At 69.9% G+C, this 41,944-nt stretch carries 39 protein-coding genes; 25 read left to right on the top strand and 14 right to left on the bottom strand.

All coding sequences use genetic code 11. The annotated features are described in order from the left end of the window. From ABZU75_RS25775 to ABZU75_RS25765, 3 genes are all read right to left on the bottom strand, one after another. A partial coding sequence (locus ABZU75_RS25775) for a hypothetical protein (protein ID WP_355559091.1) occupies positions 1 to 205 on the bottom strand: 205 nt, incomplete at its 3' end. 437 nt (positions 206 to 642) lie between these two features. Next, positions 643 to 1,101, bottom strand: coding sequence for an ATP-binding protein (locus ABZU75_RS25770; RefSeq protein WP_355559088.1), 459 nt, complete (start codon positions 1,099 to 1,101; stop codon positions 643 to 645). Next, positions 1,098 to 1,358 carry a hypothetical protein gene (locus ABZU75_RS25765; protein ID WP_355559085.1) on the bottom strand — a complete coding sequence of 87 codons (261 nt, stop codon included), beginning with the start codon at positions 1,356 to 1,358 and terminating at the stop codon, positions 1,098 to 1,100. The genes ABZU75_RS25770 and ABZU75_RS25765 overlap by 4 nt, the downstream gene beginning before the upstream one ends. Before the next feature lie 381 nt (positions 1,359 to 1,739). Here ABZU75_RS25765 and ABZU75_RS25760 point away from each other — a divergent pair, with 381 nt between their 5' ends. Further along, a complete protein-coding gene (locus tag ABZU75_RS25760; protein ID WP_355559082.1) occupies positions 1,740 to 3,059 on the top strand; it encodes a hypothetical protein in 1,320 nt (439 codons plus the stop codon). Beyond that, positions 3,056 to 3,958 carry a phosphotransferase gene (locus tag ABZU75_RS25755; protein WP_355559079.1) on the top strand — a complete coding sequence of 301 codons (903 nt, stop codon included), beginning with the start codon at positions 3,056 to 3,058 and terminating at the stop codon, positions 3,956 to 3,958. Before ABZU75_RS25760 ends, ABZU75_RS25755 begins: the two co-directional genes overlap by 4 nt. 350 nt (positions 3,959 to 4,308) lie before the next feature. Here the strand turns inward: ABZU75_RS25755 and ABZU75_RS25750 are convergent, their stop codons facing one another. The 4 genes from ABZU75_RS25750 to ABZU75_RS25735 all read right to left on the bottom strand — a co-directional run bounded on the left by ABZU75_RS25750 (position 4,309) and on the right by ABZU75_RS25735 (position 6,981). Continuing rightward, positions 4,309 to 4,464, bottom strand: coding sequence for a hypothetical protein (locus ABZU75_RS25750; RefSeq protein ID WP_355559076.1), 156 nt, complete (start codon positions 4,462 to 4,464; stop codon positions 4,309 to 4,311). A gap of 139 nt (positions 4,465 to 4,603) precedes the next feature. After that, on the bottom strand, positions 4,604 to 5,176 hold the full coding sequence (locus tag ABZU75_RS25745) for an NADAR family protein (RefSeq protein WP_355559073.1): 573 nt from the start codon (positions 5,174 to 5,176) through the stop codon (positions 4,604 to 4,606). A gap of 288 nt (positions 5,177 to 5,464) precedes the next feature. Next, entirely contained in the window at positions 5,465 to 6,436 is a 972-nt protein-coding gene (locus tag ABZU75_RS25740; RefSeq protein ID WP_355559070.1) for a hypothetical protein, read from the bottom strand. Next, positions 6,433 to 6,981, bottom strand: a complete 549-nt coding sequence (locus ABZU75_RS25735; protein ID WP_355559067.1) for an RNA polymerase sigma factor — start codon at positions 6,979 to 6,981, stop codon at positions 6,433 to 6,435. The genes ABZU75_RS25740 and ABZU75_RS25735 overlap by 4 nt, the downstream gene beginning before the upstream one ends. 150 nt (positions 6,982 to 7,131) lie before the next feature. Here ABZU75_RS25735 and ABZU75_RS25730 point away from each other — a divergent pair, with 150 nt between their 5' ends. Next, complete coding sequence (locus tag ABZU75_RS25730) at positions 7,132 to 7,881, top strand: DUF4184 family protein (RefSeq protein WP_355559064.1); 750 nt, start codon at positions 7,132 to 7,134, stop codon at positions 7,879 to 7,881. Here ABZU75_RS25730 and ABZU75_RS25725 read toward each other — a convergent pair. Further along, positions 7,872 to 8,225: a glutaredoxin domain-containing protein gene (locus ABZU75_RS25725; protein WP_355559062.1), complete on the bottom strand. Its 354-nt coding sequence runs from the start codon at positions 8,223 to 8,225 to the stop codon at positions 7,872 to 7,874. The genes ABZU75_RS25730 and ABZU75_RS25725 overlap by 10 nt on opposite strands. 60 nt (positions 8,226 to 8,285) lie before the next feature. Beyond that, positions 8,286 to 9,209 carry a TIGR03620 family F420-dependent LLM class oxidoreductase gene (locus ABZU75_RS25720; RefSeq protein WP_355559059.1) on the bottom strand — a complete coding sequence of 308 codons (924 nt, stop codon included), beginning with the start codon at positions 9,207 to 9,209 and terminating at the stop codon, positions 8,286 to 8,288. Positions 9,210 to 9,675: 466 nt separating this feature from the next. Between ABZU75_RS25720 and ABZU75_RS25715 the strand changes: the two genes are divergently transcribed. The 7 genes from ABZU75_RS25715 (at position 9,676) to ABZU75_RS25685 (ending at position 14,954) form a co-directional block, all read left to right on the top strand. Beyond that, positions 9,676 to 10,602, top strand: a complete 927-nt coding sequence (locus ABZU75_RS25715) for an ABC transporter ATP-binding protein (RefSeq protein ID WP_355559056.1) — start codon at positions 9,676 to 9,678, stop codon at positions 10,600 to 10,602. A 1-nt stretch (position 10,603) separates the two neighbouring features. Next, a complete protein-coding gene (locus ABZU75_RS25710; protein WP_355559053.1) occupies positions 10,604 to 11,344 on the top strand; it encodes an ABC transporter permease in 741 nt (246 codons plus the stop codon). 23 nt (positions 11,345 to 11,367) lie between these two features. Next, the gene (locus ABZU75_RS25705) at positions 11,368 to 12,615 is read left to right on the top strand and encodes a sensor histidine kinase (protein WP_355559050.1); all 1,248 of its coding nucleotides are present in this window, start codon (positions 11,368 to 11,370) and stop codon (positions 12,613 to 12,615) included. Beyond that, a complete protein-coding gene (locus tag ABZU75_RS25700) occupies positions 12,608 to 13,240 on the top strand; it encodes a response regulator transcription factor (RefSeq protein WP_355559048.1) in 633 nt (210 codons plus the stop codon). The genes ABZU75_RS25705 and ABZU75_RS25700 overlap by 8 nt, the downstream gene beginning before the upstream one ends. 203 nt (positions 13,241 to 13,443) lie before the next feature. Next, the gene (locus ABZU75_RS25695; RefSeq protein WP_355559094.1) at positions 13,444 to 13,632 is read left to right on the top strand and encodes a hypothetical protein; all 189 of its coding nucleotides are present in this window, start codon (positions 13,444 to 13,446) and stop codon (positions 13,630 to 13,632) included. 232 nt (positions 13,633 to 13,864) lie between these two features. Then, entirely contained in the window at positions 13,865 to 14,236 is a 372-nt protein-coding gene (locus ABZU75_RS25690) for a hypothetical protein (protein ID WP_350915481.1), read from the top strand. Positions 14,237 to 14,411: 175 nt separating this feature from the next. Further along, positions 14,412 to 14,954, top strand: coding sequence for a hypothetical protein (locus ABZU75_RS25685; protein WP_355559045.1), 543 nt, complete (start codon positions 14,412 to 14,414; stop codon positions 14,952 to 14,954). Between the two features lie 85 nt (positions 14,955 to 15,039). Here the strand turns inward: ABZU75_RS25685 and ABZU75_RS25680 are convergent, their stop codons facing one another. Continuing rightward, the gene (locus ABZU75_RS25680) at positions 15,040 to 16,260 is read right to left on the bottom strand and encodes a cytochrome P450 (RefSeq protein ID WP_350915477.1); all 1,221 of its coding nucleotides are present in this window, start codon (positions 16,258 to 16,260) and stop codon (positions 15,040 to 15,042) included. 472 nt (positions 16,261 to 16,732) lie between these two features. Between ABZU75_RS25680 and ABZU75_RS25675 the strand changes: the two genes are divergently transcribed. Genes ABZU75_RS25675 through ABZU75_RS25645 form a run of 7 tightly spaced genes read left to right on the top strand, consistent with a single transcriptional unit; the run spans position 16,733 to position 27,797 of the window. Further along, a complete protein-coding gene (locus tag ABZU75_RS25675) occupies positions 16,733 to 17,551 on the top strand; it encodes a methyltransferase domain-containing protein (RefSeq protein ID WP_355559041.1) in 819 nt (272 codons plus the stop codon). 1 nt (position 17,552) lies between these two features. Beyond that, positions 17,553 to 18,437 carry an NAD(P)-binding domain-containing protein gene (locus ABZU75_RS25670; RefSeq protein WP_355559039.1) on the top strand — a complete coding sequence of 295 codons (885 nt, stop codon included), beginning with the start codon at positions 17,553 to 17,555 and terminating at the stop codon, positions 18,435 to 18,437. An 8-nt stretch (positions 18,438 to 18,445) separates the two neighbouring features. Continuing rightward, positions 18,446 to 20,356, top strand: coding sequence for a non-ribosomal peptide synthetase (locus tag ABZU75_RS25665; protein WP_355559036.1), 1,911 nt, complete (start codon positions 18,446 to 18,448; stop codon positions 20,354 to 20,356). After that, a complete protein-coding gene (locus tag ABZU75_RS25660; RefSeq protein WP_355559033.1) occupies positions 20,353 to 24,903 on the top strand; it encodes an SDR family NAD(P)-dependent oxidoreductase in 4,551 nt (1,516 codons plus the stop codon). The genes ABZU75_RS25665 and ABZU75_RS25660 overlap by 4 nt, the downstream gene beginning before the upstream one ends. Then, positions 24,900 to 25,697 (top strand): alpha/beta fold hydrolase, encoded by a 798-nt coding sequence (locus ABZU75_RS25655; RefSeq protein ID WP_355559030.1) that lies wholly within the window; start codon positions 24,900 to 24,902, stop codon positions 25,695 to 25,697. Before ABZU75_RS25660 ends, ABZU75_RS25655 begins: the two co-directional genes overlap by 4 nt. Continuing rightward, complete coding sequence (locus tag ABZU75_RS25650) at positions 25,694 to 26,917, top strand: cytochrome P450 (RefSeq protein WP_355559028.1); 1,224 nt, start codon at positions 25,694 to 25,696, stop codon at positions 26,915 to 26,917. Before ABZU75_RS25655 ends, ABZU75_RS25650 begins: the two co-directional genes overlap by 4 nt. 31 nt (positions 26,918 to 26,948) lie before the next feature. Beyond that, positions 26,949 to 27,797: a methyltransferase domain-containing protein gene (locus ABZU75_RS25645; RefSeq protein ID WP_355559025.1), complete on the top strand. Its 849-nt coding sequence runs from the start codon at positions 26,949 to 26,951 to the stop codon at positions 27,795 to 27,797. Here the strand turns inward: ABZU75_RS25645 and ABZU75_RS25640 are convergent. Then, complete coding sequence (locus ABZU75_RS25640) at positions 27,771 to 29,021, bottom strand: FAD-dependent oxidoreductase (RefSeq protein ID WP_355559023.1); 1,251 nt, start codon at positions 29,019 to 29,021, stop codon at positions 27,771 to 27,773. The genes ABZU75_RS25645 and ABZU75_RS25640 overlap by 27 nt on opposite strands. A gap of 176 nt (positions 29,022 to 29,197) precedes the next feature. Continuing rightward, entirely contained in the window at positions 29,198 to 30,727 is a 1,530-nt protein-coding gene (locus ABZU75_RS25635) for a helix-turn-helix domain-containing protein (RefSeq protein ID WP_355559020.1), read from the bottom strand. A 377-nt stretch (positions 30,728 to 31,104) separates the two neighbouring features. Here ABZU75_RS25635 and ABZU75_RS25630 point away from each other — a divergent pair, with 377 nt between their 5' ends. Beyond that, positions 31,105 to 33,597 (top strand): glycoside hydrolase family 3 N-terminal domain-containing protein, encoded by a 2,493-nt coding sequence (locus ABZU75_RS25630; protein ID WP_355559017.1) that lies wholly within the window; start codon positions 31,105 to 31,107, stop codon positions 33,595 to 33,597. A 65-nt stretch (positions 33,598 to 33,662) separates the two neighbouring features. On the opposite strand, the gene ABZU75_RS25625 is transcribed toward ABZU75_RS25630, so the two are convergent. Further along, positions 33,663 to 34,187 carry a hypothetical protein gene (locus ABZU75_RS25625; RefSeq protein WP_355559015.1) on the bottom strand — a complete coding sequence of 175 codons (525 nt, stop codon included), beginning with the start codon at positions 34,185 to 34,187 and terminating at the stop codon, positions 33,663 to 33,665. Between the two features lie 228 nt (positions 34,188 to 34,415). Here ABZU75_RS25625 and ABZU75_RS25620 point away from each other — a divergent pair, with 228 nt between their 5' ends. Both ABZU75_RS25620 and ABZU75_RS25615 read left to right on the top strand, forming a co-directional pair. Continuing rightward, entirely contained in the window at positions 34,416 to 34,544 is a 129-nt protein-coding gene (locus tag ABZU75_RS25620) for a hypothetical protein (protein WP_355559012.1), read from the top strand. Between the two features lie 2 nt (positions 34,545 to 34,546). Further along, on the top strand, positions 34,547 to 35,500 hold the full coding sequence (locus ABZU75_RS25615) for a tetratricopeptide repeat protein (protein ID WP_355559009.1): 954 nt from the start codon (positions 34,547 to 34,549) through the stop codon (positions 35,498 to 35,500). Positions 35,501 to 35,527: 27 nt separating this feature from the next. Here ABZU75_RS25615 and ABZU75_RS25610 read toward each other — a convergent pair whose 3' ends face one another. Next, positions 35,528 to 36,028 carry an ATP-binding protein gene (locus tag ABZU75_RS25610; protein WP_355559007.1) on the bottom strand — a complete coding sequence of 167 codons (501 nt, stop codon included), beginning with the start codon at positions 36,026 to 36,028 and terminating at the stop codon, positions 35,528 to 35,530. A gap of 238 nt (positions 36,029 to 36,266) precedes the next feature. Here ABZU75_RS25610 and ABZU75_RS25605 point away from each other — a divergent pair, with 238 nt between their 5' ends. The 5 genes from ABZU75_RS25605 (at position 36,267) to ABZU75_RS25585 (ending at position 41,879) form a co-directional block, all read left to right on the top strand. After that, a complete protein-coding gene (locus tag ABZU75_RS25605) occupies positions 36,267 to 37,637 on the top strand; it encodes a helix-turn-helix transcriptional regulator (RefSeq protein ID WP_355559005.1) in 1,371 nt (456 codons plus the stop codon). Beyond that, positions 37,634 to 38,566 (top strand): aminoglycoside phosphotransferase family protein, encoded by a 933-nt coding sequence (locus ABZU75_RS25600; RefSeq protein WP_355559004.1) that lies wholly within the window; start codon positions 37,634 to 37,636, stop codon positions 38,564 to 38,566. Before ABZU75_RS25605 ends, ABZU75_RS25600 begins: the two co-directional genes overlap by 4 nt. Positions 38,567 to 38,678: 112 nt before the next feature. Beyond that, entirely contained in the window at positions 38,679 to 40,103 is a 1,425-nt protein-coding gene (locus ABZU75_RS25595) for a glutamate decarboxylase (protein ID WP_355559001.1), read from the top strand. 64 nt (positions 40,104 to 40,167) lie between these two features. Continuing rightward, entirely contained in the window at positions 40,168 to 41,037 is an 870-nt protein-coding gene (locus tag ABZU75_RS25590) for a class II glutamine amidotransferase (protein WP_355558998.1), read from the top strand. Positions 41,038 to 41,225: 188 nt separating this feature from the next. Beyond that, positions 41,226 to 41,879 (top strand): HD domain-containing protein, encoded by a 654-nt coding sequence (locus tag ABZU75_RS25585; RefSeq protein ID WP_355558995.1) that lies wholly within the window; start codon positions 41,226 to 41,228, stop codon positions 41,877 to 41,879. Positions 41,880 to 41,944 lie beyond the last annotated feature (65 nt).

Below are 41,944 nucleotides of genomic sequence, written 5' to 3'. Positions count from 1 at the left end.
GTGCCCGCCCCCGCCGCGCGGACATCGAGGCCGGGCATGCGGCCTGGAGGCCGGTCCCGCCCCGCGCCCGCCCACCGGGGACGGGCAGACCCCGCCGCCCGCCGCACCAGCCCACCCGCCGCAGCCAACCGCACCCGCCGACCGTCAACGCGCAGCCACCCAGGCCCCAGACGACGAAATGACGTACACCCGCGTAGTACGTCATCCAGAAGACGTACCGATCCCGTGATGGCTAACACCCTGCGCTAGGCCGCTCCGACTGGCAGGCCCCAACCGCTACGCGGCCCCTTCGGGGTGCTTTGCATTGGCGCCGGCCCGCTCCGCTCCGTGATCTTGAAAAGGCGCCGCGGACTCATGGAAATGATCTTTATCGCCTGCCGACACAAAAATAGGAGGGGCGATCGCTGTTCGATCGCCCCTCCCCGTACTCCATCCGGCACCCCGTCCCTGGGGCAGCGCCATTCGTGATGGGAGATACGGGCGAACACGGATTCCCCCGCACCTCACACCACCCATGGGGCTCACCTCTGGCGGACAGCGGGGAGGTCTCCACGAGCGCCCTCAAAACTCAGGAGACCTCCCCGGCCCGGTGCGACGGCGTATTCACGTGGGGATGACGCACCGCCACACCAGCTCAAAGAGTCAGAAGGCGAGCCGGAACCAGACCGCGCGACCTATCTCCGGGTCATGATCAGAGCCCCAACCGCTGGACAGGCGATGGACCCAGTCCAGACCCCGCCCGCTGAGACTGTCCTCACCCGCTGGCCGCATCGCCGGAACATTGACCGACGATCCCTCATCGATCACCTCGATGTGGATCACGTCCCTACCCAGTCCCACAGCGACCGTGACCAGCCCCTCAGGGTCAATGCCCGAATCACTGTGCAGGATGCTGTTCGTCACGACCTCGCTGACCAACAGCCTCGCCGTCTCCAGGACCTCACCCGAGAAGCAATGCGGACTCAGCAGATCCACCACCCACTTACGAGCCTGCCCCGCCGACTGCACCTCACCACGGAAATTGCGAGTGCCCAGGACACACAGCCCATCCCAGCGCTGGAACATCGCCTCTACCGCGCTGTAGATCTGTTCCCGGCTCACCTCGCCGCCGCCTTGAGAATGCACCGCGCCGCGTCCTCGTTGAACGCATCGACCCGCTGAGTACGACCCCGCCCCCAGGTGAAGACCCACACTCCGTGCTGGAACAGGGTGGTCACCCGCACCGACCCCGCCTCACCCACCACCACACACGGCTCCGAGGTCACGGGGAGTTCCACCCTCGTCGCCACACCCAGATAACGGAGATCCCAGGCCAGCCGGACAAGATGGATGAACCGGTCCTCCAGCGGATCTTTCACGACTGGTCGCTGTACGACAGCGGACGCTTTGTCCCGCTCCCCTGTCGTCGCTTCACTAGAGCGCTCGGCTCTAGGATGATCCATGGATCGCACCTCCAGCGTGCGGTCAAGGGACCCGTACGGCGTGTCAGCGCCTACGGGTCCCGCCTTTTGCGGCCCTCTCTCGTCATCGCCCGCCAAACTGCACAGATGGGGATGAACGAGGGGGACAGGTAGGATTTCTCTTTGTGTGAACGGCCAAACCCACTCTGCATGTAGCAAGGGTGAGTTGGAAGGCCAGAAAGCGAGCCTGTCAAGAGGCAGATTGGGGGCAGATTCGGGATTTGCCCAACGCGCTTTCCCTGGTCATGCTTGAGGAGTGCGCCGGAGAGGAGGCTGGTCATGACCGAGCCGAACGCCCAGCTACGCCAAGCACGAGAGCGTATAGAGTCCCCGAATGTCGCCGGGGAAGTCCTGTCGCGGCAAGAGCTTGCCGATATGGTCAACGCCTGGATTTACGAGCACCTGAAGCGCAAGGCATGCCTTAGCGCGAACTACGTCGGCAAGATGGAGCGTGGCGTCCTACGTTGGCCCAACGACGATTATCGTAAAGGACTGCGTGCCGTACTGGGCGTGAAGACAGACGGTGATCTTGGCTTTCGTCGGCCGCATCGCGTGCCAGTGGTTACTACGGTGACGGACGTGGATCGTAAAGAGTTTCTCCGTACGGCTTTCGGGGCCGCCGCCGCAGTGGCCAGCCATTCATTTGTCGAACTGGCAACGCCAAGCGAACCGACCCGAATACCAGCCGTTATCAGTGCTGCCGACATCAAGGCCGTGCGGAACATTGCACAGGTATTTTCCACTTGGGACCATACCTATGGTGGTGGACTAGCCCGTGAGGCCGTGAACAGCCAACTCCGCTACTCGGTTGAACTCTTGGGAGTCCGTTGCCCGGCGCGCCTGCAATCCGACCTCTACTCAGCGGTTGGATTTCTAGGGCATGCGTCAGCATTTATGGCATTCGACGCCTACGCTCACGAGGATGCCAAGCGGATGTTTCGTCTGGCTTTGGTATGCGCGGAGAAGTCCGGGGATTGGCATCTACGGGCAAAAGTGCTATCGAGCATGGCCCGGCAAGCGATTTGGTGTGGCGACCCAGACACTGGCCTAACCCTGGTTGAGCTTGCATTGGTCCGCGCCGACCGACTCACCCCCGCAGAACGGGCGATGTTGCTAGCCGCCCGTGCCCGAGCATTGGCCAAGCTAAGGCGCACGCAAGAAACGCTCAGCACAATTGGCATGGCGGACCAAGAGTTCAGCCGACTAAGGGCCGACGAAGAAGCGCCATGGATGCGTTACTACGATACTGCCCAGCACGCCGGAGACACCGGGCATGCGCTGTTTGACCTCGCCATACACGGTCAGTTCGTCAGCGAGGCATCTAATCGGCTCTCCGCCGCCATAGCCGGTCACAGTGACACCTATGTGCGGTCTCGGGCAATCAGCGGAACCAAGCTCGCATCACTGACCATGGCAGTAGGCGACACCGAACAAGCCACCGTAATCGGCATGCGGGCGCTACGAGACGCGGGCACCGTACGCTCCCGCAGAGCAGCCGATGATTTGCGTGAACTCCACAAGTTCGCCGCCCCCCACGAGCGCATAACCGAAGTGTCAGAACTACGGCACTACATCACTGACCTGGTTTCCGGCTCATGACCCAGGTGAGCACTCCAGGGGATGAGGCACTCAAGGCTCTACACATCGCCTGCCAAAAGGTCGGAATCGACGCATCCAGTGCGGAGCCCATCCGTCTCAGCGAAAACGCCATCTACCGGTTACCACATAGAATCGTCGCGCGGGTCAGCCGGGTCGGCCAAATTCAAGCCGCCGCAAAAGAGGTTCATATAGCCCGTTGGCTGGAAGCTTCCGGGATGCCTGCCGTACAGGTCATCCCTAGTCTGGATCAGCCCGTTGAGGCGGACGGCAGGGCCGTGACGTTCTGGCGGGAGTTACCAGCACATGAGTACGGCACCTCTTTGAATGTCGCCACCGCACTACGAGTGTTGCACCGTCTGACTCCTCCGGTACATTTCGAGCTTCCCCCGCTGGCTCCGTTTGTGCGGCTCGCGGAACGAATCGATCATGCTCACATGTTCACGCCCGAAGACCGTAAGTGGCTGCGCAAGCACTTGTCAGACCTTAAGAGCAGGTATGCCGAGTTGCCGCCAGGGTTACATAGCTGCGTGGTGCATGGAGACGCCTGGGTCGGCAACGTGTTACTCGCCAGCAACGGTCGCGTGATCCTAGCTGACTTTGAGCGCACTGCCTTCGGACCGCCGGAATGGGATCTGGTATCCACTGCAATCAAGTACGGCACCCTTGGCGGGATCTCCAAAGACGAGTACACCGCGTTTGTCGAAACCTATGGCCATGATGTTATGAGCTGGGCAGGTTTTCCGATTCTGCGTGATATCCGCGAACTTCGCATGGTCACTATGGCGGCCCAGATCGGCATGGAAGACGCAACGATACGCAGTGAGGCAATTGCTCGACTAGCCGCGATTCGCGGTGAAAGTGGCCCTCGCCCTTGGAAACACTGGCGACCTCTGAGCTGACTGGAAAAGCGCCTCCGGCGGGGGCACTCAGCTCCGGGATGATCGCCAGCGTGGGAGCTGTGGGAGGTGGAGTGGCTGAGGTAGGGGCCTGATCATCCCGTCCGCCACGCCCCAGGCAGAGCCCAGCAGCCCGCCTCCTACGGATCAAGCCCGTCTATGACCATTGGCATCCGATGATCGAGGAACGGCGACCGGCAAAGGGACACGCGAAGACGGGCTTGATCCTCCGTCCCCGGACCGCTGCCCTTCGGGTGGGTCGAGGCAGACGGGATGATCAGGCTAGGGGGAGTATGTGGAGGTAGTGGTGTGGCTGAGCTTCAAGCCCCTTGACCTGCGGATATCTATAACGATCAGGCTGCAAAGATGTGCCCCAGCTTGATAGTCGGCATGGCGACGACGATCCGGAAGGGCGGCATGGTGACGGATGGGCCGTTCATCGAGAGCAAGGAGGTGTTCGCCGGGATCTTCCCGGCCGAGGCGAGGGACCTGGACCAGGCGATCGCCATCGGCGAACCGCCCCCAGCATGGAGGGCGGTGTCGAGATCCGGCCGCTGTACGAGGAGTGAGTGTCTCGAACCCGCCCGTCGGCCTTGCGATCCGGCGGTGCCATCCCCGCTCCCGGCCCTCGCGTCCGCGAGTCCTGTCTCACGACTCGGTGTCCAGGGCGTCGCGGGTGTCCATGAGGGCGAAGCCGAGCAGGTTCAGGCCTCGCCAGGTGGTGGCGGAGGTGGCGCGTTCGTCGTCGGCGGCCAGGCCGATGCCCCAGATCCGGTCGACGGGGCTGGCCTCGACCAGCACGCGGGCCCGGGTGCCGAGCAGGAAGTCCTTCAGCTCGGGGTGCTCGCCGAATTTGGCGATGTTGCCACGTACCACGATCCCGTAGCGGTGCTCGTTCCAGATCGCCTCGTCGAAGCCGCGGACCTCGCGGCCGAGTTTCTTCGCCTCACCGGGGTACTCGGCGGCGAGGACTCGCGTGGCGGTCTCGTCGTCGCCGAACAGCCACGCCTTGTGCGCCATCATGTAGTGCTCGGCGGACCGGAAGAGGTGCCCTTCCGAGGTGAAGCCGATCTCCCACCACTGGCTGAGGCATCCGGCGCCGACCCCGCCGCCGCGCGCCGGCCGGTGGCCCCAGAAGAACAGGTAACGCAATCGCTCACCGTCCCGTTCGGCGGCGATGGCCTCGGCGACCGAGCGGGGAAGTCTGCTGAGATCGGACACCGGTACACCGTGTCATGGTCTGTCGCCGTCCGGCCAGTGGGTAATCGTTCTGGCCGTGACGGCGAGATGGCTCTGATGACTTCTCATAAGTCCGGGAAACACGGCCGAAGCGGGACTGCTGATGATCTTCGCGTGATGTCGCGCGGTGGCCGGTCGTCTGCTCCGGTCAGGTCGCCGGTCGGCAACGACATCACGCGGTGGGGTTTTGAAGCCCGTCGCCTCGGGTGGCATCATGATCAGCGGACACCCTTGCCCCCGGAGGAACAGTCATGATCTCCGCCTGCGTGATCAGGAGGCGGGCGGTGGTGCGCTTCCGTTGTGGAACGGGTTCTCGGGCAGGCGTTCGGGGGTGACGAGCAACCGGATCACGCCGGCCTTCACCTGCCACGCGTGCCAGACGATCCAGCCGCGTCCGACCCGGTCCGCGGGTAGCGGCTCGAAGGACAGGCCGCCCGTCTCCTCATCCGTCCGAATGAGGCTGAACACCGCGGTCAGCTCGCGCTTGCGCGCCTCGGCCAGCATGTCGTGCACGGAGCGGCCGTCTCTCAGCCGGACCCCGGCGAACATCTCACCCGGGGTCAGGGCCGCGTCGAAATTCGCATACTCCTCTCCCGGCTTCGCCTGGCGCCCCAGCCTGACATTCACCCCGCCGGCGAAACCTGCGGGGATCCGCATCACCATGACGCAGTGGCTGCTCCGTCCCGGATGGCATCCCCCGGGCGCCGTCTCCACCGAGAGGGCGACACCCCCGAATCGGGGGCCGGAAGGGTCTGGTGTGCCCTGCGGGTCGGGGGCGAGAGAGTCCTTGCCGGTGATGACCATCCCCAGGGTCTTTCCCACCGCGCCCGGCGAGACGGGCACCGGGCGCAGATCGACGTTCAGGCCGACCGCGTGGAACGCCTCGGTGTACCTGTCGTAGTCGGCGAACGGATCCTTGATGCGGGCGACGTACTGGTCACCTTCCCGGTGGATCTCCACCGCGGAGTTGGCGTAGGAGGTAGCCGCGCCACCCCCGTCCTCCAGCAGGCTCGGCCCCACGACGATGCCTGTCGCGAGCACGACCGCGGCGGCCAGGATCGGCGCGAGACGGCGGGGGCCGCGCGGGAGGAGACCGGGGCGACGGGCACGTCCCGGCTCCAGGATCGTGATCGAGGTCAGCAGCGCCCGTGCCCCCGCACCGGACGCGTGGCCGTCCGGCTGCCCGGGTTCGATCCGGGACAGCGGCCTCAGCAGCTCACTGATCTCATCGGCGTTCCTCACAGCGACCTCCCCGCCGGAACCATCCGGCTTTCCGTGGTGGACCGGACACCGGCTTCGTCGAGCGCGCGGGAGAAACGCCTGCGGGCACGGTGCAGCCTGATGCGTACGGCGTTGCGTGACAGACCCAGCATCGTGGCGATCTCCTCGCGTCCCAGCCCCTCCCAGGCGACCAGCGAGAGGAGCTCACGGTCGTCATCGGACAGGCTCCCGAACACCTGGGCGATCACGCTCAGCTCGACGCCGCTGTCGGGTGAACTCCCGTAGAGGTCGGCCATCTCGGTGTCGAGCTCGACGCTGCGCTGCCGGTGCCGGGCCGCGCTCCTGCGGTGGCCGGCCAGCACCTTGCGCGCCACGCCGTACAGCCAGAGCCTGGCCTCCGGTCCCGGTGGCAGCTCGCTCACCCGGCGCCAGGCGATGGTGAAGGTCTCCGCCACGACGTCGGCCGCGTCCTGCGGCGAGTCACAGCGGCGTACGGCGTAGGCCGTGATCTGGTGGTATGTCTCTCGGTAGACGGCCTCGAACCTGGCCAGCCAGTCGTCATCCACGGGCGCTTCCCAAGGCAGGTCTCCTTCGCGGGTACGAAAAGTGGACACTCCCTACATGGCGCGGGCGGCCCCATCATTTCGCGCGGATTCCGGAAATCTTCGGCGTGTCTTCCTGCCGTGGCTCACCGTCGCCGACGTCGACAATGGGGCATGCCTTTCACACTGAGCCATACCGTTGCGATCCTGCCGCTGCGGCGCCGGCTGCCCCCCTCGGCATTGGCGGTAGGTGCGATGGTGCCCGATCTGCCGTACTACCTGCCGTTGCCCTTCTCCTCGAACACCACCCACGGCTGGCCGGGCGGGTTGCTGGTGGCCCTGCCGGTGGGAGTCGCGGTGCTCGTCGTGTTCCACCTGCTGCTCCGCGCGCCGTTGACGGCGCTGGCCCCGCAAGGGTTACGTGATCGGCTACCTGATCGGGCGCCCTCCGGGATCGGGATCGCGGTGCCGGCCGCGCTGCTGACCGGTATCGCCACGCACCTGGTGTGGGACGGGTTCACCCAGGTGGGCGGCTTCGCCGTGGTGCACTGGCCGGCGATGCGCGTCTCGGTCGTCGGAGCGCACCGGGTGTTCAACGTGGTGATGTACGTCAGCTCGCTGGGCGGGCTCCTGGTCCTGGCCGGTTGGTTCGCGCTGTGGTACCGGCGCGCCGCCGTACGGCCGGGACGATGGCCCGGCGTGACGGGACGGGTGCGCGGGTGGGTCCTGGCCGTCGGCGTGGGCGCCGCCGTCCTCGGCGCGGCCGTGCTGGGGAGCGGCGACCGTGCCGCGGTGAGCCTGTACGACCTGGTGCGCTGTGTGATTCTGGGCGGGATCGGTGGGTTCGGCGCGGTGATGGCCGGTTACACGGCCGCGTGGCACGTGTGGTCGGTAGTGCGCTCCAAACAGTGGGGTCAGGTCTGAGGGTCCAGGTGCGTCCTGACCGCTTCGAGCACCTGGCTCTTCGACGGGTTCACCATCGCCTTTCCGGCCACGGTCACGGTTGGTACCGTCTCGTTCCCGTCCGCGACCGAGCGGACGAACGCCGCCGCCTCGGGATCTCCCCAGATGTTGACCTCGCTGTAGCGCAGCCGCGTGAAACGCAGGCGCGTACGCAGCCTCATGCAGTACGTGCAACCGGGCCGCCAGTAGACGACCACGCCCCGGTGGTCGGCGTCCTGGTACGACGTGGCCCGGCCTCGGCGAGGCAGGTTCGTGATGACCAGCACCACGAACGCGATGATGAGGATGAAGGTTGTGGGGGACATGGGACAAGTATCGCAAGTCCGCCCACCCGGGCACCCTCACCTCCCGCGGACGGGTAGTGCTCAGCCGATGAGCAGGGGAGCCAGTAGTCGCAGCTGTTCCAGTTGCTGATCGAGTGTCCGGGCAAGGGGTTGCACGGCGACGTGGTCGGCGCCGGCCGTGTGGTGGGCGCGGACACGTTCGGCGACGGTCTCCGCGTCCCCCGTGGGCACGATCGCGTCGACGAGCGCGTCGCTGCCGCCTTCCTCGAAGTCCGCGTCGGAGAAGCCCAGGTCACGCAGGTTGTTCAGATAGTTGGGCAGGGCCAGGTACAGGGCCATGTAGTGGCGCGCGGTGGCACGGGCGCGCTCGGGGTCGGTGTCGACCACCACCGCCTGCTCGGGTGCGAGGACGGGGTCGGGGCCGAGGATCCTTCTGGCCTGGGCGGTGTGTTCGGGGGTGACGAAGTAGGGATGCGCTCCCTGGGCACGGGTCGCGGCCAGCTCCAGCATCTTCGGGCGCAGCGCGGCCAGCAACCTCGGTGCCTCCTCCGTCAGGGGCGCGCTGAAGACGGTGGCGTCCATGGCGTCCAGGTAGGCGCGCATGGCGGACACCGGTCTGCTGTAGTCGTGCCCGCGACTCGTGACCAGCGGGGCGTGGCTCACGCCCAGGCCCAGGACGAAGCGCTCCGGCCACGCGTCGGCCAGGGTTCTGGCCCCGTTGGCGGCGGCGGTCGCGTCTCGTCCGTAGATGTTGGCGATGCCGGTGGCCAGGATCAGGCGCTCGGTGGTGCACAGCAGGACCGCGGCGTTGGCCAGGGCTTCCTTGCTGTTCGGGGTCTCACCGAACCACAGCGTGGAGTAGCCGAGCCGCTCGATCGTGGTGGCCGCGCGCCGCGCCTCGGCCGCGGGCACCGCTGAGATCGACCCCAGCCACACACCTGTGCTGCCGAGGCGCCGCTTGAGCGCGGGCAGATCCACCGGAGGCGGCACCGTACGTTCGGCCATCTTCGCGTACCTTCTTTCCGATCCCCTGCCAAGATCGGCGGAGGATCCCCACGTTCGCCGGGTGCCGCGGAGCGGAGAGCTCCAGGCCGCCTGGCTCGGCGGCCCGGCCTCCGTCACCGGGGCGCAGCAGGTTCTGTACCCGGTCGCGGGTCGGGGAATCGGCTGCCGACCTGCCATGAGCAGGGAAAACCGTCCTCTCGGCGATCTCCATGCCGGAGTGGTGCGCGGTCTCGCACGATTTCCCCGCTCACGTCGCGAGGGCCAGGCGACGCCGGCGGAACCCCCGCACGTCGCTCATGTCGGTGAGAACGCGGTCGAGTCGTGCGGCGCGGGCACGGAGTGGACACCTCTGGCCATCGACCTTCGGCGGATGAGAGGTCGTACCCGAGTGTCAACCGATCGGTTGAGGTGATTTCGAGCGTGATGGGCGATGTGTCGGACCGTCGCCCACCGGGATTCTCAAGGTATGACGATCATCGAAGTCAGCGGGCTGCGCAAGGCGTACGGGGGCAGACCCGCCGTGGACGGGGTGTCCTTCGCTGTGCAGGAGGGGGAGATCTTCGGGATCCTCGGCCCGAACGGCGCGGGCAAGACGACGACCGTGGAATGCGTCGAGGGACTGCGGGTGCCCGACGCCGGCACGGTCCGGGTCGCCGGTCTCGACCCGGTCTCCGAGCACGCACAGGTGACCCGGTTTCTCGGCGCGCAGTTGCAGGAGAGTGAGCTGCAGGCGAAACTCACCGTGCGAGAGGCGCTGGAGCTCTACAGCGCCTTCTACCCGAGACCGGCCGACTGGCGCTCGCTCGCCGACCGGCTCGGTCTCACCGACCGGCTGGCCACCCGCTTCGGCAAGCTCTCGGGCGGTCAGAAGCAGCGGCTGTTCATCGCCCTGGCCCTCATCGGCAACCCCAGGGTCGTCGTGCTCGACGAGCTCACCACGGGCCTGGACCCGCGCGCTCGCCGCGACACCTGGAAGCTCATCCAGGAGGTCCGGGACGGAGGGGTGACCGTCCTGCTGGTCACCCACTTCATGGAGGAGGCCCAGCAGTTGTGCGACCGCGTCGCCGTGATCAATGCGGGCAGGGTCGCCGCCCTGGACACCCCGGCGGGACTCATCGGCCGCACCGCGAACTCGACGGTCATCTCGTTCACGCCCTCGCGGCCGCTGGACGACGGTGAACTGGCCATGCTGCCCGCGGCCACCTCGGTGGAGCGGAAGGGCGACCGGCTGGTCATCAACGGGACCGACGAGACGGTCAACGCGGTGATCTCACTGCTCGCCCGGCATCAGATCACCGCCCGGCAACTGCGCGTCGCCGACGCCACGCTGGACGACGCGTTCCTCGACCTCACGACAGACCTCACGACAGACCTCACGGAACAGGAGGACTGACATGTCCGCATCCACCGCCGTGCTGAAGTCCGAGACCAGGCTCTTCGGCCGCGAGCTCGGCAGCCTGTTCTGGATAGTCGTCTTCCCGACCCTGCTGCTGACGATCCTCGGCCTGATCCCGTCCTTCCGGGAGGCCGACCCGGAGCTCGGCGGCCTGCGGGTCATCGATCTGTACGTCCCCGTGGTCGTGCTCCTCGCCATGATCATGGCCGGGCTGCAGGCCATGCCGCCCGTCCTCACCGGCTACCGGGAGCGTGGCATCCTGCGTCGCATGTCGACCACCCCGGTGCGGCCCGTCTCGCTGCTGGGGGTGCAGATCGTGCTGCACGGCGCGGCCGCCCTGTGCGCGGCGGTCGTCGCGATGGCCGTGGGCCGCCTCGCCTTCGACGTGGCGCTCCCCGGGCAGCTCTTCGGTTACGCGCTGGCACTGGTCCTCACCACGCTCGGCGCGCTCGCGATGGGAGCGACGATCGCCGCGTTCTCCCGCACCACGAAGATCTCCGCCGCCCTCGGCTCGGCGGTCTTCTTCCCGGCCATGTTCACCGCGGGCGTCTGGTTTCCGGTCCAGGCGATGCCGGATATCCTGCGGCGCATCGTCGAGTTCACCCCGTTCGGGGCGGCCTCGCAGGCGCTGAACCAGGCGGCGGCGGGTGACTGGCCCGGTTGGTCGCACCTCGGTGTCACGGCACTGTGGACTGTGATCCTGCTCGGTGCCGCGTCACGCTGGTTCCGTTGGGAGTAGCGCAGATAAGGAGGGCCGCGCGGATGGCGGGCGACACGACTGCCGAGAAGTGGGGGAACCAGTTCTTCCGCTGGGGGCCGTACGCTCTGCTCGGTCTCGCCAGCCTGGTCTCGATCGCCTCGGGCGACATGCTGATGACCCGTGACGAGAGGCACGCGGCCTTGGCACTCGCCGTGGCCGCGCTGGCCCTGCAGCTGTGGTGGAGCGGCACCGGTCCCGGCCTGTCCGAGTACGACATGGTGGGCCGGGTCTACTACGTCGCACGCCTCGCGCTCGGCTCCGTGCTCACCTGGCTGAACCCGTTCTTCGCCATCTACGTGGTGATCGGCTACTTCGACGCCGAGCGGCTGCTGCCACGCCGCCAGATGTACGCCGGACTGCTCGCCACCGCCGTGACCATGGCCGGTTCGCAGTCCGGCGGTATGCCGCCCGCCGACGGAACGCAGTGGGTCGCCTTCGGCGCGCTCTTCGCGCTCAACGCCTCGCTCACCCTCGTCTTCGGCAGCATCGGGGTCAAGGAGGCCGGGCACGCCAGGGCGAGGGCCGCCACCATCGCGGAGCTGGAGGGTGCCAACACCCGTCTTGAGCAGGCAATGAGGGAGAACGCGGGGCTGCAGGCCCAACTCCTCGTCCAAGCCCGCGAGGCAGGTGTCAACGACGAACGCAGGCGCCTGGCCGCCGAGATCCACGACACCATCGCACAGGGCCTGGCCGGTATCGTCACCCAGCTCCAGGCGGCCGCCGACAGCGCCGACCCCGCGGTCGCCGGCGACCACGTCGAGCGCGCCGCGGCCCTCGCCCGCCACAGCCTGGGAGAGGCCCGCCGCTCGGTCCAGGACCTCGGCCCCGGAGCGCTGGAGCACGACACGCTGCCCGAGGCGCTGAAGAACATCGTCGAGACGTGGTCCGTCTCGACGGGCGTGCGGGCCGAGTTCACCGTCACCGGTACCGTCGAGGCGCTGCACGGTGAGATCGAGGCCACCGTGCTCCGCATCGCCCAGGAGACACTCGCCAACGCCGGTCGGCACGCCCGTGCCACGCGGGTCGGCGTCACCCTTTCGTACATGGAGGACGAGGTGAGCCTGGATGTCCGCGACAACGGCTGCGGCTTCGACCCGCACGCGCTGCCCCGGCGCGAAACCGCACGCGGCTTCGGCCTCGGCGGCATGCGCGCCCGCGCCGAACGCATCGCGGGAACGGTCGAGATCGAGTCCGAGCCGGGACACGGCACAGCCGTCTCGGCTCGCGTACCGTTGCTGAGCCATGGCTGAGCGGATCATCACCCTGCTGATCGTCGACGACCATCCCGTGGTACGCGACGGGCTGCACGGCATGTTCGCCGCGTCCGCTGACTTCGAGGTTCTCGGCGAGGCCTCCGACGGAGCCGAAGCGGTCGCGCTCACCGCCCGCCTCGACCCCGACGTGGTCCTGATGGACCTGCGGATGCCCGGCGGCGGCGGAGTCGAGGCGATCGCCGAGCTGACCCGCCGCGGGCTGCGTAGCAGGGTGCTCGTCCTCACCACCTATGACACCGACTCCGACACCCTGCCGGCGATCGAGGCCGGTGCCACCGGCTACCTGCTCAAGGACGCGCCGCGCGACGAGCTCTTCACCGCCGTACGAGCGGCGGCCGAGGGCCGGACGGTGCTGTCACCCGCGGTGGCCTCGCGCCTGGTCTCGCGGATGAGGGCGCCGGGCAACGAAACGCTCAGCGCCAGGGAGCGTGAGGTGCTCGTACTCGTCGCCAAGGGCACGTCGAATCGCGAGATCGCCGCCGTGCTGTTCATCAGCGAGGCGACCGTCAAGACCCATCTCACCCATATCTACGGCAAGCTGGGGGTCAAGGACCGGGCCGCGGCCGTCGCGGTCGCGTACGAACGCGGCATCCTCGGCTGACCGATCGCTCCTTTCCGGGCCGTCGTGCACGCGCACATGGTGTTCTCCGGGGCGTGGCCGGGTGATCCGAGTACCGCCCTCCCCGGAGTCACAGTGGCATGACAGGCTGAACGCATGGATGAGTCGACGCTCCGGCTGAGCGCTCTCGCTGTGGGCTGGGCCAAGGACGGGTACGGGATCTCGTGGGCAGCGCTGTGTCGCGGATGAGCGAGCCGATGATCTGCTCGGCGAAGGGTTGCCAGGAGGCGGCGGTGTACGCCGTGATCTGGAACAACCCGAAGATTCACCCGCCCGAGCGAGAGAAGATCTGGACGGCCTGTGAGGAGCACCGCCGGTCGCTCGCCGACTTCCTGGACGTGCGCGGATTCCTGCGCAGGGTGGACAGGCTGTAGGCATCGGCTCCGGACGGAGGGTGGAGAAGCTCGAAACAGCCGTTGCGGAGCCGCTGAGGGGCCACCCGCGGCATCCCTCGAACCGCCGGGCCCGCGCCCTTGCCGGACAAGTCGTTCGACGTCGGACCGGCGATCCTCACGGTTCATCACTGGACCGATCTGCGTGCCGGGCCATCCGGCCGGGTCCCGCGCGGGTGCTCACGGATGGCCGGGTCCGGTTACGGTGGGAGGGGTGGATGAGAATCGGGCCAGGCGGGTGGTCGACGCGTTGCGTGACCGTGGCATCAACGCTCAGCTGGCGAGAGGCGGCTACCAGTTCGGGGTCCGGGTCCTGCTGCCCGGTGGGCGTGAGGCGGACTGGGACACCGACGGTACGGCGGGGCTCGAAGCACTGGTGATGCGGAACGGGATGCTGGTCGGTTTCGTGCCGGTGATCGAGGGGTCCGAGGACTTCGACGAGGCCCAGATCGTCGACGCCATCGCGCGGACCGACTACGATCAGCCCATCGCCAGGCAGCGCGCGGTGGCACCGCCGCCGGCCGAGCCCCTGCCCCGGGTGGGCGGTGTCTTCCGCCGGTTCCTCGACGGCTTCCGCTACCGGTGACGCCGGTTCCTCCCCAACGGCTCTCGTTCGAGTGTGAATATCTCTGATTTTTCGTGAATAGTCCGGCTGGGCTTTTCCTGAAAGCTGTCAGAATTTCTCGTTCTTTGGTTTTTTTGTTGCTCCGCTACGGGTATTTCGGCCACAGAAGTAGGCCGTCATACGAATGGAGCAAATAATGGCTATAGGCGCTATTGCCCGCAAATCGGACCACTGGTTCAAGCTGGTCGACGTCAACGGCGACGGCAGGATCCAGCACAGCGACCTGCAGGCTCTGGCGGACAGGACCCTCAAGCACTTCGGCTACGAGAAGGGATCCGCCAAGGGACGCCGCCTCACGGAGGCGTACGACCGGGCCTGGGTGGCCATGGCCGAGGCCATGGACGCCGACAGGAACGAGGAGATCTCCAAGGAGGAGTTCCGCTCCTACATGGAGAACAACGCCAAGAAGGAGAACGCCGAGAAGCTCCTTCGCCCGGTGACCGATGCCGAGTTCGCGGCGGCCGACATCGACGACGACGGACTCCTGTCCCCATCCGAGTACGCGAAGCTGCTGCAGGCCTGGGGGCTGTCCAGCAGCGAGGCGGAGAAGGCGTCGGGCAATATCGACACCAACCGCGACGGCCAGATCAGCAGCGAGGAATACTTCAGGGCCTGCCGCGACTTCTTCGTCGGCGAGCTCACCTCACGTACCGGCCAGGTCTTCGGTCAGGTGAAATAGCCAGGATGAAGGGGGTGGCGGTCGTGCGGTCGGCGACCGCCACCTTTTTCACGCGGTCCTTCTCCGGCGAGTGCCGGGCGCGGCGTCACCGGGTGACGGGCAGTGTCTCCACGCGGCGGATCAGCAGATCCGAGCGCCATGGCAGCTCGTCGTCCGAGACGGCGAGGCGCATCGGCGGGCACTCCGACAGCGAGGAGATCGCGACCCCTATCAGCATGCGCACCAGGGGCGCCCCCATGCAGTGGTGCGTTCCGTACCCGAAGGACAGGTGCGGGTTGGAACCGCGGTGGAAGTCGAGCTCGCCGGGGTTGGCGAACACCGACGGATCGTGGTTGCCCGAGGGGAGGGCGGGTAGCACCTGCTCTCCCGCGCGCACCAGCGTTCCACCCACCTCCACGTCCTCGGTGGCGTAACGGGCGAAGGTGACGTGCGAGGGGAACGGTGCGTAGCGTATGAGTTCGTCGACGGCCGCCGGGATGAGCCCGGGATCCGCGCGCAGCTCCGCCAGCTTCCCGGGTGAGGTGAGCAGGAGATAGAAGGCGTTCGTCAGCTGTGTCGAGACGTTGTCGATCGCCAGCAGGATGTCGTTGACCAGTTCCTTGATCTCCGCCTCGGCGAGCCCCCCGTCCTCGGCGGGAGCGCCGTCGGGACCCTCCTCGTCCAGGGCGTGGGCGAGGACGCTGACGAGGTCGTCCCTTGGCTCCGCGCGCCGGGCGGCGATGAGCCGGTCGGTGTAGCGGGAGATCTCCTCGACCCTGGCCTCCACGACGTCGGCGGCCAGTGTGGTGCTGGCGAACCCCTCGAACCAGTTAAGGAAGATCGCGAGGTCCTGCTTGGGGATCCCGATCAGCGGACACAGCACCTCCACGACCAGTGGCTTGATGTAGTCGCCGACCAGATCGTACGGGGGAGGCGTGTCGGCGAACCCGGCCATGAGCGTAAGGGAACGCTGCTCGGCGATCGATCGGAGCAGGTGGATCCGCTCGGTGTTGAATCTGAGCCCGCTCGCCAGCACCCGGCGCAGCCGGGTCTGCTGCGGCGGGTCGGTGTTGAGGATGCTGTCCTGGAGCGGCAGGACGGTGAGGCGCGCCTCGTCGCCGCCGGTGGGGGGCGTCCGGACGAAACGGCGGTCGCGCAGCACCGAACGCATGTCGTGGTAGCGGGTCACCAGCCAGGCGTCGTCACCGTAGGGCGGGCGGACCCTGGTCAGCCCCGGCCGCTCGCGGCACCGCGTGTATTCGGAGTCGACGTCGAGACGGATGGGCTTACCGAAAGGGTAGTCGACGGGCTCGGGAATGATGTCCACGGTCTCTCCGGTGAATGACTCGGTTCGCTGGCTTGGGTTCAAGTCCGGAATCGGCCACCGCGCCGGACCTCGGCATCGCCGTTGACGCCCATCAGCCTGAGTCGGTTATCCGTTTTGTGGGCAATGGTGCCGACAGTCGTTTGGTTCACCATCCGCGGAGGCGGTCCGGCTTCCGTAGCGGGATTACCCGTGAAGCGGGAAAGGCAAAACCAAGAAAGACAGATCCGATTTTCGGTGCCCTTTGTCGACAAATGGTTTTATGGCGAAAGGGTGGTGTACCGGTACCGACGTTCGTGGAAGTGTTGACCCGAATGGGTGGGAAACCGATATTCGAGGTCGTCGACTGTGTCGGCCCCCGCTGCTACTGTTTCGCTCGGCCGGGGAATTAATTCGATCGGCAATTTGAGGTTATTGGTGCCGGTTCGGGAGGTTTCTCATTTCTGGTCTGGATGGTGAGGACTCCGAACTCCGGGTGGACGCGGGAAACGTCAGAACGGCTCCCTCGGAGATCGAGTCAACCTACAACGAGCTCGCCGCACTGGTGGGCGAGACGGCGGGACCCGACCGGCACTACGGCTTCTGGGCGGGGCCCGACGACGACACCACAATCTCCGAGGCCACGGAGCGGATGACCGACTTCGTGCTGGCCCGGCTGGACGTGGGCCCCGGCTCGCAGGTGCTGGACGTGGGCTGCGGCAATGGCCGACCGGCGGTGCGCCTGGCCCGGACATTCGGGGCACGGGTCGTCGCGATCGACATCGACCGGCAGGCACTGCGCAACGGGGCGGAGCACGCCGCGGCGCACGGGATGGCGGAGATGGTGGACTTCCGGCGCGTCGACGCGCTGGACCTGCCGTTCGCCACCGCCTCGTTCGACGCGGTGCTGGCCTTCGAGGTCACCCCGCACTTCGACATCGCCGATCTCTACCGGAACATCGCCAGGGTCCTGCGCCCGCAGGGGCGCCTGGTGGTCGAGACGCCCTACCTGCGGGTTCCGATGACGGAGGAGATTCGCGGGCGCATCGGCCCCTATCTGGCCATGCTGAACGCCGTGTCGCTCGACGCGCCAGAGGACCACCTGTCGGCGGCGCGGGAGGCGGGGATGGCGATCACCGAACTCGTCGACATCACGGAGAACGTGCGCGGTTCCTTCCCCCGGCTCGTATGGGCGCTCCGGGAGCGGCTTGAGAGCAGGGCCGGCACCGAGCGGCTGCTGGACACCTTCGCAGCCTGGGCGGACGCCACCGAGGTCGGTGGAGTGGTCATGACCTTCAACAGGATGGAGCACTGACATGGCGGACATGACAGTCATCGGAACCGGCGTGATCGGTTCCGCGGTGGTGCGGGCCTGCGCCGACTCCGGCCTTGAGGTCTCGGTCTGGAACCGCACGCCCGAACGGTCGGAGAGGCTCGCGGGAAGGAACGTCCACATCCACGAGAAAGCGGCCGCCGCGATCGAGGACTCCCCGATCGTGCTGTTCTGCCTGCTCAACTACGAGATCACCCACCGGGTCCTGGACGGGGCCGCGGCCGATCTCTCCGGCAGGCTCGTCGTGCAGAACGCCAGCGGCGTCCCCGACGACGTCACCCCGCTGCGAGCACGGGTCGAGGCCGCGGGAGGCAGATACCTGGAGGCGGCGATCCTCAACTACCCGGACGCCATCGGCACCGAGGACTGCTTCACCGTCTACGGCGGGGCGGCCGAGGACTTCAAGGAACTGGCGGGCGTGACCGAGGCGCTCTCCGGCAAGCAGGTGCGTCTGGGCTCCGATCCCGGTTACGCGAAGGCCTACCACGTCGTGTCCAGCGCCTTCTACTACGCGTTCGTCAACGGCTTCCTGGAATGCTCGGCCATCGCGGAGAGCCTCGGCGTCCCCCTCAACGACTTCGCCGAATCCGTGCCGCTCTACGACCCCGGTTTCCAGAACACGATCGGCGTCGGTCTCGGTCTCATCGCGCGCCGTGACTACACCTTCGAGCAGGCTCCGCTGACCTCGCACCTGGACGTCCTCGACAACCTGACCGGCATCGCGGAGCGGGCCGGGATCGACCAGTCCTACCTGGGTGTGATGCGTGAGCGCGTGCAGAGGGCGATGGACCAGGGCTACCGGCGCGAGCACGTGGCGGTGCTCACCGAACAGTTCCGCAGCCGCCGAGCGGCCGTCCATAACCGCTGAGGGGAAGCATGCACGGGTTTGAACCGGTCGGCGGCGCGGCCGGTGCCGGCCGCCTCTGCGAGGGGTGGGCAGAGGTGGGTGCCGACCATCTCTTCGAGAGATGGGCTGAGGTCGCGCCCGAGCGTGATGCTCTCGTCCACCCGGGCGGGCGGATGACGTACGCGGAGCTGCGCGAGCACGCCACGGTCCTGGCCGGTGAGCTCGTGGCGGCGGGGGTGCGGGCGGGCGACACGGTGGGGGTGCTGATGGAGCGTTCCTTCCTGCTGCCCGCTGCGGTCCTGGCCATCTGGAAGGCCGGTGGCGCCTACGTGCCCCTGCCGCCGTCGCACCCGGTGGGACGGAACGAACTGGTGCTGTCCGACACGGGCGCCCGGATCGTCGTCGCCGACCGGGACCCGGAGGAACTGCTGCCGGGACACGGCCTGCGCTCGGTACGGCCGGACCTCGGAAGGCCGGATCCCGCCACGGGATCGGCGAAGGGAAGCGCCGCACCGGCGACCCGGGCCGACAGTCTCGCCTACGTGCTCTACACCTCCGGATCGACCGGTACCCCCAAGGGCGTGCTGGTGGACCACGGCGGCGTGACCAACCTGGCGGAGGGGCTGCGGCTGCTCTTCGGCGACCTCGAAGGGGCCCGCGTCCTGCAGTTCGCGCCGGTCACGTTCGACGCCTGGGTCTGGGAGTTCGCGATGAGCCTGCTCAACGGCGCGACCCTGTGCGTCCCCGGGGCCGGGGTGCCGCTGTACGGCCGCGAGCTGAGCCGCGTCCTGTGCGAGCTGGACATCACCCACCTGTCCGGCGCTCCGTCGCTGCTGGCCACCCTGCCCGAGGACGTCCCGGTACCGGTCACCACCCTCACCTCGGGCGGCGAGGCGCTGCCGGAGTTCCTGGTGGAGCGGTGGGCGTCCAGGGTGCGCCTGTTCAACGCCTACGGTCCGACGGAGGCCACCGTGTCCGCGACGGCGGGGCGCTGCCGGCCGGGGGCGGGCAGGCCGTCCGTCGGACGCCCGCTGGCCGGGGTCGAGGTCCACATCCTCGACGCGGCGGGTGACCCGGTCGCGGAGGGGGAGACCGGCGAACTGTGCGTCGGAGGGCGCGGTGTGGCGCGGGGATACCTGAAGCGGCCCGACCTGACCCGCGAGAGGTTCGTCCCCGACAGGTTCGCGAGGCGCCCGGGCGCGCGCCTGTACCGTACCGGCGACCTCGCCCGGCGGCTGCCCGGGGGAGAGATCGACTTCGTGGGGCGGATCGACGAGCAGCTCAACGTCCGGGGATACCGGATCGAACCCGGCGAGGTCGAGGCGGCCCTGATGCGCCACCCGCGCGTCACCGGAGCGGCGGTGACCACCACCGGTGAGGAGACCGGAACCGCCAGGCTCACCGCGTACGCGCAGCTCTCGCGGGGGCCGGGGGTTCCCGCCGGCGAGTTGCGCGAGCTGCTCGCCGGTCAGCTCCCCCCGTACATGATCCCGTCGCTCTTCGTGACGCTGGACCGGCTCCCGCTGACCTCCCACGGCAAGGTCGACCGCGCGGCGCTGCCGAGCCCGGCGGGCGGCCGGCCGCGGCACGGCCACGCGGTGTCCTCGCGCCCGGGAGAGCGGGAGGTGGCCGAGATGGTGGGGCTGCTCCTGGGACTCGACGAGGTCGGCGCGGAGGAGAACTTCTTCGAGCTGGGCGGGACCTCGGTCGACCTCATCACCCTCCAGGCCGACATCCACGAACGCCGGGGGGTCCTGCTCCCCGTCGCCGACCTCATCGCGGCCCCCGACGTGCGGTCGCTCGCGGCACTTCTCGACACGCGCGCCGGGGATCGTGACCGGTCCGGGCGAGACCTCGCGACGGCCGCGGCGAGCAGGAGGAACCTGCTCGCCGGAAGCCGGTCACTGGAGGAACGCCGCTGGAAAGGACGACAGAGTTGAAACCGACGAACGCGGACGGCGCCGACATCGCGGGTGTCGGCGTCTCGGGCGCCGACATCGCGGTCGTCGGCATCGCCTGCCGCTTTCCCGGCGCGCGCGACGTCGCCGAATACTGGCGCCTCATCGCCGAGGGCCGCCGGGGCATCTCCGAGCTCACCCCGGACGAGCTGCGGGAGGGCGGGGCGAGCGAGGCGCGCCTCGCCGATCCCGAGCTCGTTCCCGCCGGTGGCATCCTCTGGGACGCCGACCGGTTCGACGCCTCCTTCTTCGGCTACTCGGCGCGCGAGGCGGCCCTCATGGACCCGCAGCAACGCATGTTCCTCGAAGCCGCCTGGCACGCCCTGGACGACACCGGCCACGCGCCCGACCACTTCCCCGGCACCATCGGCGTCTACGCGGGGCAGACCCTCGGCACGCACCGGGACAGGGACCGCGGGGCCTTTCTCGGCACCTCCGCGGACCTCCTGGCGGCCGCCGACGACAAGGACTTCCTCTCCACCCGGGCCTCCTACAAGCTCGGCCTGACCGGGCCGAGCATCACCGTGCAGGCCGCCTGCTCCACCTCGCTCGTCGCGATCCACCTCGCCTGCCGGGCGCTCATCACCCACGACTGTGACATGGCCCTGGCCGGCGGGGTCTCCTGGACGCCGCTGCGCAGGCAGGGCTACCTGCACCAGGAGGGCGGCGTCTGGTCCGCCGACGGCCATGTCCGGTCCTTCGACCGGGACGCGTCGGGGTTCGTCCCCGCGGACGGCCTCGGGATCGTGGTGCTGCGCAGGCTCGGGGACGCCCTGGCCGACGGCGACCGCGTCTACGCGGTGGTCACCGGAAGCGCGGTCACCAACGACGGTTCGGACAAGCTCAGCTACGCGGCACCCGGCGTCCGCGGCCAGCAGGCCGCGGTGGAGGCCGCGCTCGCGGTCTCCGGTGTCGACCCGGACACCGTCGCCTACGTCGAGGCCCACGGAACGGCCACGGCGCTCGGAGACGCGGTGGAGGTCACCGCGCTGACCCGGGCCTACCGGGCGGCGGGGGCGACCGGGCGTGGATACTGCCGGCTGGGCTCGGTGAAATCGAACATCGGGCACACCGACGCGGCAGCCGGAGTGGCCGGTTTCATCAAGGCCGCGCTGATGGTCCAGCACGGCCGGATCCCGCCCAGCCCCGTCGTCTCACCGCACCCCAACCCTGAGATCGACTTCGAGACGAGCCCGTTCCGTCTCGCGGCGGCGGAGGAGGACTGGCCGCTCACGGATGTCCCCCGCCGGGCGGCCGTCAGCTCCTTCGGTATCGGTGGCACCAACGCCCACGTGATCCTTGAGGAGCCGCCGCCGCGCCCGCCCACCGCCCCGGCCCCTCCGTGGCAGCTCGTCGCGCTGTCCGCGCGTGACGAGACGGCCCTCGCCGAGATGGCCGGAGCCTGCGCGGACGCCCTCGGTGACGTCTCCGATCCCGAGTTCGCCGACCTCGCCCGTACCCTCGCGGTCGGCCGCCGCCATCTCCCCTTCCGCCATGCCGGAGTCTTCCGCGACCGCTCCCACGCCATGGCGGAGCTGCGCGGGCGCGCGGCCGGCGGAACCGCCTCCGCCGTCCGTGCGGGCAACGCCGACGTGGTGTTCATGTTCCCCGGTGGCGGAACGCGGTATCCCGGGATGGGGCGCGAGCTCTACCACGAGGAGCCGGTCTTCCGCGCGGCCGTGGACGAGTGCCTGGACCTGCTGCCGGACCGCTCCGCCGCCGGGCGGTTGGGTGCCCTGTGGGCGGACGGGCCCGGCGCGATGCCGGTCGCCGTCCCGGACGGGGAGAGCGACCCCTCCCTGGAGCTGCCCGCCGTGTTCGTCATGGAGATCGCGCTCGCCCGGCTCCTCATGTCCCAAGGGGTGATCCCCTCCCTGCTGATGGGGCACAGCCTCGGTGAGTACGCGGCGGCCTGCGTCGCGGGCGTCATGTCGCTGCGCGACGCCCTCGCCGTCGTGTCCAAACGCGGCGAGCTGCTGGCCTCGCTGCACGACGGGGCGATGCTGGCGGTTCCGGCCTCCGAGCGGGAGGTCGAGCCCTTCCTCGGAGAGGGAGTGTGCCTGTCGGTGGTCAACGGCCCGGCGTCCTGCGTGCTCGCCGGCCCCGCCGCCTACATCGCCGAGGTCAGGGAGCTGCTGGACCGGCGCGGGATCACCGGCCGCCTCCTGCCGCTCGGCACCGCCGCGCATTCGGCCCTGGTCGACCCCGTACTCGGGGAGTTTCGCGGCTTCCTCGCCGGGATCGCGCTGCGTGCCCCCTCGATGCGCCTGATCTCAGCTGTGACGGGGACCGACGACGCCGACTTCGCCGACCCTGAGTACTGGGTGACCCATCTGCGGGCGACGGTCAGGTTCGACGCCGCACTCGACCACGTCCTGGCCGACGGGCCGAAGATCCTCGTCGAGGTGGGTCCCGGCACGACGCTGAGCACGCCGGTCCGGGTACGGGCGAGCACGGACTCCGTGGTCGTCAACGTCACCCGCCACCCGATGGAGGAGCGGGCCGACAGGGAGGTCCTGCTCCGCGCGCTGGGCCGGTTGTGGGAGGCGGGCGTCGAGGTCGACCTGCCCTCGCGCTGGCCGGAACGGCGGCTCCGGCTGCCCGCGGTGCCCTATCCCTTCGCGCCCACCGTCACCCGCCCGCCGGACCCGGTGCGCGCCACAGAGCCCGCCGCCCTCTCCGGTGCGGAACGCTCACCCGAGGGCCTGTACGGGGTCACCTGGAAACGGGCCGTGGAGGTGCCGGCGGATCCGGGGACGGCGGTGCGGGAGCACCGCTGGATCCTGCTCTCCGACTCCTCGCCCCTCGCCGAGGCGATCATCGTGAAGCTGGCGGAGTACGGGGCCACCACGGTCGTCGTCACCCCGGGACGCGCGTTCCAGCGCGCGGCCCCGGACCGGATCACGATCGACCCCGGGTGCGGGGAGGACTACGAAAGGCTCCTGAAGACGGTGGAGGCCGACGCGGCCGGACCGCTGCGGATCGTCTGCCTCTGGGGATCGCCGCCGCTCTCGCGGACCTGCCCGCCGCTGGGCCACGTCGTCGGCCTGGCCCGTGCCCTGAGCGGCCGGCCGCGGGCCGATCTCTCCCTGGTCACCAGGGGTGCCCTGGAGATCACCGGAGGCGAGCGGCTCGACCCGCGCGCGGCCCTCACGATCGGAGCCGCGGGGCCGCTCCGCCACGAGCTGGCCGACGCGCGCATCCGGCTCGTGGACCTGGATCCCGGTGACGGAAAGGAGCACGGAACCCGGGCCACGGAGCTCCTCGCCGAGCTCTGCCGCCCTTCCCGCGAGGATCCGGGCGGGGATCCGGGCGAGGACCCGATCGGCCTGCGGGCAGGACACCGCTGGCTGCGCCACTTCGAGCCGCTGCGGGTGACACCGGGAACGGGCCCCCGGATACGCCGGGGCGGAACCTACGTGATCACCGGGGGGACGAGCGGGATCGGGCTGCGGCTGGCCGGGCACCTCGCGGACACGTACTCGGCACGGCTCGTCCTGATCGGGCGCGGAGCATCCGGGGAGTTCCCGCCGCACGGGCCCGGAAGCCGGGAGGGCGAGGCGGTGACGGCTCTCCTCGCGGGCCGGGGAGACGAGGTCCTGGTACGCGGCGCGGACGTCGCCGACGCCCGGCGCCTCGGGGAGGTTCTCGACGAGACGCGGTCGCGGTTCGGCGAGATCCACGGAGTGATCCACGCCGCCGGTGTGCCGGGGGGCGGCATGGCGGAGTTCCTGACCGAGGACGACGTCGCCACCGCGTTGCGGGCCAAGACCGAGGGGACCTCCACCCTGGTCTCCGTCCTGCGGGAGGTCGGCGCGCTTCCCGACTTCGTCGCGCTGTTCTCCTCGCTGGCCTCGTTCTCCGGGGTTCCCGGGCTCACCTGCTACGGGGCGGCCAACGCCTTCCTCGACACGTTCGCCCTCTGCGCGCGGCGTGACGGCCTGCCGGTGCTGTCGATCAACTGGGACCGCTGGAACGGGGTGGGAATGGCCCGTGACATGGAACGGCGCCACCGTGAGCTCACCGGTGAGGGGCTGAGCGGCGGGTTGAGCCCCGAGGAGGGAGTCGAGGCCTTCGAGAGGTGCCTGGCGGCCCTTCCCCTGGGACAGGTGGTCGTCTCCGCCCAGCCGCCGGGGAGCGCGGGGCAGGCCGCGCGGCGCCCCGCCGTGCCCGCCGCCCGGTCACGACCTCCTCGCCCGCGCCACCCCGCCGCGCCACCCGCCGGTGGCACCGACGAGTGGAGTCCTCGCGAGCTGGAGCTGCTGGCCGTCTGGCAGGACGTGCTCGGCGTCGACACGATCGGGAGGCGCGACGACTTCTTCCTCCTGGGCGGGCACTCGCTGAGCGCGCTGCAGGTGGTCCAGCGCTGCAAGGAGCGATTCGGGGTTCAGCTTCCGGTCAAGGCACTGTTCGTCGCTCCGACGATCGAGGGCCTGGCGAAGGCACTCGCCGTGACGTGGGCGGACGGCGAGGGAGAGACCGGGGCGGGCGGTCCGCGCCCGGTTCTCGAAAGGAGTGATCTTTCATGACCGAGACGATCCCGGCGGATCAGTGCATGTGGCTGCGCCGGCGGCAGGTGCTCGCCGAGCCTCGGCTGCGCCTGGTCTGCTTTCCCCACGCCGGGGGGTCGCCGAGTTTCTACCGGGGATGGCAGGACCACCTGCCCGAGGACATCGAGCTGTCCGCCGTGTGCTACCCGGGCAGGCAGAACCGCATCAACGAGCGGCCGATCGACCGGATGGAGCCCCTCGTCGACCATGTCTGCCAGGTGCTCCTCCCCATGGCCGACCGCCCGCTCGTCCTGTTCGGGCACAGCATGGGCGCCGTGGTCGCGTACGAGGTCGCAGTCAGGCTCGCCGGGGAGCACGGGATCTCCCCGGCGTCGCTGCTGGTGTCCGCGCACGCGGCGCCGCACCTGTGCGCGAGCGACGCGCGGCGGATTCCCATCGGTGACGAGCAACTCGCCGAGCAGGCCGCGGCCGCGGATCCGGCGCTGCTGCGCTTCCCCGAGCTGATGGACCTGGCGATGATCGCGTTGCGGGCGGACCACGACCTGCTGCACGCCTACCGGCCCGCCGCCACCCCGAGGATCGCCGCTCCGATCACCGCCTACCTGGGGGCGGACGACCGGCGCGTGAGCCACGACGAGATGCGCGCCTGGAACCGCGTCGCGTCCGCGGGGTTCGAGCTGCTGACCTTCCCCGGGGACCACTTCTATCCGGTGGACGCGGAGGCGGCACTCGTCACCGACATCGTGACCCGCCTCGGCGACATCGGTGTGCGGCACCGCGACGACCCGCTCTCCCCCTCCCCGCACGCGTGACCGCCGTGATCGACGACGGCCCGCCGGTGCCGCTCTTCGTCCGCCGCTCCAGCGTCTGCCCCCTCGACCCGGCCGAGGAGTTCGCCCGGTTGCGGGCCGAGGAGCCGGTGGTCCGGGTCACCCTCTCGACCGGGGCGAGCGCGTGGATGGTCACCCGCTACGCCGACGCCCGCCGCGTGGTCGCGGACCAGTGGCGATTCAGCTCCAGGGCGGCGGTCGACGGCCCGATCCCGCCGCCGGAGCCTCCGGGAGGGTTCCCGCCGCCGCGCCCCGGCTTCTTCTCGACGTACGCCCCCCGCGAGCACGCGCGCCTCCGGCGGATGCTCAACGCGGAGTTCGGGGCCCGCCGGCTGCGGGCGCTGCGCCCGCGCGTCGAGGCCGTGGCCGACGAGCGGATGGCGGCGATGTGCCGTTCCGGGCCTGGCGCCGACCTGATCGCGGACTTCGCGCTCCCGGTCCCGGCACGGATCTTCCTCGAACTCCTCGGGATCCCCGAGCCCGACCGGGAGGGGCTGCGGCGCAATGCCGACGTCCTCCTCGACTTCACCCCGAGGCCGCTGGAGCAGGCGGTCGCCTTCGCCGAGCTGGACACCTACCTGAGCGCGTTCGTCTCCCGGTGCCGCCGCGATCCCGGCGACGGCGACGGCCTTGTCGGCAGGCTGATCTCGTCGTACGGCGCGGATCTCTCCGACGCCGAGCTGGCCGGGATCGCCGCCCAGTTGCTGCTCGCGGGGTACGCGACGACGGCCGGCACGATCGGGCTGGGAGCCCTGCTCCTGCTGCGCCACCCCGGCCAGGCCGCGGCGCTGCGCGCCGGTTCGGCCGATGTGGACCGCGCGGTCGAGGAGATGCTCCGCCATCTGTCGGTGGTCTCCTTCGGCAAGGTCTTCACCGCCGAGGAGGACGTCACGGTCGGCGGCCAGGAGATCCGGGCGGGGGAGTACGTCCTGTGCTCCCTGCCGTCGGCCAACCGTGACGCCGTCCTGGGGCTCGACGCCGACCGGTTCGACATCACCCGCGAGCCGCTGCCCCATCTCGCCTTCGGGCACGGCGCCCGTTACTGCCTGGGCGCCGAGCTGGCCAGGCTGGAACTACGGGTCTGCGTTCCCCGCCTGCTGAACCGCTTCCCCGGCCTGCGGCTGGACGTCCCGTTCGAGGAGCTCCGGTTCACCCCGATGAACGCGGCCTACAGCCTCGAATCACTGCCGGTGTCCTGGTAGCCGGTGAGCCGAATCAGCGTACGGAGGAAAGATGCCCAGCACGCCGTATCCCACGACGGGTTCCTACGACTACCTGGCCTCATTGACGGAGAAGGTCGGCGGGCTCGACCTGCACTACGGCTACTGGTCGGGACCCGACGACGACACGCCGATCGAGGAGGCCACCGACCGGCTGACCGGGGTCGTGGTCGACCGCCTGGACGCGCGGGCCGGTGAGCTGGTGCTGGACGTGGGCTGTGGGAACGGGCGTCCCGCGGTGACGGTGGCGGAGCGCACCGGGGCGCGGGTGACGGCGATCGACGTCGACGAGCGGGCGCTGGAACGGGGGAGGGCGTGGGCGCGCGAGCGGGGCGTGGAGCCGCTGGTCTCCTTCGAGCGGTGCGACGCGCTGGCCATGCCCTACCCCGACGGTGCGTTCGACGCGGTACTGGTCTTCGAGTCGACGCCGCACTTCGCGCCGGAGCCGCTCTTCGCCGAGCTCGTCCGGGTGCTGCGGCCCGGTGGCCGGTTGGTGGTGGAGGCCCCGTGCCTGCACGTTCCCGTCACCGACGACCTGCGGCCTCGGCTGGCGACGTACTTCGAGATGTTCCAGGTCCACTCCATCGAGCAGGCCGGGGTGTACCTGGAGATCCTGCGCGCGGCCGGTCTCGGTGTCGACGCCGTCGAGGACCTCACCGAGCACACCGAGCCGTTCTACCGGCGGATCCTGGAGCGGCTCGACGCCCATCGCGCGGAGCTGGCGGCCGAGTACGGCGCGGGGACCGTGGCCTGGATCCGCGACGGCATCGCCGACTGGGCCACGATCCCCTCGGGCAGCGTCCTGATCACCGCCCGCGGGCCGCACCGTCCCGCCTCAGCGGACGGGGTCGAAGTCCCGTAGGGCCACGGGCTGCTTTCCGGTGGTGATCTGCTCGGCCAGCATGCGACCGGTGACCGGCCCGTGGGTGAATCCCCACATGCCGTGGCCACCGGCGACGTACCTGCCGGGGGCGCGGGTGGCGCCGATCAGCGGCCTGCCGTCGGGGGTGACGGGGCGCGGACCGACCCAGGTGTCGGTGCGCTCCTCCCAGGAGACGCCGCTGAGCAGCGGCCGGGCGGACGCGATGATCGCGTCGACGCGCCTCTGGTACAGGGGGGCGTCGGCGTCCCGGAACTCCATCGTGCCGGCGACGCGCAGCTTGCCCTGGTAGGGCGTGCAGGCCACCCGCACGGCGGGCAGGTAGATCGGCCCGGGCACGGGCTCGTCCGTCGGCACGGTGAACGAGTAACCGCGTCCGGCACGTACCGGCACCCGGACGCCCCAGGAGGCGCCGAGCTGGTTCAGCCAGGCGCCGGTGGCCAGCACGACGGCGTCGGCGCTGACGGAGTCCCCGTCACTCGACCGGACGGCGATCCCGCCGGAGTGGGAGTAGACGTCGATCACCCGGAAGCCGGACCGGATCGTGGCGCCCCGGGCGACGACGGAGCGGGCGAGAGACCGGGTGAACTCTCCGGGGTCGACGTAGCGCTGCCCGTCCAGCCGGATCCCGGCCCGCGCGCGCGAGGAGAGCTGCGGCGCCTGCCTGCCGAGATCGTCACCCTCGAACGCGCTGTACTTGATCTCCAGGCCGGACTCGTTGATGCGCTGGAGCTCGTGCAGGAGCGCCACCGCCTGCCGCGGGGTCTCGAAGGCGGCCATGATCGGGGCCTCGACCGTGGGGGCCTCGACGCCGTTCGCGGTGAGCACGTCGAACGCCTCCAGGCACTCCTCGTTGAACGGGAGGTTGGCCCGTACGGCACGGCCCCAGGACTTCCAGCTGCAGTTCATGGCGAACCGGGTGAGGAACGACAGCAGCGCCGGGTCGGGGGTGGCCGGTATGTGCAGCGGGGCGCTCGGGTCGAGCAGGGAGCGCAGGCCGTAGCGGAGGATGCCGGGCTCGTTCAGCGGGATGGCCAGCCCAGGGGAGAGCCAGCCCGCGTTGCCCCACGACGCGCCCGCGGCCACGTCGTCCCGGTCGACGACCGTGACCTCCACGCCGCGCTCCTGCAGGAACCAGGCGGTGGACAACCCCACCACGCCGGCGCCGATCACCACTGCCGTACGCGGCCCACCGTCGATGCCCATGACCATTTTCTCCGCTCTGATATTCATTGCCTGTTTCGAGCATCGCTGGCATGGACAGAGAACGGTGTGTGCGTTTCGGACAAGCACAATGATGTGTTTTGTCGTGCGGTGACAAGCGCCGGGAGCTGGGCCCCGGATCTGGCGCCCACCGCGGCTCCCTCCTCCGCCCCGCGAGGCTAGGCCCGGCCGACGGCCAGCGCGATGATCATCGCCAGTCGCTTCTCCGGTAGTTCGAGCTGGAGGTTCGTGATCTCGGCCATCTTCCGCAGCCGGTAACGGACGGTGTTCGGGTGGACACTGAGGCGGCCGGCGGCGACGGCCAGATCGCCCTGCGCCTCCAGCCACGCGCGCAACGTCGCGATGTACTGCGTGCCGTGCTCGGAGTCATGCCGGGTCAGCTCGGCGACCGGCCCGCGGGCGGGGGTACGCCCCGCCGAGGCGGCGGACCGGAGGCGTTGCAGCAGGATCTCGTCCCACGCCTCGTCGTAGACGACCGCCGGGGCGCCGGCGGGCCGCACCGCCCGGAGGGCGAGGCTCTCGTCGGCCTCCTGCCTGCTCGCGGCCAGCTGGGTGGGCCCCGCCGGGCCGCCGACACCGGCGAGCACGGTGACCCGCCGCGGCAGCACGTTCGCGATCGCGGTGAGCCAGTCCAGGACGGGCGTGGCGTCGTTGTCGCAGGGCAGCACCGTGTACAGGGTGTTGCCGAACAGTGCGCTCCGTCCCGGCCGCGACCAGCCGAAACCGGTGGTCGCGCGTTCGAAGGCCAGCAGGATCGCGGCATGCCGCTCCTCGGCGATGTGCGCCTGGAGCGCGATCACCCGGAACCGCTCCCGGGGCAGGCCGAGCCTGCTGATCACCGCGGCCGCGTCGGCGGTTCCCTCCAGCAGCTGGATGACGAGATCGGACTCCACCTGACGCTCCAGGTCCGCGCTGACCCGGGAACGCAGCAGGTGCAGTGCGACCGCCCGCGCCCCGTCCTCCAGGATGGTCCGGCGGGTGTCGGGCAGCGGGCTCTCGCACTCGACCCAGATCGATCCCAGCAGCTCGCGCCCCGCCCGCACCGCGACCACCATGCGGCCTCTGAGGCCGTGTGCCGGTGAGGGGTCGACGAACAGCGGCTCGTCGGAGGTCGCCAGATGGGCGAAGACGCCCTCCCGCTCGAACAGCCGGCGCATGGCGTCCGGCACCCGCCTGCCCAGGATCGTCTCCAGCCGTGCCGGATCGGCGGTCTGCTGCGAGCCGGAGTAGGCCAGGACCCGCGACATCTGGTCCTCGATCGTCACCGCGTAGCCGAGTTCGGCCGCGAGCGTGTCCGCGAAGGCCAGCAGATCGTTCGGCCCCCGCCCGGCCTGGCTGCCTTCGAGCACCAGGCCGTACACCACGCCGAGGAGCTGGCTCCAGGACACCGCCGGTTCGACGAGCAGCACGGCGATCCCACCGGCACGAGCCTGTTCCAGCGCGCTCTCGTTGAGGGGAGGGTTCCCGTGCACCAGCACCGTGACGGCCCGTGCCGCCCGTGCCAGGCGTACGGCGTCGGACGCCGACTCCACGCCCACCGCCAGGAACACGTCACCGGTCGCGGGGCGGGTGTCGGTCGGATCATGCACCACCACGCTGCGCAGCTCGACGTCCCGCGACGCCGGAGCGCAGCACAGCCGAGCCCCGTAGCCACCGAGAACGTTCACCAACCGGTCCAGCTTCAACATCTACGCGACCTCTGCGTGCCCTCTGTGGTGCCCGCCTGCCGGCGGGTTTGCGGCATGAACACCGTTCTAGCAGATCAGCGGTACGGCGATCCGCCGGGAACCGCCGAGGACCTGTGCGGCTTGGGCCGAGGTGAAATTTTCACCGGGCGGCGGGCGGGCCGGGGCGAGTCCGTCCAGGTGGCCCGGTGAATGTCGGGACGGCAGGCCGGTGAGGAGGTGGAGCTCCCTTGGCCCCCGGGAGGCCGCATTCTATGGTGCGAGATGTGGGAGCGCTCCCACAACGGCCTGTGCAAGCCGTGCCGCCGGCTCGTCGGCCATCGCGCCGCCCTGCACCGTCCGACCCGCTTTTCCGGAAGAACTCCCCGAAGGGGCCTGATGTGCGCACCTCCCTCCTGACCGACCGGCCGGGCCGGCCGGGCCGCCGTCTCCGCGTCGGGCTCGCCGCACTGCTGCTGGCGGCCGGGATATCCGTCCCGGCGACGGCGACGGCGACGACGGCCGTGAATCCCTACCAGGATCCCGGCCTGCCGGTGGCGACCAGGGTCGCCGACCTCCTCTCGCGGATGACGCTGGATGAGAAGATCGGCCAGATGACCCAGGCGGAACGCGGCTCGGTCGGCAACTCCGACGTCACCACCTACCGGCTCGGCTCGGTGCTGTCCGGCGGCGGTTCGGCGCCCTCGCCCAACAACGCCACCTCCTGGGCGAACATGTACGACGGCTACCAGAACGCCGCCCTCGCGACGCCGCTGGGCATCCCCATGATCTACGGCGTGGACGCGGTGCACGGCCACAACAACGTGGTCGGCGCGACGATCTTCCCGCACAACATCGGGCTCGGCGCCACCCGGGATCCCGCCCTGGTGCAGCAGATCGGCCGGGCGGTCGCCGAGGAGGTCACCGGGACGGGCGTCGACTGGAACTTCGCCCCCTGCGTGTGCGTGGCGCGCAACGACCGTTGGGGCCGCACCTACGAGTCCTTCGGGGAACTGCCGGAGATCCCTTCGTCGATGACGAGCTTCATCACGGGCACGCAGGGCGCGGCGCTGAACGGGCCGGCCTCGGTGCTGGCCACCGCCAAGCACTATGTCGGCGACGGAGGCACCGCGAACGGCGTCGACCAGGGCGACACGCAGCTGACCGAGACCGAGCTGCGGGCGGTCCACCTGCCGCCGTTCAGGGCCGCGGTGGACCGCGGGGTGGGTTCGGTGATGGTCTCGTTCAGCAGCTGGAACGGCAGCAGGCTGCACGGGAACCAGTATCTGGTCACCTCGGTGCTCAAGGGCGAGTTGGGCTTCACCGGCTTCGTCGTCTCCGACTGGAACGGCGTCGACCAGATCGACGGCGCCCTCGGGCTCTCCGCCGTCGACGTGCGAACCGCGATCAACGCCGGCATCGACATGGTGATGGAGCCCGAGGCCTGGCGGCAGTTCATCGACCTGCTCCGCGCCGAGGTGCAGGCGGGGCGGGTGCCGCTGTCCCGCATCGACGACGCCACGAGGCGCATCCTGACCAAGAAGTTCGAGCTGGGACTCTTCGAGAAGCCACTGGCCGACCGGACCTACACCTCGACCGTGGGCAGCGGCGCGCATCGCGCCCTGGCCCGCCAGGCGGTGGCGAGGTCGCAGGTGGTGCTGAAGAACGGCGGGAACGTCCTGCCGCTGGCCACCGGCGGCGGCAAGATCTTCGTCGCGGGCAGGAGCGCCGACAACATCGGCTACCAGAGCGGCGGCTGGACGATCTCCTGGCAGGGCTCGTCGGGGAACATCACTCCCGGCACCACTATCCTGCAGGGGATCCGCAACACCGTCGGATCCTCCACGACGGTGACCTACAACCAGACCGGCGGCGGCATCGACTCCTCCTACCGGGCGGCGATCGCGGTGGTGGGCGAGACCCCGTACGCGGAAGGTCAGGGAGACCGCACCGGAGCCATGGGGCTGGACAGCGCGGACCTGAACACCATCAACACGCTGCGCGCCTCCGGTGTGCCGGTGATCGTGGTCCTGGTCTCCGGCCGCCCGCTGGACATCTCCTCCCAGCTCTCCGGGTGGAACGCACTGGTGGCCTCCTGGCTGCCGGGCACCGAGGGGCAGGGCGTCGCCGACGTGCTCTTCGGCCTCACCCAGCCCACCGGCAGGCTCCCGGTGACCTGGATGAACAGCGCCGGCCAGCAGCCGATCAACGACGGGGACGGCAAGACCCCGCTCTTCCCCTACGGCTACGGGCTGACCTACGAGTCCGCCGTGGACACCAGCCCGCCGACGGCGCCGGGCACCCCGACGGTGTCGAACGTGACCTCGTCGTCGGTGAACCTGTCGTGGACGGCGTCCGGCGACAACGTCGGCGTGACGGGCTACGACGTGGTGCGGGTGCAGGGCACGACCGAGACCACGGTGGCGACGCCGACGACCAACTCGGCAGCCGTCACCGGGTTGTCGGCGAGCACCGCCTACACGTTCGCGGTGTACGCGCGTGACGCGGCGGGCAACCGCTCGGCCCGCTCGGCCACGGTGACCGCGACCACGGGCGGCGGTGGCGGCGAGGGCGGCACCTGCAAGGTCACCTACACGGTCAACGACTGGGGAGGTGGCTTCAGCGCCAACCTGACCATCGCCAACACCGGCACCTCGGCCGTCAACGGCTGGACGCTGCGGTTCACCTTCCCCGGCAACCAGAAGGTCACCCTGCCCGCCTGGTCGGCGACCTGGTCGCAGTCGGGCGCCGCCGTCGCCGCGACGAACCTGTCGTGGAACGCGAGCATCGCGCCCGGCGCCTCGACCGGCATCGGGTTCAACGGCACCTACACCGGCGCCAACCCCAGGCCGACCGAGTTCACCCTGAACGGCACACCCTGCACGGTGGGCTGACCCGCACCTCACCGCGGCCGACCGGCGGATCCACGTAGCCGAATGCGTGGATCCGCCGGACCCGATCACTTCCCGGTGGTCGCCTCGATCTTTACCGCCACCTCGCCCTGGAGCGTCACCTTGGCGTTCAGGGGCTTTCGCGCGTTGAGCGCCCTCTCCAGTTGTGCCGCGGTGCACCTGTGCGGGACCTTGCCCGTGTCGCAGATCGTTCCCCGCGCGTCGAGCACCACCGCGTCCGGGCTGAGCATGACCGACTGCACATCGCCGTCACCGGTCTGCACGGTGATCCAGCCCGGCTGTCCCGGACTCGTGCCGAGTGGTCCGAGCAGGTAGACGGCGGGTCCGGTGTCCCCGGCGCCGTCGCCCGGCTCGTCCACCGCGAGCTCGGCGGGGGAGTCGGTCGAGCCGGCCGGAGACGAGGGCTCCGCGGTGACGGTGACGGTGACGGCAGGAGCAGGGGTGGGGGTGCTCTCGGGGCCGGAGGGAGAGGCGGAGACGGCCGGAGCGGTGGAGGAGGCGGACGAGCCGTCCGCCGCCGAACAGGCGGAAAGGCCGGCGGCGAACGCGGCCACCAGCAGGATGTGTGTCATCTTCAACGACCTACTCATAAGCCGCAACACTCCCACGGAGTCCGGCACAACAACGAATCCGCCGCGACGGTCCGTGGGAAAACCGGTGCGGTGCGCTCGAACGGGCGAAAGGGGGAGGCGGGCAGGACGGTTCCTCCGGCGCCGGGTGCGCCAGTCGACTCCAAGCGGGCCACAAGCGTCCGGGATCACGATGAGGACGTCCTGATTCTCCGGAAAGAAGGAGTGGCAATGCGAAAGATCGCACGCCTGTACGCGCTGATCCTCACGGCGGCGGTACCCGTCCTCCTCGTGCTGCAGACCGGCAGCGCCACCGCGGAGGCCATCCGCATCGCCAATCACTGTGAGCCGTCTGCCTGACGGTGTTCGAACGAGTCGTCCGCCGTCATCGGATCAAGGTGATCCGCCGGTGCCTGCTGCGCGGTGCGTACTGCCGAAGGCGCGGCTGGTACGCCGAGGGTGAGCGGTGGGCGCGGCGGGCGGGTGAGGTGGCGGGCCAGGTGGATCTCACCGGACATGCCGCGCTTCTGGTGGATCTGGCGTCACTCTGGCACGGGCTCACCCGCTACCCGCAGGCACACGAGTGGGCCCGGCGGGCTGTGGAGTCGCTGGCCTCGGCGCCCGCCGGGGGCGGACGCGACGCATCACTCGCCGACGCGCTGATCCGGATGGGTGACATCGAGCGCAGGCAGGCCCGGCACACCACCGCGGAGGCGCACCTGCGCCGGGCGTTCGAGCTGGTGGACGAGGCGGACCGGCCGCGGGGCGCGGCGGTGCGGCTGGCCCTGGGGGTGCTCTGCAAGGAACTCGGCCGCTACGGCGAGGCCGAGACCCACTACCGCGGAGCGCTGGCCTGCCTGGAGCGGCACGAGGTGGACGACCCCCTGGCACGCGCCGACGTTCTGCACAATCTCGCGGGGCTCGCGCATGCCCGAGGTGACGACGATCCCGCGGGAGAGCACCACGCGCGAGCCGCGATCGAGATCCGGCGCGGGGTGCTCGGTTCCCGTCACGACCAGGTCGCGGCGGACCTGGCGGTGCTCGGCGCGGTACTCGCGAACCAGGGCAGGCTCGCGACGGCGGAGGAGGCGCTGAGCCGGGCCCTGGACATCTTCGTTGAGCGCCTGGGCGCCGATCACTACGAGGTGGCGGTGTGCCAGGTGAATCTGGCACACCTGGACGATCTTCAGGGCCGTCCGGAGGAGGCGGGGCGACGCTACCGGGACGCGCTGCGCGTCAAGCACCTCGCCCTCAGGCCCGATCACCCTGAGGTGGAGCGCCTGTCCGCGCTGCTGAGGGCGAGGTCCGGGCGGTGAACCGGTCTCATGCCCCGTCGGGTGCGTTCACATCCGGGGGCGGTGCGCCGGAAGGTCGAACCAGACGCCGGTTCCGATCTGCCCGGTGCCGCACAGCCGGGTCCAGCGCGCCCCGCAGCGCCCGGAGGTGAACTCCTCGACGATCCGCAGGCCCCGTCCGCCGAGTGACAGCTCGTCCAGGTGGCCGGGGAGCGTGAACGGGCGACGCAGCAGACGTTCGATCAGCGGGACCCCGCCGCCGGCGTCGGCCACCTCGGCCCTGATCGGCAGGTCGCGGTCGTGCAGGACGCGCAGCTCGTAGGGGCCGGGGGCGTAACTGCCGGCGTTCGTGGCGAGCTCGGTCACCACGACCTCCAGGTCGGCGACGTCGTCGGGGGCGAAGGGCGGCCGGGACAGCAGGTCGTGCAGCAGCTTGCGGGCCCGGCGGGCGGCGTTGCCCGGGGGGAGACACCAGGCGGTCACTCGAAAGCGTCCGCGGTGCCTGCCGCGCACGCCGACCTCCAGAGCTGGAGCGTGCTCGGTGAGCATCGTTGCTCCTATCGAGTAGGACACCAGGGCCGCGGGATCGCGCTCGCTGGTCTGAATCCCCCATCCTGAGGGACAAGGCCGATATACGGAGAGTCGCAGGACCAATACTGTCCGCAGATCGGTCGGGTGATAGGCCGAGCCGATCACCTTGGGTGATCGGTCGCACCGATACGGCTCCGGCGACGCCGCATCGCTGGTTACCTTGGCGGCAAGGGAACTCCGCCGTGGGAAGATCGGGATGAACGTCAGCAACGCGAACGCGCGGGAAGTCGATCCCGCACTCTGGGAACGCCCGCAGATGCGACAGGCTCTGGCCGCCCGCGACATGGCCACCGTATACCGGTTACTGCAGCGGATCGGCGTCTCACAGCGTCACATCGCCGCCCTCACCGCGCAGTCCCAGTCGGAGATATCCGAGATCCTCAAGGGCCGCCAGGTGATGGCGTACGACGTGCTGGGCCGGATCGCCGACGGTCTGGGGATTCCCCGTGGCTACATGGGTCTGGCCTACGACGCCTCCTGCACGACACTGGCCCCGGCGGCGGCGGCCGACCAGCGCGACGACTCCAGCGAGGACGAGCAGGTGCGCCGCCTGCTCGCGCACGCCGCGCAGGTGACCATCGGCGCGGCATCCGGGGACGCGGAAGAGTGGACCGAGCCGGTCACGCCCACGGAGACCCCCGTCCCGCACCGCATCGGCATGGCCGACGTCGAGCAGATCGAGACGGTGACCCGCACGCTGCGCGCCCTGGACTACCGGCACGGGGGCGGGGTCTGCCGCGACGCGGTGGTGGCACAGCTGGCCTGGTCACAGCGGCTGCTGCGGGCCTCATGCCCGGAGTCGGTCACCCTCCGCCTGCACCAGGCGCTGGCCGACCAGCACAACCTCGCGGGCTGGACCTCCTTCGACGTCGGCCTGTACGGCTCGGCCAGAAGTCACCTGGCCCGCGCGCTCGAACAGGCCAAACACGCGAGGAACTCCTCGCTGGCGGCCAACGTCCTGTACCGGATGGGCCGCGTCCACCTGCACTGCGACCGAATCCTGGACGCGCTGCGGTTCTTCCAGCTCGGACAGATCTGCGCGCAGGACGCCAGCTGCGAGCGGACCGTGGCGATGCTCTTCGCCAACGAGGCGTGGGCCTACGCCCTGCTGGGCGACAGCGATCTCGCGCTCAAATCGATCAACCGGGCGGCCGACGAGTTGGCTCGCGCCCGTGACCGCGAGTCTCCGGCCTGGGTGAGCTTCTTCGGCGCCGCCGACCTCGACGCCACGAGCGGCATGGTGCACGCCGACCTCGCCGAGACCCACCTAGACAGCCACCTCGGCATCGCCGAGCGCTTCCTCGCCGACGCGCTCGGGCAGCGCGATCTGAGCATGGCCAGGAGCAGGGCCTTCGAGCTGACCGCTCTGGCGACGGTGCAGCTCAGAGCCGGTGACATGACCGCCGGGATCGCCAACGGCAACGAGGCGGTCACCCTGGCGACCGAGATCCGCTCGATGCGGATCACCGACCGTCTCGCGCCGCTGCAGGCGGTCGCCATGATGCGGGCGCACGCCGGTGACGCCCAGGACCTCGCCCGGCGCATCTCGGTGGTGCGTGCGGCATGACGATGACCACCGACCACGCCGCAGATCATGCCGCCGGTCAGGCCGGCGGCCTCACCCGCGACCGGCTCCACTCGCTGCTGGCATCGGTCTGTGACCGGGCCGGGCTCGCGCCCGGTGACGCCGAGCTGATCAAGTTCACGAACAACGCGGTCTTCCGCCTGCGCCGGGCGCCCGTCGTGGTGCGCGTCGCCGGATCCTCGGCCGCCCGCTCGCGGGTGCCGACCGTGGTGCGGGTCGCCCGCTGGCTGGCCGACCACGACTTCCCCGCGGTGCGGCTCTGGCCGGGCTGCGAGCAGCCGCTCCAGGTGGAGGGCCACCTGGTCACGCTGTGGAAGTACACCCCCGAGATGGGCCCGCGCCCCGGCGGAGGCGAGCTGGCCACCCTGCTCAGACGCCTGCACAGGCTGCCGGACCCGCCGGTGGACCTGCCGGAGTGGGCCCCGATGACCGAGGTCCGTCAGCGGCTCGCCGAACCGGAGGACCTGTCCGCGGGCGACCACGCCTTCCTGCTGGACGAGTGCGACGAGGTCGAGGAGCGGCTCGCCGCGCTCGACTACGCGCTCCCCGCCGGGGTCATCCACGGTGACGTGTTCATGGGCAACGTCATCGCCGGGCCCAGGGGGCCGGTGCTGTGCGACTTCGACAGCACCGGGATCGGCCCGCGTGAGTGGGACCTCGCCCCGGTGGCGGTCGGCCGCCTGCGGATGGACTACCCCGCCGACGAGCACACGTCGCTCGCCGAGGGCTACGGCTTCGACGTCACCCGCTGGCGCGGTTTTCCGGTGCTGCGCCGCCTCCGCGAGCTGAAGCTGGTCACCAGCGTCCTGCCCGTGCTGCGCAGCAACCCGGGTATCCGGTCGCAGTGGGAACACCGGATGCGCAGTTTCAAGGCCCGTGACCAGACGGTCAGGTGGCAGCCGTACCGGTGACGGAGCCGGGCGGATCACCGGCGGTTGGTGTCGTACCGCGGCGGCACGGGTACCCAGCCTAGGGGGAAAGCCCAGGTGAGGGCGTTGGTCGGCGGGGGAAGGGGGCGGGACGATGCCACTGAGGCGGCCCGGTCACACCGGGCGGGGAAGCCGCGATCTGGAGGTCAACCCGATCTTCAGCCGGGAGCCGGTCCGGGTCCCGCGCTACGCCATGCCCGCCGGGGAGATGGAGCCGGAGACGGCCTACCAGCTGGTGCACGACGAGCTGATGCTGGACGGCAACGCGCGGCTGAACCTGGCGACGTTCGTCACCACCTGGGCGGAGCCGCAGGCGCGGCGGCTGATGGCCGAGTGCGCCGAGAAGAACATGATCGACAAGGATGAGTATCCGCAGACCGCGGAGCTGGAGATCCGGTGCGTGGACATGCTCGCCCGGCTCTGGCACGCCGAGGAGCCCCATCGCGCGGTGGGCTGCTCGACGACCGGTTCGAGTGAGGCGGCGATGCTGGGCGGTCTGGCGCTCAAGCGGCGCTGGCGGCACCGGCGTCAGGCCGAGGGACGGCCGGCCGGGCGGCCCAACCTGGTGATGGGCGTCAACGTGCAGATCTGCTGGGAGAAGTTCGCCGACTACTTCGACGTGGAACCCCGGTACGTGCCGATGGAGGGCGACCGGTACCACCTGAGCCCGGAGACGGCCGTCGAGCTGTGCGACGAGAACACCATCGGGGTCGTGGCCATCCTGGGCTCCACCTACGACGGCAGCTACGAGCCCGTCGCCGACATCGCCGCGGCCCTGGACGAGTTGCAGGCCCGTACCGGGCTCGACGTGCCGATCCACGTGGACGGCGCCTCCGGCGCGATGATCGCGCCCTTCCTCGACCCCGACCTGCACTGGGATTTCCGGGTGCCGAGGGTGGCGTCGATCAACACCTCCGGGCACAAGTTCGGGCTGGTGATGCCGGGAGTGGGCTGGGCGCTGTGGCGCGACTCCGAGGCGCTCCCCGACGACCTGGTCTTTCACGTCAACTACCTCGGCGGGGACATGCCGACCTTCGCGCTGAACTTCTCCCGCCCCGGCGCCCAGGTGGTCGCGCAGTACTACAACTTCCTGAGGTTGGGGTTCGACGGCTACCGCAGGGTCCAGCAGACCTGCCGGGACGTGGCGATCCGGCTGTCCGGGGAGATCGCCAGGCTGGACCGGTTCGAGCTGATCACCGACGGCGGCCAGGCTCCGGTGTTCGCCTTCCGGGTACGGGAGGGGATCGACAACTTCACGGTCTTCGACGTCTCCGCCGCGCTGCGCGAGCGCGGCTGGCTGGTGCCCGCCTACACCTTTCCGAAGAACCGCACGGACCTGGCGGTGCTGCGCGTCGTCGTCCGTAACGGTTTCAGCAACGACCTGGCCGACCTGTTGCTGCAGGACCTGTGCCGGGTCCTGCCCCGCCTTTCCGACCAGGACCGGCCGCGTCACACCGCCGAGGACGCCGGTGGGTTCGCGCACGGCGCCGGGGCCGGGAGGCCCCGGCGCCACGGCTGACGGCGCCAGGTCGGGTACGGGCCGGTGCGGCCGGAGCAGAAGTGACGGAGAAGGAGACCCTGAGATGTGCCGTCTGTTCGGCCTGAGCAGCACCCCTGAACGTACGCGTGCCACCTTCTGGCTGCTGGACGCCCCGGACAGCCTGAGTCACCAGAGTCACCGCGACCCCGACGGGACCGGGCTGGGCTACTTCGACGCCGACGGAACCCCGCACATGCACAAGGCTCCCATCGCCGCCTACGAGGACCGGTGCTTCGCCGAGGAGGCCAAGGAGGTGGAGTCCACCACCTTTCTGGCGCACGTCCGGTTCGCCTCCACCGGCGACCTGGAGGTGCGCAACACGCATCCCTTCCTGCAGGACGGGCGGCTCTTCGCGCACAACGGGGTGATCGAGGGCCTGGACGATCTCGACGCGGAACTGGGGAAGGACCGGGAACTGGTCCAGGGGGACACCGACTCGGAGCGCTTCTTCGCGCTGATCACCCGTGAGACCAGGGCGCACGGCGGCGACGTCGCCGCCGGCATCGAGAGCGCCGCACGCTGGGTCGCCAGGAACCTGCCCGTCTACGCGCTCAACCTGGTCCTCACCACGCCGCGGGACCTGTGGGCGCTGCGCTATCCCGACACCCACCGGCTTTACCTACTCCGCCGTGCCGCCGGCGGGCAGCACGGCGTCCGGCACCTCGACCACAGCGGCAGCAACGACCGGATGCGGGTCCGTTCCCGGGACCTGGCGGGCACCTCCGCGTCCGTGGTCGCCAGCGAGCGTATGGACGACCATCCCCAGTGGCATCTGATGGAGCCCGGCGAGCTGTTCCACATCGGACCGGACCTCAGCCCCACCCGCCGGGTCGTGCTGCCGGAGGAGCCGGCGCACCGGCTGAGCCTCGCCGACCTGCGCCCGGAGGCCGCCGCCTCACAGCAGGCGACCTGAGGGGGCGTCTGAAAAGCGAAGTTCATGATTGATTGCCGGTTATGTAGCTGGCCAGGTTGGGGGGCCGCGCTCCGCACGGATCGCCTTGTCGCGGATCAAGCGATTCCTGTCCGGTGTCGTGGGCTGCGAAACGCCTTTGCGCCGCGACGCTGGAGGAGTCCCTGACGCTCAACCAACCAGGAGGTCCCGTGACCGAGACCGTCGCAGGAATCCAGATCCCCGACACCGCCCTTGTCCGCGCGGCAACCGAGGTGGTGCGGAGTGCCACAGACGATGCCGTCGTGGGCGACACACTGTTCCACCATTCGCGACGCGTCTTCTTGTGGGGGATGCTCAAGTCGAAAGCGCGCGGCGTCGAGGTCGACCCGGAGTTGGCCTACGTCGGCGGAATGTTCCACGACCTGGGCCTCACCCAGACGTTCCGCAAGTGCCACCAGCGCTTCGAGATCGACGGCGCGGACGCCGCGTTCGACTTCCTCCGCGACCACGGCCGTTCCGAGGAGGAGGCACGCAACGTGTGGCTCGCCATTGCCCTCCACACCACCCCCGAGGTGCCGCTCCATCTCGCTCCCGAAGTCGGAGTCGTCACGCTCGGGGTGGAGACTGATGTACTGGGCATGGATCTCGGCCAGATCAGCGACGCCGATATGCAGGCGGTGGTTGAGGCTCACCCCCGTCCGGACTTCAAGCGTCAGATCCTGCACGCGTTCTACGAGGGGATGGCGGATCGCCCGGACACTACCTTCGGCACGATGAACGACGACGTACTCGCCCACTTCGACCGGCGGTTCAAGCGCGCGAACTTCGTCGACATCATCCAGAACAACGCCTGGCCGGAGTAACCGGTCAGTTCGTGCCCGCCGTGGTCCGAGATGACCCCACGGCCGGGCCGGGCCCTGAGCCCGGC

This window comes from Streptosporangium sp. NPDC005286 (assembly GCF_040607515.1).
GTDB lineage: Bacteria > Actinomycetota > Actinomycetes > Streptosporangiales > Streptosporangiaceae > Streptosporangium.
This window is presented reverse-complemented; position numbering and strand designations above follow the sequence as displayed.

Excerpts from the sequence above, each read along its gene's own strand:
- ABZU75_RS25760 (WP_355559082.1), top strand. The coding sequence starts at position 1,740 with ATGACCGAGCCGAACGCCCAGCTACGCCAAGCACGAGAGCGTATAGAG.
- ABZU75_RS25755 (WP_355559079.1), top strand. The coding sequence starts at position 3,056 with ATGACCCAGGTGAGCACTCCAGGGGATGAGGCACTCAAGGCTCTACAC.
- ABZU75_RS25750 (WP_355559076.1), bottom strand. The coding sequence starts at position 4,464 with ATGGCGATCGCCTGGTCCAGGTCCCTCGCCTCGGCCGGGAAGATCCCG.
- ABZU75_RS25730 (WP_355559064.1), top strand. The coding sequence starts at position 7,132 with ATGCCTTTCACACTGAGCCATACCGTTGCGATCCTGCCGCTGCGGCGC.
- ABZU75_RS25725 (WP_355559062.1), bottom strand. The coding sequence starts at position 8,225 with ATGTCCCCCACAACCTTCATCCTCATCATCGCGTTCGTGGTGCTGGTC.
- ABZU75_RS25720 (WP_355559059.1), bottom strand. The coding sequence starts at position 9,209 with ATGGCCGAACGTACGGTGCCGCCTCCGGTGGATCTGCCCGCGCTCAAG.
- ABZU75_RS25715 (WP_355559056.1), top strand. The coding sequence starts at position 9,676 with ATGACGATCATCGAAGTCAGCGGGCTGCGCAAGGCGTACGGGGGCAGA.
- ABZU75_RS25710 (WP_355559053.1), top strand. The coding sequence starts at position 10,604 with ATGTCCGCATCCACCGCCGTGCTGAAGTCCGAGACCAGGCTCTTCGGC.
- ABZU75_RS25705 (WP_355559050.1), top strand. The coding sequence starts at position 11,368 with ATGGCGGGCGACACGACTGCCGAGAAGTGGGGGAACCAGTTCTTCCGC.
- ABZU75_RS25700 (WP_355559048.1), top strand. The coding sequence starts at position 12,608 with ATGGCTGAGCGGATCATCACCCTGCTGATCGTCGACGACCATCCCGTG.
- ABZU75_RS25695 (WP_355559094.1), top strand. The coding sequence starts at position 13,444 with ATGAGCGAGCCGATGATCTGCTCGGCGAAGGGTTGCCAGGAGGCGGCG.
- ABZU75_RS25685 (WP_355559045.1), top strand. The coding sequence starts at position 14,412 with ATGGCTATAGGCGCTATTGCCCGCAAATCGGACCACTGGTTCAAGCTG.
- ABZU75_RS25670 (WP_355559039.1), top strand. The coding sequence starts at position 17,553 with ATGGCGGACATGACAGTCATCGGAACCGGCGTGATCGGTTCCGCGGTG.
- ABZU75_RS25665 (WP_355559036.1), top strand. The coding sequence starts at position 18,446 with ATGCACGGGTTTGAACCGGTCGGCGGCGCGGCCGGTGCCGGCCGCCTC.
- ABZU75_RS25655 (WP_355559030.1), top strand. The coding sequence starts at position 24,900 with ATGACCGAGACGATCCCGGCGGATCAGTGCATGTGGCTGCGCCGGCGG.
- ABZU75_RS25645 (WP_355559025.1), top strand. The coding sequence starts at position 26,949 with ATGCCCAGCACGCCGTATCCCACGACGGGTTCCTACGACTACCTGGCC.
- ABZU75_RS25640 (WP_355559023.1), bottom strand. The coding sequence starts at position 29,021 with ATGGGCATCGACGGTGGGCCGCGTACGGCAGTGGTGATCGGCGCCGGC.
- ABZU75_RS25635 (WP_355559020.1), bottom strand. The coding sequence starts at position 30,727 with ATGTTGAAGCTGGACCGGTTGGTGAACGTTCTCGGTGGCTACGGGGCT.
- ABZU75_RS25625 (WP_355559015.1), bottom strand. The coding sequence starts at position 34,187 with ATGACACACATCCTGCTGGTGGCCGCGTTCGCCGCCGGCCTTTCCGCC.
- ABZU75_RS25620 (WP_355559012.1), top strand. The coding sequence starts at position 34,416 with ATGCGAAAGATCGCACGCCTGTACGCGCTGATCCTCACGGCGGCGGTA.
- ABZU75_RS25610 (WP_355559007.1), bottom strand. The coding sequence starts at position 36,028 with ATGCTCACCGAGCACGCTCCAGCTCTGGAGGTCGGCGTGCGCGGCAGG.
- ABZU75_RS25605 (WP_355559005.1), top strand. The coding sequence starts at position 36,267 with ATGAACGTCAGCAACGCGAACGCGCGGGAAGTCGATCCCGCACTCTGG.
- ABZU75_RS25600 (WP_355559004.1), top strand. The coding sequence starts at position 37,634 with ATGACGATGACCACCGACCACGCCGCAGATCATGCCGCCGGTCAGGCC.
- ABZU75_RS25595 (WP_355559001.1), top strand. The coding sequence starts at position 38,679 with ATGCCACTGAGGCGGCCCGGTCACACCGGGCGGGGAAGCCGCGATCTG.
- ABZU75_RS25590 (WP_355558998.1), top strand. The coding sequence starts at position 40,168 with ATGTGCCGTCTGTTCGGCCTGAGCAGCACCCCTGAACGTACGCGTGCC.